This is a genomic window from Tritonibacter litoralis (assembly GCF_009496005.1).
GTDB lineage: Bacteria > Pseudomonadota > Alphaproteobacteria > Rhodobacterales > Rhodobacteraceae > Epibacterium > Epibacterium litoralis.
In genome coordinates, this window is the sequence record NZ_WIBF01000010.1 from 115344 (window position 1) to 172348 (window position 57005).

The 57005-nt window shown below is 57.2% G+C and carries 55 protein-coding genes, 1 tRNA gene and 1 riboswitch (1 of these 57 only partly in view); of the genes, 19 read left to right on the forward strand and 37 right to left on the reverse strand.

Annotation, left to right across the window (positions count from 1 at the left end):
• The first annotated feature begins 46 nt into the window (after positions 1 to 46).
• The 6 genes from GFB49_RS15265 to GFB49_RS15290 are packed head-to-tail and all read left to right on the forward strand — an operon-like array spanning position 47 to position 6367.
• Complete coding sequence (locus GFB49_RS15265; RefSeq protein ID WP_214644970.1) at positions 47 to 1102, forward strand: dipeptidase; 1056 nt, start codon at positions 47 to 49, stop codon at positions 1100 to 1102.
• Between the two features lie 57 nt (positions 1103 to 1159).
• Entirely contained in the window at positions 1160 to 2743 is a 1584-nt protein-coding gene (locus GFB49_RS15270; RefSeq protein WP_425505230.1) for an ABC transporter substrate-binding protein, read from the forward strand.
• 60 nt (positions 2744 to 2803) lie between these two features.
• Entirely contained in the window at positions 2804 to 3802 is a 999-nt protein-coding gene (locus GFB49_RS15275; protein WP_246149753.1) for an ABC transporter permease, read from the forward strand.
• Positions 3799 to 4713 (forward strand): ABC transporter permease, encoded by a 915-nt coding sequence (locus GFB49_RS15280; protein WP_153216791.1) that lies wholly within the window; start codon positions 3799 to 3801, stop codon positions 4711 to 4713. The genes GFB49_RS15275 and GFB49_RS15280 overlap by 4 nt, the downstream gene beginning before the upstream one ends.
• Positions 4710 to 5549: an ABC transporter ATP-binding protein gene (locus tag GFB49_RS15285; RefSeq protein ID WP_153216792.1), complete on the forward strand. Its 840-nt coding sequence runs from the start codon at positions 4710 to 4712 to the stop codon at positions 5547 to 5549. The genes GFB49_RS15280 and GFB49_RS15285 overlap by 4 nt, the downstream gene beginning before the upstream one ends.
• Entirely contained in the window at positions 5549 to 6367 is an 819-nt protein-coding gene (locus GFB49_RS15290) for an ABC transporter ATP-binding protein (protein WP_153216793.1), read from the forward strand. The genes GFB49_RS15285 and GFB49_RS15290 overlap by 1 nt, the downstream gene beginning before the upstream one ends.
• 75 nt (positions 6368 to 6442) lie before the next feature.
• Here the strand turns inward: GFB49_RS15290 and nadC are convergent, their stop codons facing one another.
• The 4 genes from nadC to ectA form a co-directional block, all read right to left on the reverse strand.
• Positions 6443 to 7279 carry a carboxylating nicotinate-nucleotide diphosphorylase gene (nadC, locus tag GFB49_RS15295; RefSeq protein WP_153216794.1) on the reverse strand — a complete coding sequence of 279 codons (837 nt, stop codon included), beginning with the start codon at positions 7277 to 7279 and terminating at the stop codon, positions 6443 to 6445.
• Between the two features lie 209 nt (positions 7280 to 7488).
• Complete coding sequence (locus GFB49_RS15300; protein ID WP_153216795.1) at positions 7489 to 7893, reverse strand: ectoine synthase; 405 nt, start codon at positions 7891 to 7893, stop codon at positions 7489 to 7491.
• Between the two features lie 4 nt (positions 7894 to 7897).
• On the reverse strand, positions 7898 to 9184 hold the full coding sequence (gene ectB / locus GFB49_RS15305) for a diaminobutyrate--2-oxoglutarate transaminase (RefSeq protein ID WP_153216796.1): 1287 nt from the start codon (positions 9182 to 9184) through the stop codon (positions 7898 to 7900).
• 66 nt (positions 9185 to 9250) lie between these two features.
• Positions 9251 to 9781, reverse strand: a complete 531-nt coding sequence (ectA, locus tag GFB49_RS15310) for a diaminobutyrate acetyltransferase (protein WP_153216797.1) — start codon at positions 9779 to 9781, stop codon at positions 9251 to 9253.
• A gap of 216 nt (positions 9782 to 9997) precedes the next feature.
• Here ectA and GFB49_RS15315 point away from each other — a divergent pair, with 216 nt between their 5' ends.
• Positions 9998 to 10474: a MarR family winged helix-turn-helix transcriptional regulator gene (locus GFB49_RS15315; protein WP_153216798.1), complete on the forward strand. Its 477-nt coding sequence runs from the start codon at positions 9998 to 10000 to the stop codon at positions 10472 to 10474.
• Between the two features lie 85 nt (positions 10475 to 10559).
• Here GFB49_RS15315 and GFB49_RS15320 read toward each other — a convergent pair whose 3' ends face one another.
• From GFB49_RS15320 to GFB49_RS15345, 6 genes are all read right to left on the reverse strand, one after another.
• Complete coding sequence (locus GFB49_RS15320) at positions 10560 to 11915, reverse strand: TRAP transporter large permease (RefSeq protein ID WP_153216799.1); 1356 nt, start codon at positions 11913 to 11915, stop codon at positions 10560 to 10562.
• Between the two features lies 1 nt (position 11916).
• Positions 11917 to 12435, reverse strand: coding sequence for a TRAP transporter small permease (locus tag GFB49_RS15325; protein WP_153216800.1), 519 nt, complete (start codon positions 12433 to 12435; stop codon positions 11917 to 11919).
• Positions 12436 to 12438: 3 nt separating this feature from the next.
• The gene (locus GFB49_RS15330) at positions 12439 to 13485 is read right to left on the reverse strand and encodes a TRAP transporter substrate-binding protein (protein ID WP_153216801.1); all 1047 of its coding nucleotides are present in this window, start codon (positions 13483 to 13485) and stop codon (positions 12439 to 12441) included.
• 200 nt (positions 13486 to 13685) lie between these two features.
• On the reverse strand, positions 13686 to 15410 hold the full coding sequence (locus GFB49_RS15335; RefSeq protein ID WP_343032601.1) for a thiamine pyrophosphate-requiring protein: 1725 nt from the start codon (positions 15408 to 15410) through the stop codon (positions 13686 to 13688).
• Between the two features lie 14 nt (positions 15411 to 15424).
• Entirely contained in the window at positions 15425 to 16351 is a 927-nt protein-coding gene (locus GFB49_RS15340; RefSeq protein ID WP_153216803.1) for a ketopantoate reductase family protein, read from the reverse strand.
• 24 nt (positions 16352 to 16375) lie between these two features.
• A complete protein-coding gene (locus GFB49_RS15345) occupies positions 16376 to 17824 on the reverse strand; it encodes an aldehyde dehydrogenase (protein ID WP_153216804.1) in 1449 nt (482 codons plus the stop codon).
• A gap of 130 nt (positions 17825 to 17954) precedes the next feature.
• Between GFB49_RS15345 and GFB49_RS15350 the strand changes: the two genes are divergently transcribed.
• On the forward strand, positions 17955 to 18707 hold the full coding sequence (locus tag GFB49_RS15350; RefSeq protein ID WP_153216805.1) for an IclR family transcriptional regulator: 753 nt from the start codon (positions 17955 to 17957) through the stop codon (positions 18705 to 18707).
• A gap of 22 nt (positions 18708 to 18729) precedes the next feature.
• Here the strand turns inward: GFB49_RS15350 and GFB49_RS15355 are convergent, their stop codons facing one another.
• From GFB49_RS15355 to pobA, 7 genes are read right to left on the reverse strand one after another with little or no spacing between them, the layout of a single operon-like run.
• A complete protein-coding gene (locus GFB49_RS15355; RefSeq protein WP_153216806.1) occupies positions 18730 to 19812 on the reverse strand; it encodes a 3-carboxy-cis,cis-muconate cycloisomerase in 1083 nt (360 codons plus the stop codon).
• Positions 19813 to 19816: 4 nt separating this feature from the next.
• Positions 19817 to 20653, reverse strand: a complete 837-nt coding sequence (locus GFB49_RS15360; RefSeq protein WP_153216807.1) for a 3-oxoadipate:acetyl-CoA acetyltransferase — start codon at positions 20651 to 20653, stop codon at positions 19817 to 19819.
• 51 nt (positions 20654 to 20704) lie between these two features.
• On the reverse strand, positions 20705 to 21325 hold the full coding sequence (pcaG, locus tag GFB49_RS15365) for a protocatechuate 3,4-dioxygenase subunit alpha (protein WP_153216808.1): 621 nt from the start codon (positions 21323 to 21325) through the stop codon (positions 20705 to 20707).
• A 2-nt stretch (positions 21326 to 21327) separates the two neighbouring features.
• Positions 21328 to 22056 (reverse strand): protocatechuate 3,4-dioxygenase subunit beta, encoded by a 729-nt coding sequence (pcaH, locus tag GFB49_RS15370; protein ID WP_194269366.1) that lies wholly within the window; start codon positions 22054 to 22056, stop codon positions 21328 to 21330.
• Between the two features lie 49 nt (positions 22057 to 22105).
• Complete coding sequence (gene pcaC / locus GFB49_RS15375) at positions 22106 to 22498, reverse strand: 4-carboxymuconolactone decarboxylase (RefSeq protein ID WP_214644971.1); 393 nt, start codon at positions 22496 to 22498, stop codon at positions 22106 to 22108.
• On the reverse strand, positions 22491 to 23279 hold the full coding sequence (pcaD, locus tag GFB49_RS15380; RefSeq protein ID WP_153216809.1) for a 3-oxoadipate enol-lactonase: 789 nt from the start codon (positions 23277 to 23279) through the stop codon (positions 22491 to 22493). Before pcaD ends, pcaC begins: the two co-directional genes overlap by 8 nt.
• Entirely contained in the window at positions 23279 to 24448 is a 1170-nt protein-coding gene (gene pobA, locus GFB49_RS15385; protein ID WP_153216810.1) for a 4-hydroxybenzoate 3-monooxygenase, read from the reverse strand. Before pobA ends, pcaD begins: the two co-directional genes overlap by 1 nt.
• A 73-nt stretch (positions 24449 to 24521) precedes the next feature.
• Between pobA and pcaQ the strand changes: the two genes are divergently transcribed.
• On the forward strand, positions 24522 to 25457 hold the full coding sequence (gene pcaQ / locus GFB49_RS15390) for a pca operon transcription factor PcaQ (protein WP_153216811.1): 936 nt from the start codon (positions 24522 to 24524) through the stop codon (positions 25455 to 25457).
• 702 nt (positions 25458 to 26159) lie between these two features.
• Positions 26160 to 28412, forward strand: coding sequence for a methyl-accepting chemotaxis protein (locus GFB49_RS15395; protein WP_153216812.1), 2253 nt, complete (start codon positions 26160 to 26162; stop codon positions 28410 to 28412).
• A gap of 144 nt (positions 28413 to 28556) precedes the next feature.
• On the opposite strand, the gene GFB49_RS15400 is transcribed toward GFB49_RS15395, so the two are convergent.
• Entirely contained in the window at positions 28557 to 29768 is a 1212-nt protein-coding gene (locus GFB49_RS15400; RefSeq protein WP_246149748.1) for an ROK family transcriptional regulator, read from the reverse strand.
• 168 nt (positions 29769 to 29936) lie between these two features.
• Here GFB49_RS15400 and GFB49_RS15405 point away from each other — a divergent pair, with 168 nt between their 5' ends.
• From GFB49_RS15405 to GFB49_RS15420, 4 genes are all read left to right on the forward strand, one after another.
• A complete protein-coding gene (locus GFB49_RS15405) occupies positions 29937 to 30947 on the forward strand; it encodes a sugar ABC transporter substrate-binding protein (protein ID WP_153216813.1) in 1011 nt (336 codons plus the stop codon).
• A 111-nt stretch (positions 30948 to 31058) separates the two neighbouring features.
• Complete coding sequence (locus GFB49_RS15410; RefSeq protein ID WP_153216814.1) at positions 31059 to 32141, forward strand: ABC transporter permease; 1083 nt, start codon at positions 31059 to 31061, stop codon at positions 32139 to 32141.
• A complete protein-coding gene (locus GFB49_RS15415; protein WP_153216815.1) occupies positions 32117 to 32917 on the forward strand; it encodes an ATP-binding cassette domain-containing protein in 801 nt (266 codons plus the stop codon). Before GFB49_RS15410 ends, GFB49_RS15415 begins: the two co-directional genes overlap by 25 nt.
• Positions 32914 to 33543 (forward strand): nucleoside/nucleotide kinase family protein, encoded by a 630-nt coding sequence (locus tag GFB49_RS15420; protein ID WP_246149749.1) that lies wholly within the window; start codon positions 32914 to 32916, stop codon positions 33541 to 33543. Before GFB49_RS15415 ends, GFB49_RS15420 begins: the two co-directional genes overlap by 4 nt.
• Positions 33544 to 33675: 132 nt before the next feature.
• Here GFB49_RS15420 and GFB49_RS15425 read toward each other — a convergent pair.
• A tRNA-Arg gene (locus GFB49_RS15425) sits at positions 33676 to 33753 on the reverse strand.
• 160 nt (positions 33754 to 33913) lie between these two features.
• On the reverse strand, positions 33914 to 34786 hold the full coding sequence (locus GFB49_RS15430; protein ID WP_194269367.1) for a LysR family transcriptional regulator: 873 nt from the start codon (positions 34784 to 34786) through the stop codon (positions 33914 to 33916).
• Positions 34787 to 34912: 126 nt separating this feature from the next.
• Here GFB49_RS15430 and GFB49_RS15435 point away from each other — a divergent pair, with 126 nt between their 5' ends.
• From GFB49_RS15435 to GFB49_RS15445, 3 genes are all read left to right on the forward strand, one after another.
• Positions 34913 to 35737, forward strand: a complete 825-nt coding sequence (locus GFB49_RS15435) for a hypothetical protein (protein ID WP_153216817.1) — start codon at positions 34913 to 34915, stop codon at positions 35735 to 35737.
• A gap of 36 nt (positions 35738 to 35773) precedes the next feature.
• A complete protein-coding gene (locus tag GFB49_RS15440; RefSeq protein ID WP_153216818.1) occupies positions 35774 to 36358 on the forward strand; it encodes a YceI family protein in 585 nt (194 codons plus the stop codon).
• A gap of 282 nt (positions 36359 to 36640) precedes the next feature.
• Positions 36641 to 37117 (forward strand): SRPBCC family protein, encoded by a 477-nt coding sequence (locus GFB49_RS15445; RefSeq protein WP_153216819.1) that lies wholly within the window; start codon positions 36641 to 36643, stop codon positions 37115 to 37117.
• A gap of 55 nt (positions 37118 to 37172) precedes the next feature.
• Here GFB49_RS15445 and GFB49_RS15450 read toward each other — a convergent pair whose 3' ends face one another.
• The 3 genes from GFB49_RS15450 to GFB49_RS15460 form a co-directional block, all read right to left on the reverse strand.
• A complete protein-coding gene (locus tag GFB49_RS15450) occupies positions 37173 to 38258 on the reverse strand; it encodes an FAD-binding oxidoreductase (RefSeq protein WP_153216820.1) in 1086 nt (361 codons plus the stop codon).
• Between the two features lie 4 nt (positions 38259 to 38262).
• Entirely contained in the window at positions 38263 to 39489 is a 1227-nt protein-coding gene (locus GFB49_RS15455) for an aromatic ring-hydroxylating oxygenase subunit alpha (protein ID WP_343032602.1), read from the reverse strand.
• Positions 39490 to 39603: 114 nt separating this feature from the next.
• Positions 39604 to 39804: riboswitch (cobalamin riboswitch) on the reverse strand.
• Positions 39805 to 40178: 374 nt separating this feature from the next.
• On the reverse strand, positions 40179 to 41090 hold the full coding sequence (locus GFB49_RS15460; RefSeq protein ID WP_153216821.1) for a hydrogen peroxide-inducible genes activator: 912 nt from the start codon (positions 41088 to 41090) through the stop codon (positions 40179 to 40181).
• Between the two features lie 128 nt (positions 41091 to 41218).
• On the opposite strand from GFB49_RS15460, the gene katG reads away from it, so the two are divergent.
• Positions 41219 to 43387 carry a catalase/peroxidase HPI gene (gene katG, locus GFB49_RS15465; RefSeq protein WP_153216822.1) on the forward strand — a complete coding sequence of 723 codons (2169 nt, stop codon included), beginning with the start codon at positions 41219 to 41221 and terminating at the stop codon, positions 43385 to 43387.
• A 69-nt stretch (positions 43388 to 43456) separates the two neighbouring features.
• Here the strand turns inward: katG and GFB49_RS15470 are convergent, their stop codons facing one another.
• From GFB49_RS15470 to GFB49_RS15535, 14 genes are all read right to left on the reverse strand, one after another.
• Positions 43457 to 43933 carry a GNAT family N-acetyltransferase gene (locus tag GFB49_RS15470; RefSeq protein ID WP_153216823.1) on the reverse strand — a complete coding sequence of 159 codons (477 nt, stop codon included), beginning with the start codon at positions 43931 to 43933 and terminating at the stop codon, positions 43457 to 43459.
• 256 nt (positions 43934 to 44189) lie between these two features.
• On the reverse strand, positions 44190 to 44654 hold the full coding sequence (locus tag GFB49_RS15475; RefSeq protein ID WP_153216824.1) for a globin family protein: 465 nt from the start codon (positions 44652 to 44654) through the stop codon (positions 44190 to 44192).
• Between the two features lie 45 nt (positions 44655 to 44699).
• A complete protein-coding gene (locus GFB49_RS15480; RefSeq protein ID WP_153216825.1) occupies positions 44700 to 45152 on the reverse strand; it encodes a c-type cytochrome in 453 nt (150 codons plus the stop codon).
• Positions 45153 to 45158: 6 nt separating this feature from the next.
• The gene (locus GFB49_RS15485; RefSeq protein ID WP_153216826.1) at positions 45159 to 45731 is read right to left on the reverse strand and encodes a Tll0287-like domain-containing protein; all 573 of its coding nucleotides are present in this window, start codon (positions 45729 to 45731) and stop codon (positions 45159 to 45161) included.
• A gap of 50 nt (positions 45732 to 45781) precedes the next feature.
• Positions 45782 to 47272, reverse strand: coding sequence for an ammonia-forming cytochrome c nitrite reductase subunit c552 (locus GFB49_RS15490; RefSeq protein ID WP_153216827.1), 1491 nt, complete (start codon positions 47270 to 47272; stop codon positions 45782 to 45784).
• A gap of 11 nt (positions 47273 to 47283) precedes the next feature.
• The gene (locus tag GFB49_RS15495) at positions 47284 to 49293 is read right to left on the reverse strand and encodes an FAD-dependent oxidoreductase (RefSeq protein ID WP_194269368.1); all 2010 of its coding nucleotides are present in this window, start codon (positions 49291 to 49293) and stop codon (positions 47284 to 47286) included.
• A 305-nt stretch (positions 49294 to 49598) separates the two neighbouring features.
• Positions 49599 to 50420: a Pnap_2097 family protein gene (locus tag GFB49_RS15500; protein ID WP_153216829.1), complete on the reverse strand. Its 822-nt coding sequence runs from the start codon at positions 50418 to 50420 to the stop codon at positions 49599 to 49601.
• Positions 50420 to 51676 (reverse strand): MSMEG_0569 family flavin-dependent oxidoreductase, encoded by a 1257-nt coding sequence (locus GFB49_RS15505; protein ID WP_153216830.1) that lies wholly within the window; start codon positions 51674 to 51676, stop codon positions 50420 to 50422. The genes GFB49_RS15500 and GFB49_RS15505 overlap by 1 nt, the downstream gene beginning before the upstream one ends.
• Positions 51677 to 51689: 13 nt before the next feature.
• Complete coding sequence (locus GFB49_RS15510) at positions 51690 to 51968, reverse strand: MSMEG_0570 family nitrogen starvation response protein (protein WP_153216831.1); 279 nt, start codon at positions 51966 to 51968, stop codon at positions 51690 to 51692.
• Positions 51961 to 52947, reverse strand: a complete 987-nt coding sequence (locus GFB49_RS15515; RefSeq protein ID WP_246149750.1) for a sll0787 family AIR synthase-like protein — start codon at positions 52945 to 52947, stop codon at positions 51961 to 51963. The genes GFB49_RS15510 and GFB49_RS15515 overlap by 8 nt, the downstream gene beginning before the upstream one ends.
• A complete protein-coding gene (locus GFB49_RS15520; protein ID WP_153216832.1) occupies positions 52944 to 53495 on the reverse strand; it encodes an MSMEG_0567/Sll0786 family nitrogen starvation N-acetyltransferase in 552 nt (183 codons plus the stop codon). Before GFB49_RS15520 ends, GFB49_RS15515 begins: the two co-directional genes overlap by 4 nt.
• The gene (locus GFB49_RS15525) at positions 53492 to 54610 is read right to left on the reverse strand and encodes an MSMEG_0568 family radical SAM protein (protein ID WP_153216833.1); all 1119 of its coding nucleotides are present in this window, start codon (positions 54608 to 54610) and stop codon (positions 53492 to 53494) included. Before GFB49_RS15525 ends, GFB49_RS15520 begins: the two co-directional genes overlap by 4 nt.
• Positions 54603 to 55586 carry a Nit6803 family nitrilase gene (locus tag GFB49_RS15530; RefSeq protein ID WP_153216834.1) on the reverse strand — a complete coding sequence of 328 codons (984 nt, stop codon included), beginning with the start codon at positions 55584 to 55586 and terminating at the stop codon, positions 54603 to 54605. The genes GFB49_RS15525 and GFB49_RS15530 overlap by 8 nt, the downstream gene beginning before the upstream one ends.
• 126 nt (positions 55587 to 55712) lie before the next feature.
• Complete coding sequence (locus GFB49_RS15535; protein WP_153216835.1) at positions 55713 to 56195, reverse strand: MSMEG_0572/Sll0783 family nitrogen starvation response protein; 483 nt, start codon at positions 56193 to 56195, stop codon at positions 55713 to 55715.
• Between the two features lie 270 nt (positions 56196 to 56465).
• Between GFB49_RS15535 and GFB49_RS15540 the strand changes: the two genes are divergently transcribed.
• Positions 56466 to 57005 carry the start of an aminotransferase-like domain-containing protein gene (locus GFB49_RS15540; protein WP_153216836.1) on the forward strand. Its footprint extends 834 nt past the window's final position, so the window shows 540 of its 1374 coding nt (coding positions 1–540); its start codon is at positions 56466 to 56468; its stop codon lies off the right edge, out of view.

The following is a 57005-nucleotide window of genomic DNA, read 5'->3' on the forward strand; positions in this document are numbered from 1 at the left end:
TGATGAACAGTGACGGCTATTGGATCCAAAATCTTCAGGATGGATGATGCGCTGCGTATTTGACGGGCATAATGATGTTCTTCTTCGGCTTCTACAGTCTGGCGGCCGTACGGCTTGCGAAAGCTTCCTGACAGGTCGAGACGACGCATTGGATCTGCCAAAAGCGCAGAAAGGTGGCTTTGCCGGCGGGTTCTTTGCGCATTTTGTCCCATCGGCGACGGATCTGGACGACAAACTCTCGGCGATGTCAGCGCCGCAATACGACCTGGAACTGCCAGACCCAATTGATTGGGAAGATGCGGTGGCTGTGGTTATGGAACAGGCCGCGATCCTATTGGATCTGGAACGGCTTGGGGCCGTGAAAATCGTGCGCAGCGTTGCTGATATTCACACCGCGATGGAACAGGGAAAGATCGCCGCGATCTTTCACATCGAAGGTGCTGAAGCCATTGATGCGGATCTGCACAGCCTTGATCTGTTTCACGCCGCCGGTCTGCGCTCCCTTGGGCCGGTGTGGAGCAGACCCACGATTTTTGGCGAAGGCGTCCCATTTCGGTTTCCGTCAAACGGAGACATCGGTGCGGGTTTAACCGGTCATGGCAAACGATTGATCCGGCGCTGCAATGCCTTGGGGATCCTGGTGGATTTGTCCCATTTGAACGAGGCAGGTTTTTGGGATGTGGCGCGCCTGTCGGATGCGCCTTTGGTTGCGACACATTCAAACGCCTATGCCGTCACCCCGCATTCCAGGAACCTGACAGATGACCAATTGCGCGCCATTGCGGACAGCGACGGGATGGTAGGTTTGAATTTTGCCACCGCCTTTCTGCGCGATGATGGTAAGATGGATGCAGCGACACCGATATCTCAAATGCTGGTCCACCTGGACCATATGATCGAGATCTTGGGTGAGGATCGCGTGGGCCTCGGCTCAGACTATGACGGGGCGATGGTCCCCGAGGCGCTGACAACGGTCGCCGACCTGCCGCACCTCACCGAGGCGATGACCGCCCATGGATATGACGCCGCTTTGATTGACAAGATTTGCCACAAGAACTGGTTACGGGTTCTGGCAAAGACCTGGGGTGAGCCAGCGCGCTGACCCCCAAAAACCAAGAACACAAAATGAAAACCAATTCAGGAGAGGATTAATCCAATGATGAAGCATTTGCTGGCCAGTGCCGCGTTTGGGATCGCGGTCATGTCAGGCCCTGCGGCCTTTGCGGAGACACCGCCAAATATGCTGGTGGTCGCCATGCGGATCGACGACATGATCACGCTTGACCCTGCCGAAAGCTTTGAATTTGCGGGCGGCGACGTGTCGCGCAACATCTATATGAAGCTGGTCAATTTTGATCCGCTGGATCTGGACGCCGGGTTCAAACCGGAAATCGCCGAGAGCTGGACCATTTCCGAAGATGGCACCCAGATCACCTTTACCATTGCTGAGGGCCTGAAATTCCACTCGGGCAATCCGATCACCGCCGAAGATGTGGAGTTCTCGCTCCAGCGCGCTGTCTTGCTGAACAAAACACCGTCTTTCATCCTGACCCAGTTCGGCTTCAATGCCGACAACGTGGCCGAGACGATCAAAGCCGATGGCAATACCGTCACCATCACAACCGACAAACCCTATGCGGCGTCTTTTGTTCTGAACTGCCTGACCGCCACCATCGGCGGGATCGTCGACAAGCAATTGGTCATGGCCAATGAAGTCGATGGCGACATGGGCAATGAATGGCTGAAAACCAATACCGCCGGTTCAGGCGCTTATTCGCTGGCCAGCTGGAAACCCTCCGACAGTGTGACGCTGACGGCAAATGCCGATTACTATCGTGGCGCGCCCGCAATGAAGCGGGTGATCATCAAACACGTCCAAGAAAGCGCCTCGCAACGTCTGCAGCTTGAAAAAGGCGACATTGACGTCGCGCGCAACCTCAACCCCGAGGATGTGGCCGGTGTCCTGAAAGCAGACGGCGTCAAAGTTGTGGACGAGCTGAAGGGCCGTCTGATGTATCTGTCCCTGAACCAGTCGCATCCCGCCTTGTCCAAGCCCGAGGTGCGTCAGGCCTTTAAGTATCTGATCGATTATGAGGGAATGACCAATTCCTTCCTCAAGGGCCAGTATACCGTTCAACAGAACTTCCTGCCGCAAACCTATCTGGGCGCGTCCAGCGAGAACCCGTTCTCGCTCGATATCGAGAAGGCCAAAGCCCTGTTGGCAGAGGCTGGTGTTGACGGGCTGGAACTGACGGTCGGCGTGCGCGAAGCGCAGGAACGTCTGGAAATTGCACAAAGCTTCCAAAACAACGCCGCCGAAGCGGGGATCAAACTGAACCTGACGGTTGGTACCGGCAAGCAGATCCTGGGCCAGTACCGGGCACGCGAATTGGACATTTATCTGGGCGCATGGGGCCCGGACTATCCGGATCCGCACACCAATGCAGGCACCTTTGCGTTTAACCCTGACAACTCGCTTGAGGCCAAGGCGACCGGCCTGCTGGCGTGGCGCAACGCTTGGGACACCGGCGGGCTCACCTCTAAAACGGCATCAGCTGTGATCGAGAATGACACCGAAAAACGCGCAGCATTGTATGACGACATTCAGGCCGAGTTCCGCGAGACTTCACCGTTTGTGATCATGGCCCAGCAGATCGAGCAGAACGCCATGCAGGACGATGTGACCAACTTCTCGGGCGGTCAGGCGATCACCTCTGCCTCTTATTGGCAGGTCACCAAGTAAATGTCACAAGTGGACGTTTCACAGGGGGGGCGCCATCTGGCGCCTCTTCTCCCAAAGCTTATGAAGGCTGCCTCGACCGTGGGCAGCATCGCCATCACCATGTTGGGGCTGTTGTTCGTCACCTTTGTGATCGGCCGGGTGATGCCCATTGACCCTGTGTTGGCGGTGGTTGGCGAACGCGCCAGCCAAGAGGTCTATGATCAGGTCTTTATCGACATGGGTCTGGATCGGCCTATTTTGGTGCAGTTTCTTTATTACCTTGGCGACGTGCTGCGTGGTGATTTTGGCGACAGCGTGCTGACAGCGCGCCCGGTATCGCAGGACATCGCGCGGGTTTTTCCCGCAACAATGGAGCTTGCCACTTTGGGTGTGGTGCTTGGCGTTGTCTTGGGCGTGCCCATGGGCGTAGCCGCCGCCGTGTTTCGCGGCCGCCTGATCGACCAGATTGTCCGCGTCCTGACATTGGCAGGGTATTCCATGCCGATTTTCTGGCTGGGCATGATGGGGCTGTTGCTGTTTTACGGCATCCTCGGCTGGGTCGGCGGACCAGGCCGGTTGGATATCTTCTTCGAAGACATCGTCCCAACGGTGACCGGCATGATCATGGTGGACAGCCTGATTGCTGGCGATTGGGATGTCTTTGCCAATGCGTTTTCCCATATCATTCTGCCAGCCTCCCTATTGGGATATTACTCCCTGGCCTATATTGCGCGGATGACCCGGTCGTTCATGTTGGAGCAACTGAGCGCCGAATATATCACTGCCGCCCGGATCAAGGGCTTGTCGGAATGGCAGGTGGTCTGGCGCCATGCATTCCGCAATATCCGGGTGCAGCTGATCACGGTGATCGCGCTGTCTTATGCGAACCTCCTCGAAGGCTCTGTTCTGACCGAGATCGTCTTTAGCTGGCCCGGCATCGGCAGTTACATCACCACCGCCCTTCTGAGCGCCGATATGAACGCGGTTCTGGGTGGAACCGTTGTGGTGGGGCTGATTTTTGTGTGCCTCAATATCCTTTCCGATCTTCTGTATCGGCTTTTTGATCCGAGGGCGAAATGACCGACGCAACATGGAAAGACTGGCTTTTGTCAGACGCGCCGCGCTCTCGTGGGCAAGCCCGATTGGCGGGTTTGTATCAAGGCTGGCTCAAACTCAGCCGCAACTGGATGGCCATGGTAGGTCTGGGCATTTTGGTGGTGTTGGTCATGGTCGCAATGTTTGCGCCCTTGCTGGCCCCTCATGACCCTTTTGCCCAGGACCTGTTGTTGCGCCTGAAACCAATTGGGTTTGAAGACCATCTGTTGGGAACCGACAGCCTGGGGCGGGATATCCTGTCGCGTCTGATCTACGGCAGCCGCATCACACTTTATATTGTGGCCTTGGTCACCTTGATTGCCCCGGTTGTGGGGTTGTTGGTTGGCACTGTCGCCGGGTATCTGGGCGGTTTCGTGGACGCCACCCTGATGCGGATCACCGATGTGTTTCTGGCCTTTCCCCGGCTGGTTCTGGCCTTGGCCTTTGTCGCAGCTCTGGGCGCGGGGATCGAGAATGCGGTTCTGGCGATCTCGCTGACGGCCTGGCCGCCTTATGCGCGCATGGCGCGAGCCGAGACACTGACAATCCGCAACTCTGACTTTATTGCGGCCATCCGCCTGCAAGGTGCGGGGCCATTGCGGATATTGGTCAAACATATCTGGCCCCTGTGTTTGTCGTCCCTGATCGTGCGCATCACGCTGGACATGGCTGGGATCATTCTGGCGGCTGCGGGGCTCGGCTTCCTTGGCCTTGGAGCACAGCCACCCAGTCCGGAATGGGGCGCCATGATCTCGGAAGGGCGACGGTTCATTCTGGACCACTGGTGGGTTGCAACCCTGCCCGGTTTGGCGATCTTCACCGTCTCCCTGGCCTTTAACCTGTTGGGAGACGGCCTGCGCGATGTGCTGGACCCCAAAGACGGAGGCAGCCAATGACGCTTCTTTCAGTCAAAGACCTGCGGGTCTCTTTCCCGACACGCCAGGGCCGGTTCGAAGCTGTGCGCGGTGTCTCATTTGACCTTGGCCGCGAACGGCTTGGGATTGTGGGTGAAAGCGGTTCTGGCAAATCCATGACCGGACGGGCGATCCTGCGACTGATCCGCAAACCCGCAGAGGTCACGGCCAGCCACATCAACTTTGACGGCCGCAACCTGTTGGACTGTTCCGAACGTGAGATGCGCCGCATCCGCGGCAGTCAGATCTCGATGGTGATGCAGGATCCAAAATTCTCGTTGAACCCGGTGATGACCGTGGGCCAACAGATTGTGGAATCCTACCGGATGCACAATCGCGCCAGCCTCAAGGAAGCGCGCGCCAAAGCGTTGGAGATGTTAAACGCCGTTTCCATCCGCGAGCCCGAACGGGTTATGGACACCTATCCCCATGAAGTGTCGGGCGGGATGGGGCAACGGATCATGATTGCCATGATGCTGGTTGCAAACCCACGCCTTCTGATCGCGGATGAGCCGACCTCTGCGCTGGATGTCTCTGTGCAGCGACAGGTTCTGTCCATCATGGATGGGCTGGTCCAACAACGCGGGATGGGGCTGATTTTTATCAGCCACGATCTGAACCTTGTGTCGGAATTCTGCGATCGGGTTTTGATCATGTATGCCGGGCGCGTGGTGGAAACCTGTGCGGCCGATCAGCTGCACAATGCCCGCCACCCTTATACCCAAGGCCTGTTGAATTCTTTGCCGCGATTGGATCAACCTCGCCGTCATCTGGATGTCCTGACCCGCGATGTGGCCTGGGCCGAGGAGGTTCTGTAATGGACGCAATCACGATCAAAGACCTGGACATCTGGTTTGGCGCAGGTCCCACGCGGGTTCTGGCCGTCAAAGGGGCAGACATTACCGTCGCGGCCGGTGAAAGCTATGGGCTGGTCGGCGAAAGTGGGTCGGGCAAATCCACGATCTTGCGCGCGCTGACAGGGCTTGTCCCCACGTGGTCCGGAGAGATGACGCTGGGCGGGCAGCAGATGGTCCCGGCCAAGCGTCGCGACCGCAGCTTTTACAAACGGGTGCAGATGGTTTTCCAAGACCCCTATGCCTCGCTCCATCCACGTCAATCGGTGGATCAAGTGCTGAGCGAGACCTTGTATCTGCACGGTATGGACAACATCAACACGCGCGTGGAAAAACTGCTCTCGGACGTGGGTCTGGGTCCAAAGTTCCGGTTCCGATACCCGCATCAGCTGTCGGGTGGTCAACGCCAGCGGGTTGCAATCGCGCGCGCTTTGGCCGGGGAACCCGACATTCTGTTGCTGGATGAGCCCACATCCGCATTGGATGTCTCTGTCCAGGCTGAGATCTTGAACCTGTTGACAGATCTGCGGGCGGAACGTGGTCTGACTTACCTTATGGTCAGCCACGACCTGGCCGTCATTGCCCATATGTGTGACCGTCTGGCCGTTATGCGAGCTGGCGAAACGGTCGAGGTTCTGAGCGCCGAAGATTTGCGTGCCTCTCGCGCCAATCACCCCTATACACAGGCTCTCATGGCCAATTCAGCCGGTACAACCGGCACGCCGCAACCCCTTGAGTCGGAGACATCGCAAACTCTAATGCCTGCAGCCAATTCGGTTTAAGCCCGCCGTTCAAACGCATCTGGCGCAAGGCTTTCAGATATTCTGCTTGCGCCAGGCGCCTCTTGGACTGCCCAATCAGGCTTCGTCCAAACCAATATCAACACAAGGTGCAGACTGGGTAATTCGGCCAACCGAGATGAAATCCACACCCGTTTCCGCTTTTTGGCGAATAGTATCCAACCGCACGCCGCCAGAGCATTCCAGCGGCACCCGCCCCGCGACCCAGGCGACCGCCTCTCGCATGGCGTCATTGGTCATATTATCCAACATGATCACATCTGCGCCTGCTTCCAAGGCTTCTTGAACCTGCTCAAAGCGGTCACATTCCACTTCGATCTTGGTCAAAACCGGCGCTTTAGCCTTGGCCCGGGCAACAGCCGCCGCAATGGAGCCCGCCACCGCGATATGGTTGTCCTTCAACATAATGCCATTATCAAGGCCAAGCCGGTGATTGCGCCCCCCACCACATGTCACCGCGTATTTCTCTAACATCCGCAGACCGGGTGTGGTTTTACGTGTGTCCACCAAAAAAGCACCCGTGCCTTCGATCTCTTGGACATATTGTGCTGTGACGCCCGCGATACCTGACATGCGCTGGATCAGGTTCAATGCAACACGTTCAGCCGTCAGCAGGGCCTGGGCATTGCCGGTGATTTTGGCAAATGTCGTGCCAGCCGCAATCTGCGCCCCGTCTTTGTACTGCGCCTCAAAGCTGCAATCTGGATCCAACCTTTTGAAAATACGTTCAGCAATAGGAAGGCCCGACAGAATGATGTCTTCACGTGCATTCATCGCAAATGTCGCCACCGCATCATCTGCCACCATAATTCTGGCTGTCAGATCAAAGTGATTGCAATCTTCATCCAACCAAAGCTCGATCAATTGATCAATTTTGCGCATGTCGATCAGCATAGGAACATCCTCACTTTTTGTGCCGCGGCGCGTACCAAGGTAGGATCATTCAGCCCGACCTCAGCAGTCCGGCTCGATTGATAGAGCATGACAGCCCAAGCCGCCACCGTAGATCGATTTAAAACGCACGTGGATGTGCGACAGGGATGCCGCCGACTTTTTGACCGCATCCCCTGAAAATGTCGTTATACTATCGGGCAAACGTTGGATCAGGCTGTTTCCAAGTCTTCAGCAGCGGCGTAAGAGCCATCTTCGCGATGCACTTCCTTCCCGGTGACAGGCGGATTAAAACAACACGCCATAACAAGCTCTTCTTCGGCGCGCAGGATATGGCGATCATGCTTATCCAGCGCGTACATGACGCCAGGTTTGATATAATGTGTTTCTCCGGTCGCAATGTCAGTGATCGAACCGGTTCCCTGCATACAGTACACACTCTCGAAGTGATTTTTGTATTCAAATGTGTGCTCAGAACCCGGCTCCAGGAAGGTGATGTGGAAGGAAAACCCCATGCCATCCTCTGCAAGCAGCATACGTACGCTGCTCCACTCGGCGTCCGACACAACGCGGTTGCGTTCTCTTTCAATGATTTCGTTAAAATCGCGTACAATCATAGTCTTACTCCGCGGCGGTTTTGTGTGTATTTGCAACGTCCTGCGCCGCACCGATCAGGATATCCAATCCGGCTTTCAGGGTTTCGTCAGGGGTGGTCAGCGGGGCCAGGATCTTGATGACTTCATCCTCCGGACCGGAGGTTTCGATGATCAGTCCTCGCTGAAAGGCGCGCGCGCATATGTCGCCAGCCAGCGCGCCGCTGCCAACGTCGACACCGCGCATCATGCTGCGCCCCTTGAGCTGCGCACAGGGAACCAAATCTGCGATGGTCTGTAGGCCGTCTTCGACCAGTTGTGCCCGGCGGGAAATGTCGAGTTGAAACTCATCGCTGGCCCAGAACTTCTCCAAGGCAGCGCGTGCCGTGACAAAAGCGTGGTTGTTGCCGCGAAAGGTGCCATTGTGTTCAGCCGGGCCCATCACGTCATACTCGGGTTTTACCAGGACCAGCCCCATTGGCAGGCCAAAGCCCGAGATGGATTTGGCCAAGGTGACGATGTCCGGAGAAATGCCCATGTCGTCGAATGAGAAGAACGTTCCTGTACGACCACAGCCCGCCTGCACGTCGTCGATAATCAGCAGCGCGCCAGCCTTTTTGGCTAGCTCTGCGATCCGCTGCAGCCAGGGGCGGCTTGCAACATTCAACCCGCCTTCGCCCTGTACGGTTTCAAGGATTATCGCAGCCGGTGCATCCAGACCGCTGGAGCGATCGTTGAGCATCGCTTCCAAGAAATCAGCGGTATCGCCGCAGCCGGCGAAATAACCATCATATGGCATTCTGGTCACCCCATTCAGCGTCGTGCCCGCACCACCACGGTGGTAGCTGTTTCCCGTCGCCGCCAAGGCACCCTGGGTGACGCCGTGAAAGCCATTGGTGAAGGCGACGATATTGCTTCGGCCGGTAGCTTTGCGGGCGATTTTCATTGCGGCCTCGACGGCGTTTGCACCCGTCGGCCCGGTAAACATGAGCTTGTGAGACATGCCACGCGGGGTCAGTATGTGCTCTTCAAACGCCGTGATAAATTCGGCTTTTGCATCGGTGTGCATGTCCAACCCGTGCGCAACACCATCCGCCTGGATGTGTGCGATCAGCGCGTCTTTCAGGTCTGGGTCATTGTGGCCATAGTTCAAAGACGAACAGCCTGCGAGGAAATCGATGTAGCGTCTTCCATCACTGGATGTCATTTCCGAGCCTTGGGCAGAGGTGAAAACCGCGTCAAACCCCCGGCAATAGCTGCGCGCATCAGATTCACGGCGCGTGAATATGGAAACTTCGGACGGGTTCGTCGACATACGACCTCTCTTAGGTTTAGGCGAATGGGTGAAAAAAAGACCGCTCAGCACAGAAGGACGCATGACCTAAGCCGCAAGTTGCGCGCGTTTGGCCAGCGGGATGGTGACCAAATACTCGGTCTTGTGTTGCTCCTGAAAATGCTGTGCCTGCGTATAATAGGGCACACTCTCCAGCTTCTGGTTCTGAAGGCGTGAGAACTTGCGGAACAATGCCCAAGAGGCTGCATTGTCGGCGGTTATGGTCGTCTGAAGACGGGTAACCTCTTTGCACTGCGGACGGTTCAGGATGCTCTGCAGCATCAAGCCGCTCAGCCCCTGCCCCCGTGCAATTTCAGAAACAGCAACCTGCCAAACAAAAAGTGTATCGGGCTCATTTGGCATAACATAGGCAGAGACCCAGCCAACAATCTCGCTCGAGATTTCAGCCAATACGCAGGTGTCAGCAAAGTGGTCGCATTGCAGCATATTGCAATACATGGAGTTTTCGTCGAGTGGGCGGCAAGATCCGACCAGTTTCCAAATCTCCGCTCCATCTTTGGCGGAGGGCTTCCGCAGGGATGGAACATCGACGCGCATAGGGTGAGCGGGGTGTTGCATAGGCGGCTCCTTTCGCTTCGGCTATCGAAGTAACATGAAAGTCAAACAACTTCAACAAGCGAAGCATTAAGGCTGCCATATGCCAATTTTAACCAATTTTTACTACGAATACCGATGCAAATCTTCAATTTTTCGCTTTGATTTACAAAGTTAGTTTGAATTTGCCCGCCAGACACAAAGGTCATAATATTCGGTCATCAAAGGATTGGAGGCAATTTGGACCGTATCGATAGTAGCTTGATTGCTCTCAGACGGATTGTGCGCGCAACGGAATTATTCGGGCGCAAAGTGCGTCAGTCCACCGGCATCACGCCTTCTCAATTTCGCGTTCTGCAAATCATCGCAGAGCAGGGCTACACCACAGCCAAAGCCATTTCGCTGCGCATGCGGGTGTCGCAGGGAACTGTCACATCTCTCGTGGATAAGCTGGTCCGTGACGGGCTGGCGGTGCGAGAGAAGTCAGCCCAAGATCGGCGGCAAACCAACATTGTTCTCACTGACGCTGGACGCACAGTGCTGAGCGACGCCCCAGACCCGCTACAGCAACGATTTGTGCGCAAGTTTGCGGCGATGGAGGACTGGGAGCAAGCCATGTTGGTCGCAAACCTCGAACGCGTGGCAGCGATGCTGGATGCGGAAGACATGGACGCGTCTCCGGTCTTGGACACAGGCGAGATCCGACCCGCCGAATAGCATGTCACTCTAGGATATACACGTCCACAGACACCGCGCCTTGCTCTGTCGCGATGCCTGTGGATTTTCTGACTGCTCTTTCACACTAGCCTGAGAGGACACTCGGCAGCCATAGGGTCAGCGCGGGAAAGGCGATCAATACGGCGACCCGGATGATTTCAGCGCCAAAGAAAGGTAAGACCCCGAGGAACGTATCTCGCATCGGGATGTCCCGTGCTTGGGCTGAAATAATGAATACGTTCATCCCGACCGGCGGGGTGATCAGACCAAGTTCGACCACAATGAGCGCAAGTATTCCGAACCAGATCTTGAGATCTTCTGTATCCATCCCAAACGGAGACATTTCTGCGGTGACATAATCCCCTCCATTCAATTCGACCAAAACTGGCCAGAAGAATGGGATTGCCAGCAAGATCATCGACAAACTGTCCATCAGGCAGCCCAGCAAAACCAATGCAAACAGCAGCAGCAAAAGGGTTGTCATCGGTGCCAGCCCAGAATGTGCCATCCATTCTGCCATTGCCTGTGGAACGCCACCGCGCGACATAAAGATCTTTAGCAATTCTGCCCCAAGCAGGATCAGGTAAATCATACCTGCGGTCCGCGCTGTTTCCAAAAGCGCTTCACGGGCGTCAGCCATAGACAGCTGTTTGCGGAACAGGCCAAGAACCGTGACCATCACAACACCAACAGCTGCAGCAGGTGTTGGATTGAAAAGTCCCATGTAGATGCCGCCAATCACAACACCAAAGACCAACCCAACGGGCAGTACCTTTAACGTCGCCGAGATCAGCTCTTGTCGGGACGCGCGTTCCCCCTTGGGACCGGAGGTGGGTGAAATAAGCACGTAAACCAGGATTGTCAGGATAAAAAACAGAACCGCAATCAGACCTGGAATTAATGCTGCCTTGAACATCGTTACCACGTTGGCTTCGACGATAATGGCATAGATGATGAGCACCACTGACGGCGGGATCAAGATGCCAAGAACGCCGCCCGCGGCGATCGTCCCGGTGCCCAGTTTTGGCGAATAGTTATAGCGCTTCAGTTCTGGCAGGGCGACTCTGCCCATGGTCGACGCTGTGGCCAGCGAAGATCCACAGACAGCTCCAAATCCGGCGCAGGCTGCAATCGCCGACATGGCCACGCCACCGCGCATCCAGCCAAGCCAGGCATTGGCCGCCCGAAACAGGTCCGCGCTTAAACCGGAACGTGACGCAATAGCGCCCATAAGCACGAACAAGGGCACAACCGACAGATCGTAGATAGAAAACTGCCCATACGCCAGATCCTTGAGCTGGTTCATGACGATCATAGGACCGTTCAACAGCGCGATACCCACGCCGCCAACCAGGATCATCGAGAAGGCGATAGGAATACGAATGGCAATCAGAAAGACCAGGACCCCAAGGCCCGAAAGGCCGATCGCAATGCTGTCCATTTCAATAGACCTCGCTTTTCAGCAGTTTTGTCACCGCTTCTTTCATGGTGATAAGTGAGGCCACAAACAGCAGCGCCAGCGAGATCAGAGCGGGGACAAACGCCCACCAAATCGGGATTTGAAGAATTCCGGTGAATTCTTCGTATTCACGATAGTCCTGAAGTCCGGCCCCCATCCGCCAAAGAAGCAAAGCGGAGAACAGCAATGCAACCAGCGCCGCCAGGATGGACATCAGCGCGATGGAACGCGGACCAGCCCGCATCGTGAAAATATCAGCCGAGACATTTGCGCCAACCAACTGACAGTAGGGCAAGAAACAGAAAGCGGCGATGGCGGCTCCCATTTCCGTCAGTTCGAAATCACCGGCAAATGGCCTTCCGACGATTGCACCGGAAAGGATGGACCAGGCGTTCACCAGTACGACACCAACAAGAACCAGCCCACCCAATAACGCCCAAGCGGTGATGAGGCTACGGGCAATGCCCGTGAGCCTATCTTCCTTATTCAAAGAGCGCGGCATGTGTCAGTTGTTGTCCATGTTCTCGGAAACCAACTTGACGGCTTCATCATAGAGCGCCTGGCCATCAATGCCTTTTTCGTTCATTTCCGCGACCCAGCGGTCGACAACTGGCGCGATGGCGGTTTCGAAACCGGACCATTCCTCATCCGACAGCTGCACATGTGTATTGCCGGATTTGGTGGCCAGGTTGATCCCAAATTCATCAGCACCATCCCAAATTTCACCAACCTTCGCGTGCCATTCGAGACCGGAGTTGTCGTAGAAGATCTGCTGGATGTCTGCCGGAAGACTGTTCAGGCGATCCTCGTTCATAATGACGGAGAATGAGGTGGTCCCCAGCCGCTTGCCGCCTGGTCCTTCGATTTGATACGCGGTCTGCTCATGAATTTTCAGCGGAGGAATGATCTCAAACGGGATCATTGCTCCGTCAATCACCTTTTTCGACAGGGCAACCGGGATTTCACCAACAGAGGTTTTGACCGGATTTGCGCCCAGTGCCTCGATGATCCAGGCACCAGTGCGCGATGGAATACGAATTTTCTTCCCGGCCAAATCTGCGGGCGACCGCACTTCGTCCGTGGCCATGTGAATCGCTTGGCCGCCATGCACATGCTGGAACAAGGCAACAACGCCTTTGAAGTCCTTGCTCAGCTCACCCTCGTACATCGTGCGCATCGCCTGATTGACGGCGGCGGTGTCGCCTTGGTGAACACCTGGAAGTTCAAAGACCTCGGAACGCGGGAACTGACCAGCGGCGTAGGCATTTACGATCCAGGCCATGTCGACAATGCCGTCGCGAACCTGACGCGGTAACTGGGGTGGCTTGCCGCCCAAGGTCATCGACGGGAAAATTTCGATATGGATACGCCCATCGGATGCTTCCATGATCTTTTGCGCCCAGGGTTCCAACATCTGCGAATGGGCCGGTGCTTTGGGGCTCAGAAAGTGGTGCAGCTTGAATTCAAATTCCGCTGCCCAAGCGCTTGTACTGCCCAATGCCCCAATTACCGCTGCAAGCGCTGCAGTTCTGATGTTCGTCAAAGATGCCATAATCTCCTCCTCAGATGTTGGCGATGTCGACCGCTTAGTTTCAAAACGGCGTCATTTTGTCTTTCGTCCCTTTCAAACCCCTATTGCTCCCAATGGTCACAATACTCCCTTAGGGCTTTGAAACCAAAATAGTTGATCTCATGAAAAACAAAATTAATTAAGTGACCAAATTACTTTCCTTTTTGGGTAAGTATCCGCAGTTAAAGCGCCCCGGTACGCGCGATGGCTATGTTCAGCAGAACTTGGCGTTTTTCATCCGTGGCAACTTTGAGCGCCCTTTCCAAAGCGGCTGGCAAATCTTTGCCTTCGGTTACGGTCTCTGTATAAGCGCGGCTTGCTTCGGCCGTGCGACAGAAATCTGGGCTCGGCTGCAACCGCGTCAAAGGCACTTCATTCGACTTGCCCGCCAACCCATTATGATACAACCCCTCCACCGAGTGCCTGACCGCCCCCCATTCTTCGTTGTTCAGCACAAGCGTAATGACAGGCAACCCAAGCGCTTCGGCGATTTGGTGACAGGCCGTGGGGTTGGAGAACATATAGCTGCCATCGCCCATTGTGGCAAAAACAAGTCGGTCCGGCTCAGCCAGTTGCCCGCCAAGGGCCGCCGGGAACCCCCACCCCAGTCCACCGGAATGCGGTTCCTGAAAATAGCTATTGTGCTGATCCAGATCCAATGGCCCAAGCGGCAGGCCCAGCTCGTGAAAAATTGTGGCCTTACGCCCCTTTATGGCCCGCCCAACGCATAGGCTGACCCAGGCCTTGCTCATCGGGCCGACACATCCGGCCTCGGCCTCGGTTGTAACCGCCAGACGATTGGCGGCCGACAACGCCTTAATCCGCTTGCGGCGCGCTTCGATGGTTTCGGGGCTGCCCTGACGCGCGGACATCGCCTCGATCAGGGCCATGAGCGCCGGTGCGGTTTCACCCGCCAGCGTGACATCGGCGCGGAAGTTGCGCACAGGCGTGCGCCCGAACAATGGATCCGGTCCGAGCTGGATCACCTTCACATCCTCTCGCAGCTGCACCTTGTCCGGCCACCAAGGTGCCAGCGAATTCAACACCAGAACGACATCTGCCTCAGCCAGTAAGGCTTCGGGATTTTGGCCGACATACATCGGATGGGCAAGCGGCAGGGACAGCTGGTTGGCCCAATATTGGCTGACCGGCAAGGCCCAGTCCTCTACAAATTTTCCAAAAGCGTCAAAGGCCTCGTACGATCCAGTTCCGCGCTGGCTTATGATGAGTGGCGTTTTTGCCTTGGCCAGTAGATCCGCCGCCTGAGCCAACGCTCCAGGTTCCGGCGCAACTTGGACCGGCGCCATGATCGAGGGTTGATCCAATCCGTCAGGCGGGCATTGTTCGCACAGGGTTTCCCGCGGGAGGCTCAGGTAGACCGGACCTTTTGGTGTTGAGTTCGAGATCGCCCAGGCACGGTCAAACAGGCTGGACATCTGTTCGGGGAAGCGGAGCTCATAATCCCATTTTGTCGTCTCACGCACCAGGGCGGTCTGATCGAACATTTCCTGCCCCCAGCCGATAGGGACCGTGCGAGCGCCAAAGCGGCCGCTCTCCATCACCGGGGTCCGCCCTGACATCAAGATCATCGGGATCTGGTCGCACCAGGCGTTGATTACACCGGTTGCACCATTCGACAGGCCGACATTTGTATGCAGCATCACCGATTGAACGCGCCCCGAAATCTGGAAATAGCCATGTGCCATGCCCAAGGCTGCATTTTCATGTGGACAGGTCACTGGCTCTGGCAAATCAATGCCTTTTTGTTGTGCTTCGATCAGACCTTCGATGATTGGTGGAAAATCAGTTCCTGAATTGGCAAAGACATAGTCCACACCCAGCGCCTTGAGCTTGCCAAACAGCGCGCCACCGGCCGTTATGGTGTTCGTATCATTGGTTTCTTCCACGCTCTGCTTCCTCCTCAGGTCGTGCTTGCGAGCTGGTCCGTTACTCGGCCCCGCAGGTCAATCAATGCCGCCAGAACCGCGTTTAGCGGAGCGTGCACGTTATGCTGTTCGGCCAATCGGGCGACCTCGCCGCATAAACTGCTTATCTCTGTCGGCCGCCCCGCTTCGATATCCTGCAGCATGGACGGCTTGTGCTCGGTATGGTGTTCAAGCGCGTGATTTATCTGCTCGACCACCTCGTCCAGCTTGACTGTCACACCTAGAGTTTGGGCGAGGGTGACAACCTCGGACGAAATTTTGCGAAGCTGTACCACCATCTCCGGGACGTTCAGCTGACCGACAGTTGCACCTGTGAGAGCACTGCAGGCATTCATGGCGCAATTGAACGCGGCCTTTTGCCAGATGATCTGATCGGTCTTTGCTGAACACTCAAAGGAAATCTCAGGCGCAGAGAAACCCGCCGCTTCGGCAAAAGCGGCCCCATCATCCGTCAGCGCGCGGAACACCACAAACCCCTGCCCCTGAGACGCGACATGCCCTGGTGCAATAAACCGTCCGGGCATCATGGTGCAGCCATATAGGACTTGATCCTTCGGAACCTGTTTGACCACACGTTCGGCATTGCCCAGACCATTTTGCAAGGTCAGCACCCGCGCCCCAGCGGCAATGTGCCGTTCCACACCGCCCAGCGCTGCGTCGGTATGGATCGTTTTGGTCAGCAAGATGATCAGATCTGGCGTTTCGCTCGCCTGATCTGGGCGCATCGCCGGAAGGTGAACGATCTGGGTGCCTGAAGCCCCCTCCAGGCGCAGGCCTTTTTCGCAAATGGCGTCCAGATGTGCCTCGTTGAGGTCCCATAACGAGACATCGCGCCCCGCTGCAGCCATCAATCCGCCGATAACCGAGCCCAGTGCCCCTGCGCCGAGAATTGCCGTTTTCATATTTCCGCTCCGCTAGAATCTCGGTCAAATCGGATAGTGCTGGCCTGGATCTTCAATGGTGATCCAGCGCAGTTCAGTAAACTCTTCGATTGACGCCGTGCCTCCGAACCGGCCGTAGCCCGAGCGTTTCGTCCCGCCAAAGGGCATCTGTGCCTCATCACCCACGGTTGGCCCGTTGATGTGACAGATCCCGGTCTGGATGCGTTGTGCGACCTGCAAGGCACGGCGGGTATCCTGGCCAAAGACGGAGGCCGTCAGCCCGTATTCGGTGTCATTGGCCGCTGCGATTGCGCTTTCGACATCCTTTACACGCATGACCGTGGTCACTGGGCCAAAACTTTCGCTGGAATAGATATCCATCTCTGGCGTGACGTAATCGACGATTGTCGCTGGCATGATAGTGCCTTCGGCTGGGGCTCCGCCGGTCAAAACCTTTGCACCCTTGGCTTCAGCATCGGCGATCAGCCGGGCGACGTGGTCGATCGTGTCGCGATCCACAACGGAGGCCAAATGCACTTGCTCATTGGGTGTGCCGGTTTTTAGCGCCTCGGCGCGGGCAGCAAACTGTGCGGTGAAATCATCGGCGATACTCTCATCCAGGATGATCTTCTCGGCCGACATACAGATCTGACCTTGGTTCATGAAGGCCCCGAAAATCGCCGCGTTTACCGCACCAGGAATGTCGGCGTCATCCAGCACGACCTGAGGCGACTTTCCCCCAAGCTCCAGAAGACATGGTTTAAGCTGTTTCGCTGCCCGTTCGGCGATGATCTGGCCGACACGTGTTGATCCGGTGAAGTTGATCCGGCGTGTCAGCGGATGATCCACCAGAGCATTCACCACCTCGGGCGCGTCTTCGGCTGAATGGGTCAAGATATTGAGAACGCCAGGTGGCAGCCCGCCTTCGGCCATTGCGTCCCCGATCATGCGGTGCAAGCCCGGACATTTTTCGGAAGCCTTCATGACAACGGTATTGCCGCAGGCCAAGGGCATCGCAAAGGAGCGAACCGCCAAAATGACCGGGGCATTCCAAGGGGCCATCCCAACCAGGACGCCAACCGGCTGGCGCATTGCCATGGACAATGTGCCCGGCTTGTCGGACGGGATGATTTCTCCCTTGATCAGCGTTGTCATTGCCGCTGCTTCGCGCAGGATACGCCCAGCCAGCATGACGTTGAAACCGATCCACGGCCCCGAACCACCGGTTTCATCTGCCCCCAGCTTAATCAGGTCTTGCGTTTTTGCCTCAAGCGCATCTGCACATGCGTTCAGGATCCCGCGCCGCTGGTTCGGCCCCAGAGCTGACCATTCCCCAAAGGCCTGCGCGCAAGATTGCACCGCGCGATCAACATCAGCGGCCCGCCCCGCCGCTGCAGTGGTTGCGACGTCGCCCGCTACCGGGTTCCTACGATCAAACATCCCGCCGGATTCGGCTTGGGTATCCGTGTTGTCGATAAAAAGGCCAACCTGCATGAGCTCCTCCCTAGAGTCCTACATTGTGGGTTAATTGGACTTCAATGTGAGATAGTTTTACAAGAGGCGTCAAAGAAATCTTGTAATACTCACTATGTGAGGAACAGCTGTAACAATCTGGGTTTTGAGCATGGCCACAAAGCAAAACGGATCTGTCATCAAAAGCTTTGAGATCTTGGGGCTCATCACCCATGAAAGGCCGGAAATATCTGCATCGGTTGTGGCCGAAGAACTGGCACTGACCCAATCGACAGCCCATCGGTTTTTAACCACCCTGACGTCTTTGGGCGTGTTGGCAAGCTACCGCCGCGGTGCCTATTGTCTTGGTCCGCGGGTCGAAGAACTGGGCCGGATGGAGCAGGACACAAACCCGCTTTCCAGTGTGGTTCGCCCAGTCATTCGGTCGGCCAGTGATGACCTGAACGAATCTGTCATGGCGTGCCGGTTTTCAACGGCCGGCCCAATCTGCATGGCCGTCGCAGCATCCCACCGCCCCTTTAATGTCGACATCAAGGTCGGGACGATCCTACCTTTGCATTCCACAGCCCAGGGCAAGATCTGGTTATCCGCACAGCCACGGAAAGACCGGTTTGCCCGATTGGGTGCCTATACTCTGTCCAAACATACCAAAACGACGCTTCACAGTGTCGAGGCGCTTCACGACGAGCTTGATGCAATCCGAGATCAGGGATTTGCCGTCAACCGGGCAGAGAATGAACCCAATCTGGGCGCGGTCGCTGTTCCCGTGCGCTCGGTCGATTACGAGGTGGTGCTCACGATTTCTGCGTTCGGCATGATCAACCGCTTTGACGAGAGCTTTGTCGAGACCGCCGTCCAGCGGTTGCAACAGGCCGCCCAGGCCATTTCCGCGCGTTTCCTGTGACCGAAAATGGCCGAAATGGGGATCACGAAGATTGATCAGAAGCACCCGCGGGATGACCGATGCGATCAATTTGCTCAACAAGCTCCAGAGATGCGGTCAGCGACCTGCCCGTCGTCAGCACCATTTGCGGCAATAGCATCCATTCCAACACCCAAGCCGCGCCGGACCGTTCTTGTTCGTGGATCAGCGCGTGATGCATACCCGACAGCTGCACCGCGTTTGCGCGGGCTAATGCTACCAACAGCTCTGCGCGGATGGGGTTGCGTTTGTGCGCCATTGCCGAGGATCGACCACCGCCAGCAAGAACAACGTCGTCCAGTCCCTGCTGCGACATCAAAGCAATATCCTGACCCATTTTGCCGAGCGTACCTGACACCAACGACAGCCAGTTTGAAAACTCCGCGATCGCGTCCCTACGGCTATGCCAGCTCACACCAGCGTGACTCAGACCAAGCGCCTGGGCCATGTCTGTTTCAATGGCCCCGGCTACATCGCCAAGAGCGGCCCGATCCCCGGCAGCGCCGCCCAGTTGCAAAATCAACAGCCTGGGTGCCATCTGCTTCAGCCGGTCCTGATGATCAGAAATTGGCAGCTGCCAGCTGGACAACCGGGTCGCCACCGTGATCGGCAAAGCAGCCTGCATTCGGGTACGTGCCATCAGCTGGTTGTGACCCTGCTGTTCCCCGAGGTGGGTTAAAGCCGTATCAAGCGCCGTGAGCCGTGCCGACAGCAGAGGGAGAACGCTTTTCAGGCACAGGATCAGAGCCGTATCAATGACATCTTGCGAGGTAAGGCCTGTGTGAATCGCCGGATGCCAGTCATGCGGACATCCTTGCTTCAATTGGCGCACCAGAGCTGGGACAACCAAACCGTCCTCTGCCACGCCTTGTTTCAATAGCGCTATATCAGGCTCTGCATCGAGAATATACTCTGCTGCCTGTTCGGCGACATCCGCCGGGACACGGCCCGTCTTTGCTAAGGCACGTGCAAAGGCGGCCTCGATCACCAGCATGTGGCGAAGCTGCGCCTGAGCCGACAATTCGTTTTGAACCTCAGTGTCCTCAAACAGGCCGCTCAGCCAGGGATGGGCCGCAAGATGGCTCATCGGATCACGCTCTCACTTGTTGAAGGCCCAATATCTCGCGCGCCTGCTGCCAGGTGGCGACAGGGCGATTATGCCGGGCGCACAAATCCACAACACGCTGCACCAATGCGGCGTTCGACGGCGCAAGCGTGCCCTTGTCGAGGCGCACATTGTCCTCAAGCCCCGTCCGAGTATGCCCCCCGGCAGAAATGGCCCATTCATTCAACGTCAATTGATGCGCGCCAATACCTGCGGCGCACCATTCGGCGTCCGGCGCACGATCCTGCATTGTTTTCACATAGAAATCGAACACCTTACGATCGACCGGCATGGCGTTTTTGACACCCATGACGAACTGAACATAGAGCTTGCCGGGCAAGACACCCGCTTCATGCATGCGGATGGCCTGAAGGATATGGCTCAGGTCAAAGGCTTCAACCTCAGGGGTGATCCCGTATAGACCCATTTCTTCGGCAAGCCAGTCAACCAGATCGGGGCTGTTCTCATAAACCCGGGTGGGGAAATTAACCGAGCCTACCGATAGGGAAGCCATATCAGGTGACAAAGGCAGCATGCCGCCCCGTTCGCGGTCAGCCCCCGATCGCCCCCCGGTCGAAAACTGGATGATCATACCGGGGCAATGCTTTTCCAGCCCTTCTTTGAGACGGGCGAATTTCTCAGGATCACTCGACGGTGTCTGGTCGTCATTGCGCACATGGGCGTGTACGATGGAGGCCCCGGCCTCAAAGGCCTCCTGTGTGCTTTCGATCTGTTCACTGACCGAGATCGGCACAGCAGGGTTGTTTGCCTTGGTGGGCAGCGATCCCGTGATGGCAACACAAATGATGCAGGGTTTGGACATGGCGTGCTCCTCGTGCGCGAACGGGCCGCCCCGAAGAGCAACCCAATTGGATCAGATGTCGAAAAAGACGGTTTCGTCCTCGCCCTGAATTTTGATGTCGAAACGGTAGAGCACTTTGCCATCGCGCTCGCTGCGCTTTGCAATCAGGGTGGCGCGGCGTTTCTCCCATTCAATCAGGTTCAAGACGGCGTCCTTGGCATTGGCCTCGGGTTCGTCGTCAAAGTACAAGCGGGTGTTGAGGCCGACATTGATGCCGCGCGCAACAACCCAGAGGTTAATATGCGGGGCCGCCAACGTACCGCCCCGTGCGGGGCTTGCACCGGGCTTTACGGTGTCAAAACCCCACTCCCCGGTCTCAAAATCCGTGATCACGCGCCCCCAGCCACGAAACCCGTTCTCAACATCGCGACTGTCTTCAGGATGGGCAAAGACGCCTTCGCTATTGGCCTGCCAGGCTTCCAGCAGAACGTCTTTGACCGGCGATCCCGTACCGTCGACAACAACCCCCTCGACGCGAATACGTTCGCCTTTGGCATTCGGTCCAGCGATGTCCCAACCCAGTTCCTGTTTGTAGATGTCAAAACCGGCCGCACCAGGAGCCAGACCGATGTGCACATAGGGGCCCGCGGTCTGCGACGGGGTTTCCTTGAGGTAATTCAGTTCCTGCGGCATGATCAGTTGCCCTCCAGACGGTTTTCGAACAGCGTCGAGCGACGTCCGCGCAGCACAATGTCGAATTTGTAGGCAATGCTGTCGAGAGGTATCGTCGCGTTCATGTCGAGACGCGCGATCAGCTGATCAATGGCGTCGGGATCGGGAATGGTGTTCACGATCGGGCATTTGTGGATCAACGGATCCCCTTCGAAATAGCACTGAGTGATCAGACGCTGGGCAAACCCGCTGCCAAAGATCGACATATGGATATGCGCCGGGCGCCAGCTGTTCACCCAGTTTCGCCAGGGATAGGCGCCCGGTTTGACCGTGCGGAAGTAATAATAGCCATTCTCATCGGTGAGTGTTCGCCCACAGCCGCCGAAATTTAGATCAATCGGGGCCAGATAGGTATCTTTCTTGTGACGATACCGACCACCCGCATTGGCTTGCCACAACTCAACCAAAGTCCCGGGAACCGGACGGCCGTTTTCGTCCAGAACCCGTCCATGCAGGATGATCCGCTCGCCGATTGGGCCCTCACCGGGTTGGGCGTAGTTCTTGATCAGATCGTTGTCGACCGGATCAATATCGTTTTGTCCAAAGACCGGACCGGTGATCTCGCTTGGCGATCCCTGCAGTGAAATCAGCGCATACTGTGGTGACCGCGATACGCTGGTCTTGTAATCTGGGGTCAACGCAGGCGGATGCCATTCGCGGTCGCGCTGATAGAACTCAGCTGGTTTCAACATGGTTGGATTTCTCCTCCTATTCCTGACGGGATCGGTGCGCGCTTCCCTGTCAGTCCAGTTCCATTTCAGCATAGGTTGCCAAGGCCAGTTTCAGCGCATGGTTAGCGCGCGGAACCCCGGCATAGACGGCCACATGCTGAAAGGCCTCCAAAACATCTTGCTTGCTGGCACCGGTTCGGGCTGTGGCCCGGATGTGCATGGGGATTTCGTCGAAGTTCCCCAATGCGGCCAACAGCGCAAGCGTCAGCATTGAACGTTCACGCAGACTGATGCCATCACTGGCCCAAACGGTGCCCCAAGCGCCTTCGGTGATCAAGGTTTGAAACGGCTCGTCAAAGCCAGTCTTGTTTGCTTCGGCCTTGTCGACATAGGATTCGCCCAGGACCCGACGTCGGGTTTTCATGCCCTCTTCGTATTTGTCAGACATGGGTTTATCAGACATGGGCGATCTCCTCTAGAAACCCTTTCAACAGAGCGGCATAGGCCTTTGGACCTTCTACACAAGGCAGATGCCCTGCTGATTTGATGATGTGACATGTCGCACCGGGGATCAGGTCAATGGTCTGCTGCACCAGTTCCGGCGGGCTCGCGCCATCATCGGACCCGGCGATGCCCAGAACTGGCAAGCGCAGGGTGGTCGTCGTGATTGACAGGTCAGTGTCGGCGATGGCCTGGCAACATCCAACATATCCCTCGACCGGAGTACGTGTGAGCATGTGGCGCCAAATGATCTGTTCTTCGCCGTTCCGGAATTCGCTCCCGAACCAGCGATCCAAAATCGGATCAGCCAAGGCCTCAATCCCCTGGATTTGGATGGCAGCTATGCGGTCGCGCCACATCTGCGCATCCCCCATCTTTGCAGCCGTGTTCGACAACACCAAAGCGCGCACCAGATCAGGGCGACGGGCGGCCAGACCCTGTGCGATCATACCGCCAATCGACAGGCCGACAAAAACACAGTCGCGGATCTGCAGATGATCCAGCAGCGCCTCGGCGTCCGAGATCAGTTCTTCCATCGCATAAGGGGCGGGCGGGCAATCCGATAGCCCATGGCCCCGTTTGTCAAATCGGATCACACGCAGGCCCGCAGGCAACAAGGATACAACTTTGTCCCACAACCGCATATCGGTTCCCAGTGAGTTGGCAAATACCACCGGACGCCCGGTGGGATCGCCGTCTTCTCTGATATGAAATGTCAGACCGTGAACATGCGCCGTTTGCATCAGTAAGGCAGCCCGACATAGTTCTGTGCAAAAACCGACTGCGCTTCGCGGTTGTCCCGCAAGAAGTGAACATCGGCCTTTTGCATCTTCAGATCAAAGGCACTTTGCTCCGGGAAGCTGTGAAGGAGGTTCGTGGTCGACCAACTGAACCGCTCGGCCTTCCAGATACGTGCCAAAGCTCTTTCGGAATACCGATCAATGCCTTCGCTGTCGCCTTCCTCGTAGACCTGTTGCAGGGCGTTGTAGAGATAGTGAATATCGCTGGCTGCGGTGTTCAGGCCCTTGGCACCGGTTGGCGGCACGATATGCGCCGCATCACCGCACAGGAACAAGCGCCCCCAGCGCATGGGTTCGGTCACAAAGGACCGCAGTGGTGCAATGGATTTCTCAATCGATGGTCCGGTGACCAGCTGTTCAGCATACTTCCCGGGAATACGCCGTTTGAGTTCTTCCCAGAAAGCCGCATCGGTCCAATCCTCGGGGGCGTCTGACAGGGAACATTGAATATAATACCGGCTGAGGTTTGAATTGCGCATCGAACACAAAGCAAAACCGCGCTCGGACCCCGCATAGATCAGCTCATCGTGGACCGGCGGTGTTTCCGACAGGATGCCCAGCCAGCCGAACGGGTAGAGTTTTTCATATTCCTTACGGACCGTCAGCGGAATGGTCTGACGGCTCACCCCATGAAACCCGTCGCATCCCGCGACATAGTCACATTCGATCCGGTGCTCAATCCCATCCACCGTGTAGGAAACATATGGCGCGTCGCGATCTACATCATGGATATGGACATTTTCTGTGTTGAAGACGATCTTGCCATCCATCGCTTCGCGGGCCTCGTACAGGTCGCGCGTCACTTCGGTTTGCCCGTAAACCACGACATTGCGGCCCGTCAGCTCTTTGAAGTTGATGCCAAACTCGGTGTCTCCGAATGAAATAACGGTCCCGTCATGCACAAAACACTCTTTGTCCATCCGGTCCGACACGCCCGCCTTACGCATTAGATCGACGAACCCCGTCTCAAGAATACCGGCCCGGATGCGCCCCAGGACATAGTCCTTGGTCTTTCGTTCCAGAACGACGGTATCGATGCCCTTGCGGTGCAAAAGCTGGCTGAGCAAAAGCCCTGAAGGCCCCCCTCCGATAATGGCGACTTGGGTCCGCATGGATGCCCTCCTAAATCCCTTAAGAGAGTATTGCTTATCCAAATAAGGGAAGTAAAATGAGTTTTGAGCGAATATGGTTTCCAAAAATGATAATCAAATGATTGATCGTCGTATCAAGTTCCGGCACATCCAGAGTTTTGTTGAAATCTGCCGAGAGAAGAGCCTGAAAGTGGCCGCCGAGAAGCTTTTTCTGACACAGCCGGCGATCTCCAAGACGCTGAAAGAGCTGGAAGACATTCTGGGCACAACGCTTTTGGTTCGCAGTCGGGCGGGGGTGGCTTTGACCGAGCATGGCGAAGTGTTTTTGCACTTCGCCGCCATGTCACTGGCTGCGCTGCAGCAAGGTTTGACCGGGGTGGAGCAAATTGGAACTCAAGGCAAGACACGGTTAACCGTTGGGGCTTTGCCATCTGTTGCGGCCCGTTTGATGCCAGCTGTAGCTTCAAAGTTTAATGAGCTTGCCCCAAACACCAATCTCAGGATTCTGGATGGCCCGCATGGCTATTTGTTAGAGCGCATGCGCCTTGGTGATCTCGACTTGGTCATCGGTCGCTTGGGGCGACCGGAAACCATGCAAGGGATCTCTTTCACCCAGCTTTACGAGGAAAAGGTCGAGTTTGTAGTGCGGGCCAATCACCCGATCCTGGAAAACCCTGATCTGAAAAGGATTGGCGAATGGCAGGTGATATACCCCCCGGAAGGGTCCGCCATCCGTCCATTGGTCGATCGTTACTTGATTGCACATGGTGTCGGTGAAATCGCCAATCGACTTGAATCCGTTTCTGGTGCTTTTGGCAGAAACTACACACGCAGCACCGATGCCATCTGGATCATTTCCTCAGGTGTCGTGGCCCATGAGATTGCTGAGGGGCACCTGGTGGCCTTGCCATTTGACACCTCAATTACAAAGGGGCCAGTCGGTCTCATGCGCCGACCAGACGAGGTTCTGTCTCCTCAAGCCCATGTTTTCAGTATGGCGGTGAACCACGTTTTAGAGCAACTACAGTAGAATTTCCGACAGATGTCATCCTAAGATGTGAAATCTCACGAATTTCCGAGGATTTCCGCAACAACGTGCTTTTTCTTCAGAGCCGCGCTCTGGGATCTCAGCCAATTGTTTTGCCGCGGCTGCGTGTTTGAACTCAGCTCGAAAACGAGCGGCGAACGTGGCTGATCTCTTCTGCACGAGCGAAGCGCAGAGAAGACCTTGTTGGTCGGCGCGGAGCACATTTAGATATTTGGGCGACGAAAGATTTCTGGGTCATCGACGACATTATGGAGCGAAGATGAAAAAGACATCCGGAACATCGAAAGGCGCCGCTGACACGCTGCAGGTCCGTATCGCCGTCATGATCCGCTATCCAGCCCTGAGCATGCCTATCGCAGAGACTTAACATAGGTCCGTACGTAAAAGGGGACGTCCACCCTTCAGCAGATTCTTCCAGCAGGGACTCTAAGGAGTTTTCTCGAATCACTCCTTGCAGGAAGCAGAAGCAATCACGTGCCGCGACGGAACCTTGCTCATGTCTTGGAAATCTTCCGCCATTTGAGAGCGCGGATTTGTCGCAAAAGATCATACGCGTCGAAAATCGAGTCGCAGGTGCCATGCCTTTGTCAATTCCTCAGGCAAACGGCGCTGAAAAGTAACATCTCATTCACAGGTTTGTGTGCATCAAATTAAGTAGTGGGCAACTTTTGGGAACGCTTGGACATGCCATTTCAAATTCGCTCGATTTCGGGCAAACTCCTGGTCACCATTACCCTCGCCGTCGCGGTGTTGGGGGTCTGTTTCACAGCATTCACGGTTCAAAGGGTGTCGAAAGAAGCCCACAACCAGGCTCTGGAAAAAGCAACGAATGCGGCATTTGAGGTGGCGCAAGATTTAACGATTGAACTCACCCAAGCAACAACGACCGCGATTTCGCTCAGTGGATCTGTCGGAGGCCTCCTAAAAGAGGGCGACGTTACAACCCAAGACGTTAGCGAGTTGTTGAAGGGGGTCGCCGAACAGTTTGGCGCGGGCTTTTTCACCTGGGCTGCCGCCATTCCAGGGGGGCCTGCCGACACGCAAATTCAAGGCACTGAAGGACGTAATAGCACTGGCACGTTCACGCCTTATTGGACACGAAACGACACAGGCGAATTGACGTTTGAAACCTTTGATTTTGACCCCAACACAAGTTTGGAATGGTACAGAGTACCGGTCGACACACGCAAGGGGTTGATCACCGAACCTTATCTTTCATCAGAGAAACGATTGCTGACATCCGTGTCAGTGCCAGTAATTGTTGGTGGAGAGGTAGTGGCGCTTGCCGGAACTGATCTTGTCCTGGACGACTTGACTAACTTTGTGACTAGCCTTTCGGTCTTTGACGGCGGGCAGGTCATGCTGTTGGGTCAAAGCGGCAAATGGCTTGCACATCACGACAATGAAAAGATCACGCAGGCGTATGACGGCCCTGGGGTCGATGCATATAACGCTGCCTTGGAAACCGGCGAGACACAGGTGGTGTCTGGCCTGGAAAATGGCGTAACCCGGCTGTTCCAACCGTTTACAGCCAGCGGCATGAACAAGACATGGGTAGTGGTGCTGGATGTCCCGCGTCACGTTTTTACCGACCCAGTTCGTGAAAGCGTCAAACAAGGGGTTATCTCCATCGGCCTGTTGCTGGCGTTGGTTCTTGGCACAACATTCTTCGCAACCCGTTCGTTGGTTCAAAAACCGCTTTCAAAATTGCTGAACGCTGTCAACGCCCTGTCGGATGGCCGTGTTAAGGAAGACATTGACCTTCCACAGAGCACTGATGAGATCGGGGTTGTCGCAGTTTCGTTGGATAAACTGCGTCACGGCCTTGTGGAAAAAGAACGCCTTGAAGAAGAGCGCGTGGTGGAAGAGGAAAACCATAAAACCGTGGTTCAATCCCTAGCCAGCGGCTTGAACCAGCTGGCCAGTGGGGACCTTACCTCTAAGCTGAACCAATCCTTTCCTGAGCACTATGAGCAGCTGCGCCGGGACTTTAACAAGACCGTCGATACCCTCAATGAAACGATGTCTCAGGTTGTTGCCAGCACACAAAGTATCCGCAACGGTGCAACTGAAATCAGCCAGTCTTCTGACGATCTGTCCCACCGGACCGAAAGCCAGGCAGCCACGCTGGAACAAACCGCCGCTGCACTGGATCAGCTGACTGCTTCTGTGAAATCCGCCGCAAACCGCGCGCGCGACGTGGAACAGACAATGACCAGTGCCCGAGACGAGGCCGAAAACAACCGTGAAGTTGTTCAAAGCGCGGTGACCGCGATGACCGAGATTGAACAGTCTTCCAACCACATCAGCCAGATCATCTCGGTCATCGATGACATTGCGTTCCAAACCAACTTGCTTGCCCTGAACGCAGGCGTCGAAGCCGCACGCGCTGGCGAGGCAGGCCGTGGCTTTGCGGTTGTTGCAAGCGAAGTGCGAGCCCTGGCGCAACGTTCCGCAGATTCAGCCACTGAGATCAAGACTTTGATCGGCGAAAGCTCGCAACAGGTGGAACGCGGTGTGGATCTGGTCGGCAAAGCGGGTGGTGCGTTGCAGAATGTCGTGCAGCAAATCTCACAAATCTCGCAGCTTGTGTCCGGCATTGCCGAAGGCGCGGCCGAACAATCAATTGGCCTGAACGAGATCAACACCGGCGTTATTCAATTGGATCAGGTCACTCAGCAAAACGCAGCCATGGTCGAGGAATCAACCGCGGCCGGCCACATGTTGAACGCAGACGCCAGCAAATTGGCAGACATTGTTGCGCACTTTAAGGTCTCTGATGCCAACAATGGCGCGTCTGCATTGACCTCTCGCGCGTCAGCCCCCGCATCAAGCTCTAACGCAGGAGATTGGGAGGTCGACGACGCTGCGGCCATGCCACAAGCTCTCGGCATGGCGCAGAGCGGCGGGGCCGAGGCGAAATGGGCGGATTTCTAAGGCTAAACGCGAAATGTGCAAATACGCGGGTGGCGACAGGAAATCGGTGAGCAGGAAGTAGCTGCATGGCCTACCCGCGCCGGTGGCATCTCAGAGCTCTTTGTTACGCTGCGGATGCAGCGTAACATCAGGGGGCTAAGTTCCCTAAATCGAGGAAAGACCCGCATTTGTGTTTAGCAGATACTGCGAAAACATTGGACTGATCGCAGCACCTATACCACGGGCATTCTTGCCTATGCTGCCAGCCTCTATGACCGGTGTAATAAGGCCCCGCGTATCCTGATTCACCAAGTAACGACGGACCCGCTCAACCAGCTCGTTTCGAACATCGTCCGGGAAAGCACCATCGATGAGGATCGCTTCGAAATCGATGACTGAACAAATCGACAAAGACGCCTTGGCGAGTTCCTGTGCCGTGGCACCGATCCAAGGTTCGACATAGCGGTGCACGCTGCTCCAGTCATTCGGGTTTTGCCAAAGCACCTGCGGATCAATTCCGGCCTCTACAAGGCGTGCCTCAAGCATGTGCAACGAGGCGGTATCGATCAGTTGCTGGCTTTCGCCTAATGCGCCCGTTGTCCGCATAGAACCAAGCGCTCCGGCATTACCTTGGTTTCCCTCATAAACCGTGCCGTTCAGCGTCACGCCGCCCCCGACAAAAGACCCGATATAGAAATAGGCAAAGTCCCGAAAGCCTCGGGCCGGCCCAAACAGATGCTCTGCATGGCAGGCCGCGGTCGAGTCGTTGACGACATAGACAGGAAGATCCGAAAACTCTGCAACTTGCTCTGGGTAGTCAATGTCTTTCCATTGTCTGAACCGTTCGGCGGAAGGACCCGACAAATCATGCCACCTCCACAATTCAAAAGGCGTGCCAATACCGATGCCGCATATTCGCGACCGCTGATCGGATGGCAGAAGCTCCGAAAGTGTTTTGATACCCCTGCGCAGAAACTCAAAGACCTCTTCGGGCATCGGATACTCGTAGGTGGTGTAGAGTTGCTCCCTAACCTGTCCAGTCAAATCGAGGAGCAGCAAATCAGCGCTTCTGCGACCAACTTTCATGCCAATGGAAAACGCGCCGTTTGGATTGAGCTCGAGCGGGATCGAAGGTTTGCCGACTTTGCCGCGCAAAGGAGCGCCACGCATAATTAATCCGTCGGCTTCCAATTTGCGCATAATTGTTGAGACCGTTGGCTTTGACAGACCAGTTCGTCGCGCCAAATCGGCGGCGGAAACGGCTTTGTGCTTTTGCAAAATAGAGAGAGTCAGGCGCTCGTTATAGTCACGAATCCCCCGTTGGTTCACGCCGATCCCCGGCTCTTTGACCGCATTCCCATCCATGGAACGAACCATAGTTGTCTCCTCCGTAAATAGGAAGATAGGATAAATCCAGTTAGTAAGTAAAGTTTACAAACTAATTGACAGACCGTTTGGAATCGGTTTTTTTATGGGTGAGCTCGCCGCCAAAGCGGGCCCAGTCGATGAGGAGATCGTCTGTAAAAGAGTTTTAGGGAGGACATCATGAAAACACTTCTATCAACATCCGCGGTTGCTCTGACTGTGACCGCTGGCGCTGCGTTTGCGGATACAAACGCATGCCTGATCACCAAGACAGACACCAACCCCTTCTTTGTTAAAATGAAAGAAGGGGCGACGGCTGCCGCTGCCGAAGCTGGCATCAACTTGTCTACGTTCGCGGGCAAATATGACGGCGATGTCGAAACACAGGTTGCTGCCGTTGAAACCTGCATCGCATCTGGTGCGAAAGGTATTTTGATTACGCCAACAGACAGTCGCGCACTTGTTCCAGTGATCTCTCAGGCACGTGACGCTGGCGCACTGGTCATCGCGCTCGACACGCCTTTTGAGCCAACTGATGCAGCGGACGCGACCTTTGCAACCGATAACTTCAAAGCTGGCGTGCTCATCGGTGAATGGGCAAAGGCGACAATGGGCGAAGCAGCTGCAGACGCAAAGATCGCGCTCTTGGACTTGAACGCCTCAGAGGTCTCAGTTGATTATCAGCGCAATAACGGCTTTCTGCAGGGCTTTGGCATCGATATCAAAGACCCAACAGATATTGGTGATGAAGACGATCCACGCATTGTCGGCAATGATGTGACAAACGGTTCATCCGATGGTGGCCGCACCGCGATGGAGAACCTTCTGCAGGTCGATCCAGACATCAACCTTGTCTACACGATCAACGAGCCTGCGGCAGCAGGCGCCTATGAAGCGCTGAAGTCCTTTGGAAAAGAAGAAGGCGTTTTAATCGTCTCAGTTGATGGCGGTTGCCCTGGCGTGAAAGACATCGGTGCAGGCGTTATCGGCGCGACATCCATGCAGTTCCCGCTGTTGATGGCGTCCAAAGGCATCGAAGCGATCAAAACCTTTGTTGAGACAGGCGAAAAGCCACAAAATTCCGAAGGTCTTGATTTCTTCAACACAGGTGTCGAGCTGATCACTGATACACCTGTTGATGGCGTTCCTTCGCTTTCCTCCGAGGATGGCCTCAAAAAATGCTGGGGCTAGTCATCAGCTAGTTTCACAAACCGGGGCGCGTAAGGGCCCCGGTTTGCTATTATCCGGAAGCTTTGACCCGAGCGGATCGTAGGCGCTAGGCTTTCGGTCAGGGAGAACACTATGTCAGAAAATGGATCTTCGGCCTCGGTTGGCCAAGACTTTGAGAAAAAGCTGGATGAGAGCGACAAGAGCATCGCCTCCTTCAATGTGAAAGCCACTTCACCGTTTGAGCGTATACAGCACGTGCTGCACAACAACCCAACACTTGTGCCCGTGATCGTGTTAATGCTCAGCCTCGTTGTCTTTGGCCTGATCGCGGGCGGCAAGTTTTTTTCCGCCTTTAACTTGAGCCTAATCCTGCAGCAGGTCTCGATCATCGGCATTCTTGCTGCGGCGCAATCGCTGATTATCATTACAGCCGGTATTGATCTCAGCGTTGCCGCGATCATGGTTTTGATGTCAGTGGTCATGGGCAATCTGGCCGTGTTTATGGGAGTTCCCACAGTGCTTGCGCTGTTTGTGGGCATGGCAGGTGGTGTGGGGGCTGGCCTTATGAACGGCTGGTTCATTACACGCATCAAATTGCCGCCGTTTATCACCACCCTTGGCACTTGGTCGATTTTCTACGCTCTGCTCCTTTGGCTGTCTGGCGCCCAATCCATTCGTGGCCAAGACATTGATACGAATGCACCTTTCCTCAAATTTTTTGGCGAAAGCTTTAACATCGGCGGGGCACGGATCACACTGAGCGCGATCCTGATGATCCTTGTTTTCCTCGCTCTGTGGTACATGCTTAATAAAACCGCTTGGGGACGACATGTTTATGCCATCGGCGATGACAAAGAAGCGGCAGAATTGTCTGGTATTCGCACAGATCGCACACTTCTATCCGTCTATGGTCTCGCTGGCTTCATCTGCGCATTGGGCGGATGGGCCTCCATTGGCCGCGTTGGCTCCATCTCTCCGCAAAGCTTCTACGAAGGGAACCTCGACAGTATTACAGCTGTGGTAATCGGTGGCATCTCCCTCTTTGGCGGGCGTGGCTCGATCATGGGAGCATTGTTTGGCGCCTTAATCGTTGGCGTCTTCCGCTCAGGTCTGCGGCTGTCCGGCGTGGACGTGCTTTGGCAAGTCTTTGCAATCGGTTGGCTTATCATCATCGCGGTCGCGATCGACCAATGGATCAGAAGGGTATCTGCATAATGAACACTCCAGTTGTACAAGCCCGCGGTATCGTCAAACGATATGGACATGTGACCGCAATCGATTCATCGGACTTTGAGCTGCGCCCCGGCGAGATTCTTGCTGTCATCGGCGACAATGGAGCAGGTAAATCTTCGATCGTAAAAGCAATCTGCGGGGCGACCATACCCGATGCCGGCGAAATCCTGATTGAAGGCAAGCCCGTTAAATTCTCCTCTCCGATCGAAGCGCGGGAAATGGGCATTGAGATCGTCTACCAAAACCTTGCCCTATCGCCTGCCCTGTCGATTGCAGACAATATGTTCACCGGCCGTGAACTGCGTAAGAAAGGGTTTCTGGGCAATGTTCTGCGTATGCTTGATAAGCCCGCGATGGAGAAATTTGCGCGCGAGAAGCTGACAGAGTTAGGGTTGATGACAGTCCAGTCGATCAAGCAACCGGTCGAAACTCTCTCAGGGGGACAGCGGCAAGGTGTGGCTGTCGCACGCGCCGCGGCCTTTGCAACAAAGTTCATCATCATGGATGAACCCACCGCGGCCCTTGGGGTCAAGGAAAGCCGAAAGGTTCTTGAACTGATAAAGGACGTGCGCGCAAAAGGCATTCCGATCATCCTGATCAGCCACAACATGCCACATGTCTTCGAAGTGGCAGACCGCATCCACATTCATCGGCTGGGAAAACGTCTGTGCACGATCGACCCCAAAGACTACACGATGTCTGATGCTGTGGCCTTTATGACAGGTGCCAAGGAGCCCCCCGCGAAGGATTTAGCTTGAGCGACCCCACCGAAACAGTCAAAGCCATATTGCCCCAGGTGCTCACAGCCTCTCGGGCCGGTCGGCGCAGGTTGGTCGCCCTTGTGGGGCCGCCTGCATCCGGCAAATCTACTCTGGCTGGGATGGTGGCCGAACAGTTGACCGCCGCGGGGACCAAAACAGTGGTTGTTCCCATGGACGGCTTTCACCTCGACAATTCGCTTCTGTACGCGCAAGGTCTACTGCCGCGCAAAGGGGCGCCCGAAACGTTCGACGTTGGCGGCCTCCTACGTGTCGTAAGTGCGCTTGCTGAAACGGACACCGTTTATTTTCCCAAGTTTGATCGCAACAGCGACATCGCTGTCGCCGGGGCTGGGGTCGTTTCGCAAACCTGTGATACCGTTATTGTCGAAGGGAACTACCTGCTTTTTGACGCATTTGGTTGGCGCGACTTGCAGGCTTATTGGGACTTTTCTATCCAACTCGACGTGCCTCTCCCCGTCTTGCGAGACCGTCTAATCGACCGCTGGCTGTCCCATGGTCTAACCCATGATCAGGCCATAGACCGTGCTGAACAGAACGACCTTCGAAATGCCGAAAGGATCGTTGCAAGCGCGTTAGAAGCCGATGTTACGGTCTCTTGCTAACGTAGATGCAAGTATTTTGAAGCGTGTGACCTGCCCTCCGGGGCTCCCTCATGCATATCGATAGGCTGCGGTTCTGGATTGGTCTTTCCCGACAAGGTGGTCCTCTACCATGTTAAGGAAAAAAATAAGCCATGGCGAGCCGTGGAGGACTCGAACCCCCGACCTGAGAATTAGAAGTTCCCTGCTCTAATCCAGCTGAGCTAACGGCCCGCTCTTGTTCGGGCTGTATCAGCCAATTCCCCGTCTATGTCAACGTGGTAACAAAGCCGCATGGCACCCTTGAAAAATCACTGATTTCCAAATGGGTTCTGGCCCACGGGGGAGATCGCCGCGCTCCAGTCAACCGGTACATACTGAAGGTGGCGGAAGGTCACCGAAGGTGTTTAACGCGTTGTGCAACAAAATCGACAAACCGACGCACTCGTGCGGTTAAATGACGTGTCGAGGGGTAAATTGCATGAATGGCCAAGGTTGAGCCTGTGAAATCCCCCAGCAGCTGCACCAATCGACCTTCTGCAAGGTCATCCGCGACCATATAACTGGGGGTCAAGACGATGCCGCGCCCTTTGAGGGCCAGAGCCCGTGCGCCGCTGGCGTTATTGATCTTCATCCGGCTGGTGACTTCAATCACCTTGGATTGGCCATTAATCTCAAAGGGCCATTTGTTGCGTTGTTTAAAATTTGTATCGACAATACAGGTATGGTTCTTCAGGTCTTCCGGCTGTTTCAGGGAAGGCGCGCCAGAGAGATACTCTGGACTGGCGCACAAGACATCAGAAGCCATTCCGATTTGTCGGGCCAACAATGTTGAATCTGCTAAGGTTCCAACCCGGATCGCTACGTCCATGCCTTCTTCCAGAAGATCAACATAGCGATCTGTCAGCTCAAGGCTCGCGTGGATCTCAGGGAATTGGTCGGAAAAATCAGCCAAAGCGTCCACAAGATACCTCTCGCCAAGGCAATGAGGGGCTGTAACTCTCAGCTCTCCGCGTAGAGTGCGCGTATCCTGGCGTACATCACTCTTCAGCTCTTCGTAGTCATCGACCAAACGGGAACAACGCTCGTAAAACGCAGCGCCTGTGTCCGACAAGGTCACACGCCGCGTCGACCGGTGAAACAACTGCGCCTCCAGTTCTTCTTCCAGAGCACGGACATACTTACTGGCAAGCTGCGGCGTCATGCTCAGCTTGTCTGCTGCCGATGTGAAAGAGCCGGTATCGGCGACTTTCAAGAACGTTTTCATGAGTTCGATTCGATCCATGATTGTCAACGTACAGGCGATAGTCATTAAACGACAGGCGGCTTAATCAACAATTTCGCGGGTGTTACCTCAGGGCTCAGTGAATGACACTGCTTCAGAGGCAAGCTTATGACCTTCGATCTCTTAATTTTTGTGGTTTTGGCGCCATTGGTGGCCGGTATTGTGTTGAGCGCAGCTGAACACATCGGCCGTGTTCCATCTTTGGCCATTGCGGTTGCCGTTGGCGCAACCATCGCAGTGATCTACGTCATGCACGAAGGGGTCCCGCCACTGCCGCCGGTCTCTTCCAAGCAAAAACTTGGGCTGGTGCTCCTTGTGGCTCCGGTTGCTTTGCTCTGCGCACATCGTTTGAAACCAATGGGGCAGGCAATCGTGTTCGCTCTGTTGGCCACTGCGTGCTTTATATGGTTGATCCAGCGTCCGTTGATGGCTGGCCGGTTCAGTCTGCAATGGTTGCTGCCAATCTTGACAATTGCGGTTTTTGCGATCCTGCCAACAGTCCCAACGACGCGGAATACATCGCGTTTTGCCTGGCCGGTGACCCTGATTGCCATGAGCATTGCCGCCTGTGCCCTTGCACTGTTGGGCGGGTTTCTGGGCCTTGGACAGGTGTTGATCTCACTGTCGGCCTTTGTGGGTGGCTACGTCCTGGCCTTGTTTCTGGTCACCTTGCGCAAGGGTGACACAGCCCGGTCGTCCGATCTGTCTCTTACCGCGATACGGTTCGGCCTAGGCCTGATGCTGGTACAATTGTCGACTTTTGCCACGAACCTCAGCCTCACCGGATATCTTCTGCTGCTGGCGCTGATGGCGCTGCCCTTTGCCGACCGCAGCCTCTCGCGCTTGCCGCAGCTGGCGCAGCCTTTTGCTTATGGGGCTGCCGGGCTGCTGGTCGGCGGACCGGCCATCCTGATGGCGGTCTGGAACCTCTAATTCTTACCTCAACCAACCCCTCCGAAAGGAAAGAATATGTCTTTTATCTCTCGCTCCACCCTTGCTGCGGCCTTGCTGATTGCAACCGCGCCTTTGGCCCAAGCCGCCGATAAATACAAAGTTCATGAAGATCACACTTGGCTGACCTTCAGCCTGAGCCACGCGGGCTGGGCCAATGCACATGGCATCTTCCGCGCGGTATCCGGCGACATCACCTTTGACAAAGACGACGTCACCAAAAGCTCTGTCTCTGTTGTGATTGCAGCAGACAGCCTGGACACCAACTCCGAAGTCCGTGATCGCGACATGGGTGGCGCAGATTTCCTCAACATCGTGGAATTCCCCGAGATCACCTTTGACAGCACCCGGATCGAACAAACCGGCGAGCGCACGGCAATGGTGTATGGCGATCTGACCATGATCGGTGTCAGCAAAGAAATCGCGCTGGATGTCACCTGGAACAACGAAATGCCGCTGCCGTGGGATACCTCCACCGTCAAAACCGGCTTCACCGCCACCGCGACCATTGATGGGACCGACTTTGGCATGAACCAGCTGGTGGCATTTGGCCTGGGTCCAAAAATCGACGTAGAAATCGATCTGGAAGCGTTGCGCCAATAAGCCGGAATATCGGCCCCTAGCTCACATGAGAAACAGCTGGCGACGGATCACGATGTCGCCAGCTGTCTCATGTGGAACCGCGGTCCCCCCTACCGCCTGCAGCACACTTTTGACATTACCACTCAGCCCGATGTTTTTCCGGGGTTGGCCCCTACCAAAATGCACATCGGACTGCCAAGCTGTGTCATTGACACACCCAAGTGGGTTGGCATCATAAAAAAGGGATGGATTTGGGTATTCCAAACGCACCGGTCGTCAATGTGATCACTTTGGGTAGCTGTTATGACGCGTAGCGTTCAACTGTCCCACGAGTATCCCTACAGCGCCGAACAGGTCTGGGCCGTGGCCACCGATTTGGACCACCTGCGGACAGTGACGCAAGGTTTGTTGGCCTTTCGCGATCTGCCAAGCGGCCAGATCCATTCAGGGCAACATCTCAACGTTCAAGTCTCGCTTTTTGGCAGGCTGCCCTATCAACCCTATGAGATGACCGTTGTGAGCTGCGATCCGACGCAGATGACATTCCAGTCCGAGGAAGTCGGCGCAGGTGTTAAATACTGGCGCCATTCATTGGCAGTTGTCCCAACCGCCGCGGGCTGTCGCATCGACGAGCAGATCGCAATCGACGCAGGGCACTGGACCTGGGCATTTGCAGCCTGGGCGCGGTTTTTGTACCGCCGCCGCCATGCGCCCCGCATGCGCATTCTTGAGGCACAGGCATCCGCCCACGCATCCGCCCTGGCCTCAACCCGAGATTAATTTTGTCAGGCCAAGGTTTTGGATTGGCACAGCCCATGCGCCAATCCATTTCACATTACACTTCGACTTCAACCTTGCCGATCGGGTTCGAACAACAAGCCAGGATATAACCTGCCTCGATATCGTCCTCGGAGATGCCACCGTTGTGGACCATGTGGACCTCGCCCTTGGTCTTTTTCACCTTGCAGGTGCCACAGACCCCAAAGGTGCAGCCTGATGGAATATTCAGGCCCACGTTACGCGCCGCGGCAAGGATTGTATCGGTCTCGGCCACTTTGGCAGTGACCCCCGAGGTGGCAAAGGTGACTTCGGCGTTGGTGTCATCATCGGGGATCACGTCATCCAGAAGCGGCTGTTCGGCTTCTGTTTCAACGGGCGCGCCAAAGCTTTCCTGGTTGTAGCGCTCCATGTCAAAGCCAAGCCCTGCAAGGGCTTCGCGCACGGCCTGCATGAAAGGCTCTGGCCCGCAGCAATACACTTCGCGGTCCAGGTAATCCGGTGCCATCAGACCCAGCATCAGCTGATTGAACTGCCCCTGATACCCCGTCCAGGGGCGATAGCGGTCCGGCTCTTCGACCACGAACTTCAGATCAAGCCCAGCTGTGCGGCTGGCCATATGTTCAAGCCGCTCACGGAAGATGATTTCGGACGGGCGTTTGGCGCAGTTGATAAAAACCACGTCCAGATCGCCGCCCTCATCCCACATGCAGGTGGTCATGGACATCATCGGGGTGATACCCGAACCCGCAGAGATAAACAGGAACTTCTTGGACTGGCTTTGGGCATTGGTAAAAAGACCAGCGGGGCCGATGGCCTTCATCCGCATGCCCGGTTGCAGATTGTCCAGCATCCAGCGGGTGCCGATGCTGTCAGCCTGCGCCTTGGCGGTGATGGTGATGGACCGGGGGCGCGAGGGGGACGAAGAGATTGTATAGGTGCGGTGCACCACGCCGCCGGGCTGGCCGGGAGCGGGGATTTCCAGCGTCAGAAACTGGCCCGGATCATAAGAGAAGAGCGCACCAGAGGGCGCGCGAAAGCTGAAACTGGCGGTGTTGGGCACCTCTGGCACAACCGAGACACATTCCAGCATCTCACTGTCCTGCCAGAAGGTGGGGGCGGTTTTGGAGGGGAGGGTGTTCATATCGTCATTCCGCCGCAAGGGTCTGGGGGGCCACACGTCGGGCCAGGGTTGCGCAATACCACTCCACGAACTGCAAGACGCCGCTTTCCTGAATTTGGGAATAGGGGCCGGGTTCATAGGCGGGGCTGTTGATGCCCATCTGGTTGTCTTCCACCACCTGGCGGTCTTCGTCATTGGTGGCAACCCAGACCTCGGTCAGGCGTTTGAGGTCGTAATCCGCCCCTTCCACCGCGTCTTTGTGAACCAGCCATTTGGTGGTCACTTCGGTTTCGGTTGCGCTGATCGGGGTCACGCGGAAGATGATGGAGTGATCGGGCAGGAAGTGGTTCCAGGTGGTTGGGTAATGGAACTGCAACAGCGCGCCGGCATCGGCAAAAGGCACCCGTCCCAGCCAGCGGCGCACCGCGGTCTTCCCGTCCATCGTATAGCTTTCAGCGCCTTCTTTCAGGGGCATACGGGCCACGCGGAACTGGCCGTCGTCGCTGATATGGAAGTTTGACGCAAGGCCGGCGGTTTCGCAGCGGTCAAAATGGGCCTGAAGGTTTGGCGGTGTTTCGCCACCTTCACCAATGCCGGTGACGCTGGGATCATCCGGGTAGGTGCGGCAGAGGGCGGGGTGGTTGCCGCCACAGTGGTAGCACTCGCGGTTGTTTTCCCAGACCAGCTTCCAGTTGCCGTTTTCCACGATGGTGCTTTCAAAGGCGACCTTGGCATTGCTCAGATCGTGGGGCTCCAGATAGGGGCGGGCCCGGTTGGCAAACGTATCGAAATCCGGGGCCTCATCGGCCAGGCAGATATAGACAAGGCCCGCCAGTTCCCGGCAATGCACGGTTTTCAGCCCATGCGCCTTGGGGTCGAAATCCGGTCCCATGTCGCGCGCCCACAGAAGCGAGCCGTCCAGCTCATAGGTCCATTGGTGGTAGGGGCAGACCAGTTTGGGGGCGTGGCCTTTGGCGGCTTTGCACAGAATGGACCCGCGGTGACGGCAGGTGTTGTGGAAGGCGCGAATGTCCCCGTCGGCCCCGCGCACAAGGATCACCCGGAATGCACCCACCTTATGGGTGACATAACTGCCGGGTTTTTCCAGTTCGCAGGCGGCGATGGCAAACAGCCATTCGCGATAGAAAATGCTTTCAAGATCCGCCTGAAACACATCGGGATCTGTGTAAAACGCTTGTTCCAGGGCATGGCCGCGGGTTCTGCGCGCCAATAATGTGTCGATCTTGCTCACGTCTGGCTCTCCTGCCGCGCGGGGCGGTTGTGGCTTGGGCAGATGACAACAGGGGTCCGTCCGACGGCGCGGGAGGCACGCTTTCGGTCACAAGAGCCCCCACCGCCACCCGCGGTTTGACATATCTGCAAGGCTGGTTTCCGGACTTGGATGAGGCCTTGGCCCAAGATGCGGCACCTTCCCGGGATCCTCCTCCCAGTGGTCATGGCCGCGTCTGTTCATCCTTACCGTTGCGGGGGCAGCGCCGGAGTTGCACCGGCTTCCCAATTCTCGGCATCCCATGAAAAATGCCGCACCTTACAGGCGCCACCATATTCCAGTTTGAAGCCGTGGCTGAAAGGCTTGCGACAGATCCCGCTACAAAACAGACATTATGGCGTGGTTGTTTTCAACGGCTGCATGAGCCGGACCCGAACTTAGCCCACCTGCCAGATCACGGCGTTCTAAGAGACAAACCGCACGATCCGATTTAGGAATCAGCGCGCTGACAGAACAATCCTGTAGTTTTAAAAAGCTCACGTCACCTGCTGAAGAGTCGGACGCGCGTCCAGCGGTACCAGATGCCAATAACCCATGTTGTTCATCCGCAATTCATGATCATAAATATCCGTGGTCGCGGCTGCTCGCTCAATATCGTCAGCCAGCCACCGCTTCCCCTGTTCCGATTGTCCCGAATACCCGTAAATCCGTCACAATCCGCGGGCCAAAGGCGCGACATTTAAAATCTCTTGGATATCGGCGGCCACCGCGCGCAGCTTGTCGCCCATGGGGTTGGTGGCCCGCCAGACCATGCCGACGCGGCGTTGGGGCTTGTCGCCTTCAAACTGCGCGATGGAAACATCCGCCGAACGTGTTTCCACCGGCACCGCCATTTGCGGCAACAACGTCACTCCAAGCCCTGCGTTGACCATCTGCACCAATGTCGACAACGAGCTGCCATCCATCACTTCACGCGGCTGGCTGGGGCGCAATTCGCAAAAGCTGAGCGCCTGGTCGCGAAAACAATGCCCTTCTTCCAGCAACAGCAACTGCATCTCTCGCAGCATATCCCGGCTGGGCACGGGTAAACCTGCATCCGATGCCGGACGCACCAGCACGAACTCTTCGTCAAACAGCGGATGTTCGACAAATCCCGCCTCGCCCACCGGAAGCGCCATGATCGCCGTATCCAGCTGGCCGCCCTGCAATGCGCGGATCAGATGCTGTGTCTGTGTCTCGCGAATGCGAAACTCAATCTGTGGATAGCGCGCCCCAAGGCCGGTCACGACCTGTGGCAACAAATAGGGCGCCATGGTTGGAATCACCCCCAACCGCAGCTGCCCGGCCAACCCCGGCCCCGCCGCGCGCGCCAGATCCCCCAGCTCATCCACCGCGCGCAAGATCTCTTGCGCCCGCAGGCGAAATTCTTCGCCAAATCCCGTCAGCTGCACCATCCGCGCCCCGCGTTCAAACAGCGGCAGCCCCAGCGACGCTTCCAACTCTTTGATCTGAACGGACAAGGCGGGTTGGGACACTGCGGCCAACTCGGCGGCACGGCCAAAATGGCCCTGCTGCGCCAGCGCTTCAAAGTACCTCAATTGGCGGAGAGTGATATTCATCATAGGGTTTTCTTATCGCTACGATGAATTAATGCAACTTAAATTTATTACGTGCACCTGTTAGCGTTTAACAGGGAGAGCGCCGGCCCAGTTCTGATCCGGCCCAATTCACAGCGAGGAATATACCAGCCATGGACGGAAATGACGCAGCACAGAGCCAGGGATGCCCGGTGATGCACGGGGCCAATACCGAAACCCAATCCAGTGTGATGGAATGGTGGCCCAAGACGTTGAACCTCGACATCCTGCACCAACATGACCAGAAGACCGACCCGATGGGCGGCGATTTTGACTATCGCACAACAGTCAAATCGCTGGACTATGACGCGCTTAAGGCCGATCTGACGGCCTTGATGACCGACAGCCAGGACTGGTGGCCAGCCGATTGGGGCCATTACGGTGGCTTGATGATCCGCATGGCCTGGCACTCGGCCGGATCCTACCGGACCTCTGACGGGCGCGGCGGTGGCAACACCGGCAACCAGCGCTTTGCGCCGCTGAACTCATGGCCCGACAACGCCAACCTGGACAAAGCACGCCGCCTTCTGTGGCCTGTCAAAAAGAAATACGGCAATGCGATTTCCTGGGCCGACCTGATGCTGCTGGCGGGCAATGTGGCCTATGAAAGCATGGGGCTCAAAACCTTTGGCTTTTCACTTGGGCGGGCCGACATCTGGCACCCTGAAAAAGACGTCTATTGGGGATCCGAAAAAGACTGGCTGACTTCCACCCGTTACGGCGAAGATGACAACCGCGAGACCCTCGATAATCCGCTGGCAGCTGTTGTGATGGGTCTGATCTATGTGAACCCCGAAGGGGTCAACGGCAAGTCCGACGCGCTGCGCACAGCCGAAGACATGCGCGTCACCTTCTCTCGCATGGGGATGACCGACGAAGAAACCGTCGCCCTGACCGCGGGCGGCCATACCGTGGGCAAGGCGCATGGCAATGGCGATGCGGCCAATGTGGAAGCCGAACCCGAAGGGGCAGAGCTGCACGAACAGGGTTTGGGCTGGATGATCCACAAAACCCGTTCGGTCGGGCGCAACACCGTGACCTCGGGGCTCGAAGGTGCTTGGACCACCGAACCCACCAAATGGGACAATGGCTATTTTGAACTTCTGTTCAAATATGACTGGGAGCTGGTGAAATCTCCGGCCGGGGCCACCCAATGGGAACCTGTGAACATCGCCGAGGAAGACAAGCCGGTGGACGTCGAAGACCCGTCGATCCGGGTGAACCCGATGATGACCGATGCCGACATGGCGCTGAAGGTCGACCCCGGTTTCCGCGCCGTCTCGGAACGGTTTGCGGCGGATCCGGCGGCGTTCTCGGATGCGTTTGCGCGGGCTTGGTTCAAACTGCTGCACCGTGATATGGGTCCCAAAAGCCGCTATATCGGGCCGGAAATTCCAGGCGAAGACCTGATCTGGCAGGACCCTATCGACGCAGGTCCAAGCGATTACGATGCCGAGGCGATCAAAGCCAAGATCGCAGCCTCCGGCCTGTCGGTGGCTGATATGGTTGCCACTGCCTGGGACAGCGCCCGAACTTTCCGCGGCTCTGACATGCGGGGCGGTGCCAATGGCGCGCGGATCCGTCTGGCACCGCAAAAGGACTGGGCTGGCAATGAGCCCGACCGTCTGGCGCGCGTGCTCTCGGTTCTGGAACCAATCGCCAATGAGGCCGGGGCCAGCGTCGCCGACGTGATTGTTCTGGCCGGGAACCTGGGCGTCGAACAGGCCGCCAAGGCCGCAGGTCATGACCTGACCCTGCCCTTTGCTCCGGGTCGCGGTGATGCAACCGACGCCCAGACCGATGCCGAAAGCTTTGACGTGCTGGAACCGCTCGCCGATGGCTTCCGCAACTGGCAGAAAGAGCACTATGCGGTCTCTCCCGAAGAAATGCTGCTGGACCGTGCGCAGTTGATGGGGCTGACGGCACCAGAAATGACCGCGCTTGTCGGGGGGCTGCGGGTAATCGGGGCCAATCACGGCGACAGCAAACAGGGTGTCTTCACCGATCGCGAAGGCGCGCTGAGCAACGACTTCTTTGTCACGCTGACCGATATGGGGTATCGCTGGGAGCCCACCGGGCGCAACAGCTATGACATCAAGGATCGCACATCCGGTGAGGTGAAATACACCGCTTCCCGTGTGGATCTGGTCTTTGGCTCAAACTCGATCCTGCGCGCCTATGCTGAGGTCTACGCCCAGGACGACAATGCAGGCAAATTCGTCAGCGATTTTGCAGCGGCCTGGACCAAAGTGATGACGGCTGACCGGTTCGATCTGGCTTAAACCTAACGAAATAAAAACAAAACGGCCCCGTACATATGTGCGGGGCCGTTTTTGTCTGGCCGTGGCGCATCAGGCGGCGCGGCGCAGCGGCAGACGCATAAACACACTGGCGGGATCTGCATTATAATCGCCAAAGGCCTCGCAGTACTGATAGCCCAGCGCCTCATAAAGGCCCCGCGCCGCATCGTAACCCGGACATTGCGCGGATCCCGTTTCCAGAACCAACGCGTGATAGCCTGCGGCCATGGCTTCCTCGGACAGATGCACCATGATCTGGCGCGCCAGCCCGCGTCCGCGCATATCTTCCAGCACGTGGACCGATTTTACCTCGGCAATGCCATCCGAGCACCCCAGCAACGCGCCACATCCAACCGCGCGTTCTTCGTGAAAAGCGGCCCAGAACTGCAACCCCTCCTCACGCATGGCTTTGGGATCCAAGGCGTAATTCACCCCTTCGGGGCAATGGGCGGCGGCGTGACGTTGGTGCGCCATCAATACCATGCGCAATTCGGGCGCTGCAGGATCTGCAAGACGAATATCAATCATGAAACCTGTGCCTGTAAAAACCTAAGAGATCGTATTGCGAACAAGTGCTCATCCACATCCTCCGGTGGACAGGGGCCGCATAGCACGGCCCGATCAACGCTGTCGTCAAAGTTTTGCGAAATTTGCATGTGACGCGAAACACCATGTCAGAAAAGCGTAAAGGTCTGGTGGATACCGCGCCGACCAGAACAAAAAAAGGGCGGCGCATCCCCCTGACGCGCCGCCCGGCTGAGCCTTCTGCCACCGTCAGCAGAGATCAGGCCCAGAACTTCCAGAATGGTTTCTTGCCACCCCCTGCAGCCATGGCCACCGGCGGGTAGGCTGCGTCCTTCATCACACCGGCCAAGGTCGTATAGGCCACGGTCCAGGCTTCGGCCACTTCGGGCGTCCAGGCTTCTCCCAGCCCTTTTTCAAGGGTCCGCAACAGCGAGCCGCCGACCTTGTCATAATCTTCGGCCTTCACACCGTAATCGACGTGTTTCACCGCCAGATCCTGCGCCACCGGCACGATCTTATCCAGATCCCGCAGACCGTTCACCACAACGCCCAGGGTCGCCATCAGCTTGGCCCCCTGCTCTTTCATGTCCGAGTTCTTGAAGTAGGGTTTCACCTCGGGCGCGGTTTCAAAGAGATCATTGTAGAAAATCTCAGCTGCGGCGTCCTTGATCGGCACCACTTTGGCAAAGCTGTCCTGGATCAGAGTGATTTGAGTGCTGTCCATGTCTCGTTCCTCCTGTCGGGGGTTAAGTTGTGTTTTGGTTGCGCGTTATTCTGTTGCCAGATCCCCTGCACCGCTGGCCCAGACCATAAACCGAACGGCGGCTTCGACCTCTTGGTCGTTCAGGTCCTCATTGCCGCCGCGGGCGGGCATCAGCGTGTATTTGGGTCCGGTAAATCCATTGATGGCATGATCAAACAGCACCCCAAGGCCCTGTTTGAGACGAGGATGCCAGGCCTCAGTCGCGGTAATCTTGGGTGCGCCCGTCAGCTTGTTGCCCCCGTGGCAGGCCTGGCAGGTGTCTTCCCAGATCGCACGGCCCTGTTGCAGAGTGGCATCCCGGGGCATTGGCAGGCGATCCACGGTGACAAAGCCTTCGATCCCCTTGGGAGCCAACAGATTGGCTGGGAAGGGCTCCGCCCGCAGCGAGGTCGCCGCCGCAATCACAGCAACCACCCCCACCAGCGGGCAAAGCCCAAGTTTATGCGTGAAACCAGTCACGACAGATCAGTTCACAGGAATGCGGATCACAACGCCGCCCATCACGTCACCGCCTTCAAAATCGGTGCGCGGGCTGTCTTTGTGCTCGTTGTGGCAGGTGTAGCAGGCCGGGGCCACGGCAACGTCTGCGTAGACAGCGGTGAAATACTCTTCGCCGCCCAGCTCTTCGACACCATAGAAATTCTCACCCGGGTTATCGACAATGTATTGCAGACCTTCGCTTTCCATCGGCGTGGTTGGCGCGTTCTGCTTGTTGATCGGCCACAGCGACAAGAGCGAGTATGAGAACTCATCCGTGTTTTCCGCAACCATCTCTGCCCCGAAACGGAACATCTGCGCCGGTAGTACCAGCGCTTTGTCATCGACAAAGTGTTCAGAGGCTTTGATCACGCCCTCTTCATTGGCCAGACGGTTCACGATCATCCGTGTGTAAACCGTGCGGTCAGAGCTCATCACCAGATGCAGAAGGTCCGCAACGGTTTCATATTCCATGCCTTCGGCCATTGCGCTGGTGGCAGTGGTGCCCATCAGAGCCGCGCCCAGAATTGAAGCTTTGATTTTTCCGATTTTATTTCCCATATGTAAGGTCTCCTGTGCCTTTGTGGGTTGCAGGGTGCGTGGCCAGCCGGTCATTGGTTGGCGCCTTCGGTCGGCTGGGTCACGCGTTTTACCGCCCAATCGAGGCTGTCGATGTGGCGATGTGGCTTGCCCGTGAAATTGCTGGTCACCAGCTCCGGATCGGCCAAAGCATCAATGGCAAACTCCAGGCTGTGGCATTCCAGACAGGTCGGGCGGATCATTTTCTCGTTCGGGCGCAGCGTGTCGTTCTGGTTGTGATTGGTGGTGATCACGCCGCGTTTCTCGGTCTTGGGCATATGGCAGGTGGCGCAGGTCACACCCGAGCCCGCTGGCAGATCGCCCGCCAGCTCCCCTTGCCACAGGGCAAAATGCGGGCTTTGGGTGAAATTCTGGCTGTGCTCATCCGCATGACACGAGAGGCAAGCCCCCACAGCTGCATATTGCAAATCCTGCTGATGCGGGTCGTGGCAGGTGGAACAGGTCAGCTCTTCCCCATGCGCTTCGGGCACCAAGGGAACCCGGGCCTCAGCCGTGCTCATCAACGGGGCCGGTGTCGGATCGGTCAAATAGGCTTCCAGAAATTCAATCGCGCCATCGGACGGGTCAGACCAGCCCAAACGTTTCAGCATCTTTTTCGCCGGACGCGGGTTCGATACCTCGGGGTGGCGGCGCATGCCGTGACGGCCCAGGGCAAAGGTCTTGGCCTCTCCTTTGTGGCAACTGGCGCAGACCTTCTCAGCCGGATGGTCGTCCCACAGGGCGGTGACCTCTTCCTCGGTCTTGGCTTTGGGCGCGTGGCAGCTGGCACAGGTCACATCCGCCAGCGCATGGGCCGAGGCCGCCCAATGGGCTTCGACCTCTTGATCGCGCGCGGTGGCAGGCGCGGAAACCTCGGTCAAATAGGCCGCGATATCCTCCCCTTCGGGACGTGGCTTTTCACGCGCGGCTGCCTCGATCACATGCACCGGATCATCCTTCAGCCAGGGTTGGCCTGCATGTTTCACCAGGAAATCTTCATAAAGCGCGCGGTTGTCATGGAAGTTATGGCAACCCGCAGTGGCGCAGGTCTCAAACCCCAGATCCGCATGGCTTTCGCGGTTCTTGCGCACGTCCTGTTCCCCTTCGCTGTGGCAAGCCACGCAGAAATCCCCCGGCTGAGTCACAAGTCCGGCCGAGGTGATCTCCGGCCGGTGCTCGCTGTGGCACGAGGTGCAAAACCGCGCGTCGATCTTGTCCCAATAGGCCGCCATCCGCGGCGGTTTGAACTTCTTGATCGGGTGGCTGTCGTCGGACTCTTTCAGCTCATCCTTGTGGCAATTCACACAAGTCTTGTTGATGTCCTTGCGAATACGCTTCTGCCCCGCAAAGGGTTTGGAAGTATGGCAGGTCTCACAGGCCAGTTCGATCTGGTGGTGCACGCCAGCGGTCTGCCCCGGCAGCAAATCAGTCCGGTCACCGGTCACATAGATCCGCGCAAGCCCAACACCGGCCAGCGCCATCGTCCCAACACCCCAAGCCATCCACAGGAATTTGGTTTTCATCACCCTGCCCCTTAGAACGCGTATGAGGCCAGAACGTGCAAGAGAACCAGCACAGGCAGGGGCCAAATCGTTAGGATATGCACCCAAGTGGGCAAGGTGCGCGGCGGGGTGCGGCTGGTGCCGATGCGCCGGGCCCGCAGTTCATGATCGCCCCCAGTGCTGAGCCCCGCAATAGCGCCAAAGATGGCCGTCAGCACAAAGCCGAGCCCCAGCGCCATATTCAGATTGCTGCCCAGCCGGAACCCGGTATGGGCCACAAAGCCGAGCAAGGCGGCAAGGCCGATTCCCAGATGCACCAGACGCCAGGCGTCAAAGCTGCCCAACCGGTCGGTCCAGCGGATCCGTTTGCGCAGGCCAATCACCATGGCGGCCAGAAACAGGCCCAACAGGATAAAGCCACTCCATTGTTTGACGATATTGTCCCGCCACAACCAGACCCGCAGGCTGTCCGCATCATAGCTTTGCGGCAGGGGCACATGCCCCGCCACCAGCGGATAAAGCGCGCCCAGTGCCGCCAGGCACGAACAGCCCAGAACCGGCTTCCACAAAGGGATCGGCTGGGGTGGGCCACCTGCATCAATCAGCTCTTCCACCATGGGGCGGCAGGTGCCGCAGACCGTGCTGGCACCGGTTTCGCGGCTGATCTCATCCACACTGGCGCAACCGGTTTTGATCGCGCCGCGAATGGCACCACAGGTGACACCGGTACAATTGCAGACAATGGCGGTATCTGGCATCGCCTCAACCGATTGCTCGCCTTCCAGCCACAACAGCCCCGTCTTGCGAAAGCGATGCAGCATCCAGGGATAGATGGTCACCCCCTGTTCAACGCCATCCTGCAAACGGCTGGCCTGCGGACAGGGGCCAACGGCAATCGCACCCACCATTGTGCCCCGGTCCAAGAATATCCGGCGATAATGCCCTTGATCTTCCCATTCATGACTCTTGATCGCGGGCGACGCATCCAACCGCTCAACGTCTCCGGCGGAAAACACATCCGCCCCAATGACTTTGAGCTTGGTGGCTGGGATCTGACCCAAAAAGCTGGCCGCGTCCCCGTCGATCCCGGCCGCGGCAACCGCCGCCTGCGCATACCCCGGTCCGACCAGCCCATACATCAGCCCCTGATGTTCGCAGCATTCCCCCACCGCCCAGATATCGGGATCGCTGGTCTGCATCTGATCATTGACAATGATGCCCCGACCAAAGGCCAGTTTGGCCTCTTGCGCCAGCGCGATATTGGCCCGCACGCCGGTACAGATAATCACCGTATCACAATCCAGCTGGCTGCCATCCGACAGCGTCAGCCCATCGACCCGAAACGTCCCATCAATGGATTTGACCGCCACACCGGTAAAGACGGAGACACCCAGCTCTTCGATCTGCAAAGCCAGCCGCGCGCCGCCACCAGCATCCAGCTGCCGGGGCATCAGCCGCGACTCATGCTCAATGACGGTCACATCGCAGCCGCGCGCCCGCATCCCCTTGGCCGCTTCCAGACCCAAAAGACCTCCGCCAATGACGGCGACCTTGCGCGCGGACAAGGACCGCGCCACCAAAGCTGCCGCATCATCTGCGGTGCGAAAAGTAAAGACACCCGATAGGTCCGCGCCGGGGATCCGCGGGACAAAGGCGCGCGATCCGGTGGCGATCACCAGCCGGTCATACTCCCAACGCCCGCCATCTGCTGTGATCACCGCACGGGCGTCACGGTCAATGGCCACCGCCCGCACCCCTTCGATCAGAGTGCACCCCTCGCCCAAAGTGTCCACCTCGGGCAGGATGATATCGCCGAACTGCACATCCCCTGACAACAATGGGGTCAGCCGCACCCGGTTATAGGGCTGCACCGTCTCACCGCTTAGGATGGTTACCTGATGGCCGCGCTGCACCAGATCCTGCGCCGTACGCATCCCAACAGGACCACCGCCAATCACCACCACATGCAGCGTGTCGGTCGATTGTTCTGTGATTTCGGATCTGTCCGGTCCTGGCAATATAAGCTGAGCGTCCGGTTGCAACGTTTCCCACCTCTCAAAGGTTTTTGCACCCCAACAGGGATGCCCCAAGCGATGAGCGACGTTGCTCTATGTATTTGTACCACCCGCGTTGGGCGGCCTCGGATTGGTCAGTGGACGCCATTGTCCACGATTCCGTCACAAGAAACTCATCACCTTGGAGCGCCCTTGGGCAAACCTGCAGCCGCTCCGGCCCTGTGGTTTTCCATCAAAGCCCAACAATTGAGCGCAATTTGAGCCATTCGCTTAGCTGCACCGCAGAAAATATGCACAGGCCATCTATTTATAAAAGCTATAAAGCGGCCGTTTCACGCCTGCCGCGTTACGGTGCAGACGGCAATCAAACCGCCCTGATCGTCCGTCAGCGCAATCTCAGCAGCCGTGGACGGGGCGTCCTTTGGGGTCAACCGCGTGGACTGTAACCCTTCCCCGATTTCAATATTGCCAAGGTAGATCATCACACGGGACTGGATTGGCGTTGTTATTGCACAGGCCGCGCCTTCGGCTTCTGCCGCAATTCGGCTGAACGTCGGGAAATACAACAGCCCCACTGCGTTGAAATCCAGATCCATCTGGGGCTGATGTCGGCGTAAATTCTGCCCACCCAGCTGTCCAGCCCGATGCGCCCCGCGCAGATAACGGGCCCGCGCGGCGGCCTCATCGGCAAACCCATCCGGAGCGGGCGGCAGCACGGGAACAATGGCGGGCGGCACCCGCAGGACCGATTTATTCACCCCCGCCACCCCATGGGTGACAAAGGTCGACACCATCCGCAGGCGCGCCACCCGGCTGTTTCCCTGCCAAAGCTCGTGAATGGACTGCAACCGGCTGCGCCCGGCCTGCCACAGCGAAGAGCGCACCGTCAGCCGTCCGCCCAGCGCGACCGCGGCGGGGTCACACTGTTCAAAATGCGTGGCGCAGAAGGCGGCATAGATCAGCCGCCCGTCTGCATCGCGAAACACCGGTTCCTCTTGACCCATAGCCGTGGCAATCATCTGCCAATGGATATCACCAAGATGTTTCAGCCACCAATCCTCGGACAGGCCCTGAACCGACAATTGCGCCATGCCCAACAGAATCTCTTGGGACTGTGCGATGGCCGCCGGTGTTTCACGTGAATAGATCGTCATCAGCTGGCTTCCAGCACCGGCATTTTGGCGTGTTGGACGATGGCCTGCGCCAGATAACGGGAATCTTCATCGATCCCAAGGAACCGTCCCGATCCCCAGGTGTTCAGCCAGCCCAGCCCGATGAAATAGAACCCCGGCACATCACAGACGCCACGGGTGTATTTCGGCCGCCCATGGGCATCAAACACATCCACATCGATCCAGGAATAATCGGCGCGAAAGCCGATGGCCCAAAGGATCGAGGTGATCCCCTCGTCGGCCGCATTAATCTCGGTCACTTCCGCTTTGGGACGCCAGACCTTTTCAAACGGCTGCGCCACAGGTGCGTCGATATTGTTCTTGGCGATATAGCCATCGATGGCCGCGCAAATCCCGACATAGCTGGCATCCGCATCATCCAAGTTTTCTTCCAGATCCGGCAGGAATTGAATGGTCTGGCCGGACATACCCGCAACAGAGCCAAAGAGCCCGACGCCATCACGCGCAAACTTGCGCAGGTCGATCTCATGGCCGCCATCGCGCCCGGTCATATAGTGGTTGGTCTTGGTCATCGCGTGCACCGGATCAGGGTGGCGGTCGATGGTCATATGGTAATGCCCCATCTCATACAGCCAATCGGTTGCGTCCCGCCCCCGGTAGTCACGCGGCGACCGGGGCGCGGGGCCCACCGCCAGCGCAACCGCGCGGCCTTCCAGATGCATGTCTTCCATCAGCTGCACGCCGGATTGGCCGGTGCCCACGATCAAAGTCTTGCCAGCCGGCATCTGATCGGGACGGCGATAGTCAACCGAATGCATCTGTTTGATCGCCGGATCCAGATCGGCGGCATAGGGCGGCACGATCGGATTGTCATAGCCTCCGGTGGCAATCACCACCTGATCCGCGTGATAATTCCCCTTGGAGCTGTCCACCAGATAGGTGCCATCCTCCAGCCGCACGATCTTGGTCACGGAACAGTCTTCCACCAGGGGCGGGTTGAACGTGTCGGCAAAGGCGTCCAGATAATCGGTGATCTCATCCTTCACCATAAACCCATTTGGATCCTGCCCCTGATACGGGAAATCCGGCAGGCGGCATTGCCAGTTGGGTGTCACCAGACAGAAGGTATCCCAGCGGTTTTCGCGCCAGGAATGGAATTTCTTGTGGCGTTCCAGAACCACGTGGTCGATGCCCTCACCCGACAGGTAATAGCTGACCGACAGACCAGCCTGTCCGCCGCCGACGATGACGACCGTTTTATGCTCACGTTCACTCATGAGTTGGGTATCCTTATCCAATACGCAGACACTGCACCGGGGCTGTGTCTTCAAACTGTTTTGCCTGAGCTTCGATCCGATCCAGCTGCGCCTCGGCCCGGCTGCAGCGATAGCCATATTTGGCCGCCACCCGCCCGCTGGCCTTGTCCAGCGCCAGACGGCTGCGGATCACAAAATCGGACAGCGCATAGGTGGTGTCGGCGCTCAGAAACTCGGTCACCACGCTGGAGGGGGAATAACAGCTCTCTTCCTGCCCATCGGGCCAGCGGATGGTAAAGCGCATCTCAGGCATGTTGGGCCTCTCGCATTTTCAGATCGATAAAGGGGGTTTTGACGTGGTCCCAGAACAGGGCGCGTTTGCCCCGTTGGCTCAGACTCACACTGCTGCCCGCGCTGACATCACCGCAAACGGCGGCTGTGATGCCGCTGGCTTGGAACTTGGCGCAGACCTCCTCGGCCTGGGCGGGATCCACCGACAACAGGAAGCCAAAGCTTGGGAAGGATCTGAGCCAGCGTTCCAGCCCCACACCATCGGGCAACGGGATTGCTTCGCACTGCAGATCGATGGCCACGCCGGAGGTTTCCGCCAGCATCAAAGCGGTGCCAATGATGCCCCCCTGACTGATGTCTTTCCCTGCGCGCACCGACCCGGCCTCGGCCAATTCCGGCATCAGGTTCAAATTCTTGCGCAGTTTTTCGGGCGTGGAGGTCAGCGCTGCGTTCCAATTGTCAAAGGGTTCGCGGTAGCTGCCCGTGTGATCCACGGCCACAATCACCACATCACCAGGGCGTGCCGCAAAGCTGGAGACCAACGCTTTGGCATGGCCGATGATCGACACTGCCAGTTGCAGCTGATCGGTGCGCAGGTTGCTGTGACCGCCCACAATCGGCACGCCATAGGCGCTTGCCGCCGCCTTCATCCCCGCCAGAACCGGCTGCGCGGCTTCGGCGCTTGGCGCCCACAAGGCGTTGGTCACCGCACGGGGTCGGCCGCCCATGGCGAGGATATCTGAGATATTGACCATCACCCCGCACCAGCCCGCAAACCAGGGGTCCGCCTCAACAAACGCGTTGATAAAGCCTTCGCCCGCAAACAGATCAAAGCCCGCACCATTGGGCAGCACCGCCGCGTCATCGCCGGGTTGGCCGGGGCAATCGCCCGTCAGGCCCAGGCCCGCCGTTGCATCAGCAATATCCAGCTTTCCCCGGATCGAGGGGTGATCGCGCAGATCGCGCAGCATCTGGGTCAGCTGTACCTCTTGCCGGATCATACCCGTCTCCGCCGACGACGCCCCAGGGTCTTCCAGCCGCAAGCCGGATCCGTGATGGGCGGGTAAAACTCCAGATCCGCCGACATCTCCATATGGGGAACGCCATGCAGATCAACCTCTTGAATCGGGGTCCAGTGGAGCCGTTTGAACAGAGGCACGTTTTGCACCTGCACATGGGCCAGAAACCGGTCGCAGCCGCGCCCATTGGCGGTGGATACCGCCAGCCGGATCAGCTCGGCCCCCAGACTGCCAATGCGGCGATGACTGGGCGCCACCGCCAGACGAGAGCCGCGCCACAGGCCCGGCGCGTCCTCGTGAATGCGCACGGTGCCCACCACCTGATCGGCCTCAGACGCATAGGTGGAGATGGCAACCAAGGGCATCGCGATCTCATCAATCTGGTCGCGGTCATGGGTTTTGAAAATCCCCTGTTCCCGGACAAAGACCTGATGGCGCAGCGCTTCGGCCCCCGCCTGCTCCCATGCAAGAGTGGCCGCGCGGATGATAAAATCAGGGGAGACAAAGGCCGATTGGTTCTGAAAGCTCATAATGCAGCCTCCAGTTTTCTGAGGCCGAGTTTTTCGTAAGTCGACAGCGCCGAACACGCGCCGCATTTGCCACAGCCTGCCTTGATCTGATCCGCGCGCATACCGGCCTTTAACACCATCTGCGACAGGGGCCGCAGCACCGAGGCCATGAATTCCGACGTCGGCGATGGGTGGCTTTCAAGCGGCGTGCCAGACACCGGAACAAAGGGCACTACAAAGGGGTAGACGCCGATCTCGCACAGCTTTTCCGATGTCTCCAGAATAGCCTCGGCGGTATCACCCAGACCGGCCAGAATATAGGTCGAGACCTGCCCCCGCCCAAAGACCTTTACCGCCGCTTCAAAGCTGGAGAAATACTTGTCCAGGCTCACCTGTGCCTTGCCCGACATGATCCGTTCGCGCACCTCGGGCGTCACCGCCTCCAGATGCATACCAAGCGCATCAACGCCTGCATCGAACATCTTTTGAAGCCAGGCGTCATCCTCGGGCGGCTCGCACTGCGCTTGGATTGGAATATCGACGGCGGCTTTGATCGCGCGGGCACTGTCTGCCAGAACAGCCGCGCCGCGATCCTTGCCCGCCGGGGTGCCGGTGGTCAGCACCATATGTTTGACCCCGTCCATCTCCACCGCGGCCTTGGCAACCTCGGCCAATTGTTCCGGGGTTTTATGGGCAATCGTCCGGCCCGCCGCCAGGGACTGCCCAATGGAACAGAACTGGCAGGTTTTCTTGCGGCTCTCATAACGGATGCAAGTCTGCAGCACGGTGGTGGCCAACACATCACGCGCATGCAGCACCGCGATGTGATTATAAGGCACGCCCTCGGCCGTTTTCAGATCATAAAACTTGGGCCGCGCTGGAAAGGAGATCTTGCCCATCGGCGCGCCCGCTTTGGTGACCTCGGCCGTGCCATCGGCCCCTTGGGGCGTCACCACATAGGGGCTGTCAAAGGCCGGCGCGGTGTGGACCGGCACCATCACGGTATGGTCGCCAATGGTCACCGCCTTGTGGTCGGTCGGTCCAGCGCCGCCGCGACGGCTTTCATGGCCCTGACTTGGGTCCACCAGCCGCATGCCACGGGTCTGCAGTTCATTGATCAGATCAGCATCAGACATCTTCGGCCTCCAATTCAGGGGTAAGAACGGGTTGAGGGGTGGGCTCTTCGATCCGGCGCACGGCCTGTGCGGGGCGGGCATCATGCACCAGATGCAGCAGTTCCGGGCGGGCGTAATGGCCCACACTGTCCATCATGCGTTTGCGTTTGGTCACCAGCCGCATGTCGAGATCCGCGATCAGGATGCCTTCGCCTTCGGTCAAGGGCGGCACCACATGGCGGCCTTCGGGAGAGATAATGCAGGTCATACAGCCATCGCGCAGACCTTTTTGCAGCTTGGGGTCGTCATGGATGCTGGCGATCTGCTCCTCGGTCAGCCAACCGGTGGCATTGACCACAAAACAGGCCGACTCTAGCGCGTGATGGCGCATCGTGACCTCGATCTGTTCGCCAAAGATCGGCCCCACCAGACTGCCGGGGAATTGCGCCGCATGGATTTCCTCGTGCTGGGTCATCAGCGCATAGCGCGCCAAGGGGTTGTAATGCTCCCAACAGGCCAAGGCACCCAGACGGCCCACTTTGGTGTCGACCACCTTGAGCCCCGCGCCATCGCCTTGTCCCCAGATCATGCGCTCATGATAGGTCGGCGTGATCTTGCGCCGTTTCAGCGCCAGCGTCCCGTCCGCGTCGTAAATCAGCTGCGTGTTATAAAGAGAGCCGTGATCGCGTTCATTGATCCCAAGCACAATCACCACGCCATGGGTTTTGGCCGCTTTGGCCACGGCCTCGCTCTCAGGAGACGGCACCACCATCGCCTCTTCATACAGGCGCAGATGCTCGGCCCCCTGCTGCATGGGCGGCAGCACAAATGAGAAATACGGATACCAAGGCACAAAGGTCTCTGGGAAAACAATCAGGTCGGCGCCTTTGCCTGCTGCCTCGGCGATGGCGTTCAACACACGGGTCAACGTGCCAGATCGAGAGGTCAGGTCAGGCGCGATCTGCACGGCAGCGGCGCGCACGGTGGATTTGGACATAGGGGTGATCCTGCTGGCTCGGGGGTGATCAGGGAAAGACGGGGCAACAGCGCTGTTGCCCCAGCTCAGTCTGCGCAGCTGTGATTGGGCGACGCCATTGCCGCCCAGCGCCTGCGCGCGTCCGGATCAAACGGTCCAGGTGTCCAGGATGAAGGCATTGTCCTTGCGGTGCAGCAGCACAATGTCCAACACGTCTTGCGGCGCGATGGGGGTGATGCCCGGCAGCAGCGATGGTTCACCATGGCCCATCAGCATCTGCAGCGCGAACCGACAGGCATAGACTTTGCCGCCTTCTTTCATGAACTTCATCAGGTTGGCAGAGTAGTTCTGCGCGCCCGGGAAGGCTTCGTCACCCAGGGTCGGGAAACCGCGCTGCACGCCCAGCGACACGCCGGGGCCATAGAGCAAAACCGAGGTTTCAAAGCCTTTGCGCTGCAGACGGATCGCTTGCAGGATGTTCACCAGACCGATGGACCCTTCAAAAGCGACGGTGTGAAATGTCACCAGCGCCTTCTCGCCTTCATCCGCCTGAACGTCCTCAAAGACCTTCTCTTCATAGTTTACAAAATAGTCGCCGTCCTTGTGCGGGGGGGTTGTGACTTCGGGCATCTGCGTCCTCTCCTGTGTTCGTCGCGTTGATGTCCTCTCTTTGCTGACCCCTGCCGCAGCGCTTGCCCATCACTGCATACAATTTTGCAATCAATAAAATTGTATTGATTGTATGGTTCGATTATCAAATAGGCATCTCAGTCATAGGTTTGGTTAATTATTCGCCCAAATACGCGTGAAATCGTGAAATTCAGGCAAAAGCTCTTGCTCATAATTGTCTGGAAATGATCCATACAATGATAATCAATTCTGATATGAGTCCCCGGATCCATGCAAAACTGGCGCAGCCGAATCGAACACTCCTCTCACCCACGCTATCTGGCGATTGCCGATTGCATCGCTCAGGACATCAAAGACCGGGTGCTTTTGCCGGGCGATCGCCTGCCGCCACAGCGCAAGCTCGCGGATATGCTGGACGTGGATTTCACCACCGTCTCGCGCGGGTATTCCGAGGCGCTAAAGCGCAAGCTGGTGGAAACCCATGTGGGCCGCGGCACCTTTGTGCTGGCCCAACAGCCGGTGACCAACATCAGCGATGACCGCCGGGCCAAGGCGTTTGACCTGACCATGAACGCCCCGCCCGAACCCACGGATCCCGAGCTGCTGGAACGGATGCGCGCGGGGCTGTCGGCGGTGTCCGATGATCTGATCCACCTGTTGCGTTATCAGCTGCCCGCAGGCAGCGAACAGGACAAAGAGGCCGCCTCGATCTGGTTGTCGATGCGCGGCATGGTGCCCAGCCTGAACCGGATCATGGTCACCCCCGGTGCCCATGCCACGATGATGGCGCTGCTGACCGTATTGGCCAAA

Excerpts from the sequence above, each read along its gene's own strand:
- GFB49_RS15290 (WP_153216793.1), top strand. The coding sequence starts at position 5,549 with ATGGACGCAATCACGATCAAAGACCTGGACATCTGGTTTGGCGCAGGT.
- GFB49_RS15275 (WP_246149753.1), top strand. The coding sequence starts at position 2,804 with ATGAAGGCTGCCTCGACCGTGGGCAGCATCGCCATCACCATGTTGGGG.
- GFB49_RS15270 (WP_425505230.1), top strand. The coding sequence starts at position 1,160 with ATGAAGCATTTGCTGGCCAGTGCCGCGTTTGGGATCGCGGTCATGTCA.
- GFB49_RS15445 (WP_153216819.1), top strand. The coding sequence starts at position 36,641 with ATGACGCGTAGCGTTCAACTGTCCCACGAGTATCCCTACAGCGCCGAA.
- GFB49_RS15520 (WP_153216832.1), bottom strand. The coding sequence starts at position 53,495 with ATGAGCTTTCAGAACCAATCGGCCTTTGTCTCCCCTGATTTTATCATC.
- GFB49_RS15405 (WP_153216813.1), top strand. The coding sequence starts at position 29,937 with ATGAAAACACTTCTATCAACATCCGCGGTTGCTCTGACTGTGACCGCT.
- GFB49_RS15355 (WP_153216806.1), bottom strand. The coding sequence starts at position 19,812 with ATGAGCCATCTTGCGGCCCATCCCTGGCTGAGCGGCCTGTTTGAGGAC.
- GFB49_RS15395 (WP_153216812.1), top strand. The coding sequence starts at position 26,160 with ATGCCATTTCAAATTCGCTCGATTTCGGGCAAACTCCTGGTCACCATT.
- GFB49_RS15265 (WP_214644970.1), top strand. The coding sequence starts at position 47 with ATGCGCTGCGTATTTGACGGGCATAATGATGTTCTTCTTCGGCTTCTA.
- GFB49_RS15450 (WP_153216820.1), bottom strand. The coding sequence starts at position 38,258 with ATGAACACCCTCCCCTCCAAAACCGCCCCCACCTTCTGGCAGGACAGT.
- GFB49_RS15505 (WP_153216830.1), bottom strand. The coding sequence starts at position 51,676 with ATGAGTGAACGTGAGCATAAAACGGTCGTCATCGTCGGCGGCGGACAG.
- GFB49_RS15415 (WP_153216815.1), top strand. The coding sequence starts at position 32,117 with ATGGATCAGAAGGGTATCTGCATAATGAACACTCCAGTTGTACAAGCC.
- pcaQ (WP_153216811.1), top strand. The coding sequence starts at position 24,522 with ATGGTTTCCAAAAATGATAATCAAATGATTGATCGTCGTATCAAGTTC.
- GFB49_RS15440 (WP_153216818.1), top strand. The coding sequence starts at position 35,774 with ATGTCTTTTATCTCTCGCTCCACCCTTGCTGCGGCCTTGCTGATTGCA.
- GFB49_RS15530 (WP_153216834.1), bottom strand. The coding sequence starts at position 55,586 with ATGTCCAAATCCACCGTGCGCGCCGCTGCCGTGCAGATCGCGCCTGAC.
- GFB49_RS15510 (WP_153216831.1), bottom strand. The coding sequence starts at position 51,968 with ATGCCTGAGATGCGCTTTACCATCCGCTGGCCCGATGGGCAGGAAGAG.
- GFB49_RS15340 (WP_153216803.1), bottom strand. The coding sequence starts at position 16,351 with ATGAAAACGGCAATTCTCGGCGCAGGGGCACTGGGCTCGGTTATCGGC.
- katG (WP_153216822.1), top strand. The coding sequence starts at position 41,219 with ATGGACGGAAATGACGCAGCACAGAGCCAGGGATGCCCGGTGATGCAC.
- GFB49_RS15280 (WP_153216791.1), top strand. The coding sequence starts at position 3,799 with ATGACCGACGCAACATGGAAAGACTGGCTTTTGTCAGACGCGCCGCGC.
- GFB49_RS15360 (WP_153216807.1), bottom strand. The coding sequence starts at position 20,653 with ATGTCCAAACCCTGCATCATTTGTGTTGCCATCACGGGATCGCTGCCC.
- GFB49_RS15285 (WP_153216792.1), top strand. The coding sequence starts at position 4,710 with ATGACGCTTCTTTCAGTCAAAGACCTGCGGGTCTCTTTCCCGACACGC.
- pcaG (WP_153216808.1), bottom strand. The coding sequence starts at position 21,325 with ATGCCGCAGGAACTGAATTACCTCAAGGAAACCCCGTCGCAGACCGCG.
- GFB49_RS15400 (WP_246149748.1), bottom strand. The coding sequence starts at position 29,768 with ATGGTTCGTTCCATGGATGGGAATGCGGTCAAAGAGCCGGGGATCGGC.
- GFB49_RS15485 (WP_153216826.1), bottom strand. The coding sequence starts at position 45,731 with ATGGGAAATAAAATCGGAAAAATCAAAGCTTCAATTCTGGGCGCGGCT.
- GFB49_RS15470 (WP_153216823.1), bottom strand. The coding sequence starts at position 43,933 with ATGATTGATATTCGTCTTGCAGATCCTGCAGCGCCCGAATTGCGCATG.
- GFB49_RS15500 (WP_153216829.1), bottom strand. The coding sequence starts at position 50,420 with ATGACGATCTATTCACGTGAAACACCGGCGGCCATCGCACAGTCCCAA.
- nadC (WP_153216794.1), bottom strand. The coding sequence starts at position 7,279 with ATGCTGATCGACATGCGCAAAATTGATCAATTGATCGAGCTTTGGTTG.
- GFB49_RS15350 (WP_153216805.1), top strand. The coding sequence starts at position 17,955 with ATGGCCACAAAGCAAAACGGATCTGTCATCAAAAGCTTTGAGATCTTG.
- GFB49_RS15410 (WP_153216814.1), top strand. The coding sequence starts at position 31,059 with ATGTCAGAAAATGGATCTTCGGCCTCGGTTGGCCAAGACTTTGAGAAA.
- GFB49_RS15330 (WP_153216801.1), bottom strand. The coding sequence starts at position 13,485 with ATGGCATCTTTGACGAACATCAGAACTGCAGCGCTTGCAGCGGTAATT.
- GFB49_RS15515 (WP_246149750.1), bottom strand. The coding sequence starts at position 52,947 with ATGATCCGGCAAGAGGTACAGCTGACCCAGATGCTGCGCGATCTGCGC.
- pobA (WP_153216810.1), bottom strand. The coding sequence starts at position 24,448 with ATGCGGACCCAAGTCGCCATTATCGGAGGGGGGCCTTCAGGGCTTTTG.
- pcaH (WP_194269366.1), bottom strand. The coding sequence starts at position 22,056 with ATGTTGAAACCAGCTGAGTTCTATCAGCGCGACCGCGAATGGCATCCG.
- GFB49_RS15535 (WP_153216835.1), bottom strand. The coding sequence starts at position 56,195 with ATGCCCGAAGTCACAACCCCCCCGCACAAGGACGGCGACTATTTTGTA.
- GFB49_RS15320 (WP_153216799.1), bottom strand. The coding sequence starts at position 11,915 with ATGGACAGCATTGCGATCGGCCTTTCGGGCCTTGGGGTCCTGGTCTTT.
- GFB49_RS15325 (WP_153216800.1), bottom strand. The coding sequence starts at position 12,435 with ATGCCGCGCTCTTTGAATAAGGAAGATAGGCTCACGGGCATTGCCCGT.
- GFB49_RS15460 (WP_153216821.1), bottom strand. The coding sequence starts at position 41,090 with ATGATGAATATCACTCTCCGCCAATTGAGGTACTTTGAAGCGCTGGCG.
- GFB49_RS15300 (WP_153216795.1), bottom strand. The coding sequence starts at position 7,893 with ATGATTGTACGCGATTTTAACGAAATCATTGAAAGAGAACGCAACCGC.
- GFB49_RS15430 (WP_194269367.1), bottom strand. The coding sequence starts at position 34,786 with ATGAAAACGTTCTTGAAAGTCGCCGATACCGGCTCTTTCACATCGGCA.
- GFB49_RS15475 (WP_153216824.1), bottom strand. The coding sequence starts at position 44,654 with ATGGACAGCACTCAAATCACTCTGATCCAGGACAGCTTTGCCAAAGTG.
- ectB (WP_153216796.1), bottom strand. The coding sequence starts at position 9,184 with ATGTCGACGAACCCGTCCGAAGTTTCCATATTCACGCGCCGTGAATCT.
- pcaC (WP_214644971.1), bottom strand. The coding sequence starts at position 22,498 with ATGTCTGATAAACCCATGTCTGACAAATACGAAGAGGGCATGAAAACC.
- GFB49_RS15435 (WP_153216817.1), top strand. The coding sequence starts at position 34,913 with ATGACCTTCGATCTCTTAATTTTTGTGGTTTTGGCGCCATTGGTGGCC.
- GFB49_RS15525 (WP_153216833.1), bottom strand. The coding sequence starts at position 54,610 with ATGTCTGATGCTGATCTGATCAATGAACTGCAGACCCGTGGCATGCGG.
- pcaD (WP_153216809.1), bottom strand. The coding sequence starts at position 23,279 with ATGCAAACGGCGCATGTTCACGGTCTGACATTTCATATCAGAGAAGAC.
- ectA (WP_153216797.1), bottom strand. The coding sequence starts at position 9,781 with ATGCAACACCCCGCTCACCCTATGCGCGTCGATGTTCCATCCCTGCGG.
- GFB49_RS15490 (WP_153216827.1), bottom strand. The coding sequence starts at position 47,272 with ATGAAAACCAAATTCCTGTGGATGGCTTGGGGTGTTGGGACGATGGCG.
- GFB49_RS15345 (WP_153216804.1), bottom strand. The coding sequence starts at position 17,824 with ATGCAGGTTGGCCTTTTTATCGACAACACGGATACCCAAGCCGAATCC.